Below are 55,367 nucleotides of genomic sequence, written 5' to 3'. Positions count from 1 at the left end.
CTGGCTCGTCGCCCACGACATCGGGGCCTGGGTGGCGTTTTCGCTGGCCCTGAACCACGAGCGGCAGCTGCACGGTGTCGCGCTGCTGGACGCCGGCATCCCGGGAATCACCCTCCCGGAGTCCATCCCGACCGATCCCGCACGGGCGTGGAAGACCTGGCACTTCGCGTTCCACACGGTGCCCGATCTTCCGGAGATCCTCCTGGCGGGCCGCGAGCGGGACTACGTGGCGTGGTTCCTGAAGGCCAAGGCGCTGTCCCCGGACACGTTCGCCGACGCCGAAATCGACCACTACGCCGCCGCGATCGCGGCCGGGGACGGCTTACGCGCGGCCCTGGCCTACTACCGCGATGCCGCGGAATCGGGACGCCGCAACCACGAAGCGCTAAGCCGGGGCGCATTGTCCTTGCCGGTGCTGGGAATTTCGAGTTCCCACGGCTCGATCCCGGACATGGCGGCGTCCCTGAGCCCCTGGGCGGCCGACACACGGGGAGTCGTGATCCCCGGCGCGGGACACTTCATCCCCGACGAGCAACCCGCCGCGGTGGCCGAGGCGGTGACCGCGTTCATCGGGGACCGAACCGGTAGCGCAGGACGCGGGTGCCCTGCCGGGACAGTGCGGTGCTGTGGCTCATGAGCCGCGTGACCGTGCGCAGGGGCTGCGGAAACGCGGCCACTTCCGGGGCGCGGGTCAGCAGCTGCTCCTCGGCCAGGGTCAGGCCGGCCTGCCAGGTTTCGGGCTCGCGCGGGTCGTCGAACCCCTGCGCGGCGGCGATCCCGATCGCCTTGATCGCCGGGTGGTACTTCATCGACCAGGCGGCGAACCGGGTGTAGCCGTTGAGGGCGAGTTCCCCGGTCTCGAAGTGCGCGGTCAGCTCCCGGGCCAGCCGCCGGAAGGTGTCGCCGGGCAGGAACGGCAGCAGTCCTTCGGCGACGATCATGGCGGGCCGGTCGCGGGGGAGCGGGTCGAGCCACCCCGGCGTGGTCAGGTCGGCGCCGAGCCGCAGCGACCGGTCCGGCAGGAACCGCGGCCGCAGGTCGACGACGTCGGGGAAGTCGACGTCGTACCAGTCGACGCCGTCCGGCGGGTCGCAGCGGAGGACGCGGGTGTCGAGCCCACAGCCGAGGTCGAGCACGACGGCGCCCGGGTGGGCGGCGACGAACGCCCGGACCGCGTCGTCGAGTTTCCTGGCACGCAGTGCGGTGCTGCCGACGAGACCAGGCTTGAGCTTGAGCTTGCCGAAGTCGTAGTCGATCTGGTCGGCGACGGCGGCGGAATGGGTGTCGCCGAGGATCGGGTGGGGCAGCTTGCTGTCCAGCGCCCTCGCGTAGAGGGTGAGCAGCAGGGTTTCCCGGAGCGGGTCCAGGTCCAGGCGGTACACGGAAGTCCTCACGGTGTCGGGGGATTGCGCGCGGCGATGTCGCGCAGCCAGGTCAGCGACCGCTGGGCGGCGCGGATGCGTTCGGCGTGCGGGCCGGCGAGTGCCACGCCTTCGTCGGCGATGTCGCCGAAGGCGCCGAGACTGTCGAGCTTGCGCTGGATCACCTTGTGCCAGGCGTCGTCTTCGATGCGGTAGTAGGTGGTCCGGTCACCGGGCACGCGAACCCTGCGCACGAGCCCGATGGCGGAGAGAAAGCGCATGTTCGACGTCAGCGAGGCGCGGCTGGCCTGGATCGTCTCGGCAATCTGGCCGGCGGAGCGTTCGGGCGGGTCGCAGATCATCAGCAGGCCGAGAATCCGCCCGGTGATCGGCGGCAGCGCCCATTCCTCCACGCAGAACGTGGCCACGCGCTCGATCCACTGCAGCACCTCGTCCTGGTTGTCCGGACCGGACACAGCGCTCCTCCTCGACTAGTTGCTTCAGTCTCGACTGAAATGACTAGCCGTGTCAACCCCAACATCGTGGCCAGGAAGAGTGCGGTCGTGCTGGGATACGGGCTGTGGCAGCTGCACATGGTGGGGGACTGATGGCCGAGTTCCGGTACAAGATCACGAAGTACGACCCGCGGTTCTACAGCGGGCCGGGCGGGGCGTACACGCGGGACGAGTGGACGTCGTTCTCCGACATCGGGAAGACGTTCGACGGGGTGGAGCTGACCCGGGAGGCGTACGAGCGGATCGAGGGGCTGTACCTGATGGCAGTGCGCACCGGCCTCGAGGCGGCGGGCATCGAGCAGCTGCGGGTGCGCGGACTCGAGGATCACGGAGACGCGCCTGATTCACTGACCGAGGGAAAGCCGGTCGCACTGCCCGAGGCGGTGGAGATCTGCCGGGCACTCCTGCGCGAGGCCGGTTTCTGGTGCCGGTTGGAGGACGGCGACCGGGCGTATGTCCACGTCGGGTACGACTACTACCTCTACCTGGGGACCCCGGTCGATGTCGGGCCCGCGCTCGCGCCGATCGTGGAGGCCGGGTTGTTCGTCGAGGCCGGGTTCACCTCGCCGTATATCGAATAGCGGTGCGCACCGCTGAACACCGGCGAGCCCGCACCACCGGGGCGCGGGCCCGCTTGCGGTCAGGGGGTGCTCGGGCCGGGCTTCGGGACGTCGCCGATGTAGGGACCGCCGCCCATTCCGCCGATCGGGGATGGGTCCGTCAGGGGGGCGCTTGCCGCGGATGCCGCCGGGGCGAGCACCGCGAGGGCGGCCGCGGTCAGCAAAGCGGCTGCTACAGCACGTTTCATGGTCTGCTCCTTCACGTTCCCCCGTATCGTGCTCGCCCCGACTTCCAAACCGCTTCCGTCCTCACGACGGCGGCGCAGAGGGTGGCCGGTTCCTGCCAGTGTGCGCCGGGCCACCACTCAAGGAGGTTGACTCGGGCACAGCAGAATCCGGCGGACCCAGGAGGGGCAGATGAACGAGACGATGGTGCAGTACCGGCCGAGCCGGGTCCCGTTTGCCTTGGCCGTGACCTTCTCGCTCCTGCTCGGCCTGCTGGCGCTGGCGGCCGCCGCGGGCGGGCTCGACCTGGACGACGCCGCCGCGACCACCTTCGGTGCCGTGCTCAGGACCGTGCTTGCCGTGGTCGGTCTGTGCTGTCTCGTCGGCGTGGTGCTGCTGGCGTTGTCGCGGTCGGCGGGGCGGATCTGGACCGCGGTGGCCGGTGCGCTCGCCCTGGCTCTGCCGGTGCTGGTCTCCGCCGCCTTCGCGGCTCCGGCCGACGCGGCCATGGGCGTCCGGCAGGCGGGTGGCCTCCTGGTGCTGGTGACGGTGACCCTGTTCGGCCTCCTGACGATGGTGCACAGCCTGCGCCGTGACACCCGTTACGTGATCACCACTTCGGCACGGGCGCGTTGACGAACTCGTGCCGGATGGCCCGCACCTCGTCGACGAGGGCTTCCACCCCGGCCACGGCCTTCTTCAGGACGTCGTCGGCTTCGTGGAGATAGTTCTCGAGGATGTCGTAGCAGCCACCGGCCTGCAGTTCCTTCTGGTGCTTCATTTCCTGGCCGATGTCGTTGATGGTCATGACGGCCGCGACGGCCTTTTCGAGCTGGACGCCGGCGATCACGTTGGTGATTCCGCTCAGCAGCATCCACCCGATGTCGGAAAGGTGCTGGGTCTGGTTGTCCCAGGCGTGCACGTTCCGCACACAAGCGCCCATGAGGTTGTCGATGTCGAGCCGGGCGCCGTGGATCACCGCGGCGTAACCCACCAGGCAGTGCGCCATCCGGCCGAGCCCCTGGCCGCGGTAGAGGTCGCCGGGATCGCGGTCGCCGTGCCAGAGGTGCAGTTTCGCGAACTGTTCCATCGCGGCCTTGCCGGCGTCGTCCTTCCAGAACTGCCAGACGTATCCGCCGTCTTTCGCGAAGTTCTCGACGAGCTGGACCCACAGGGGATGGGACTGCCCCAGCCGCGCGGCCTCGATCCGGTCGAGCGCGCTGCCGACCCAGCCGCCGGAAACGACCTTCAGCGATTCCCGGATCTCGTTCGCGTGCTCGGGAACCGTGCCGATGTCCTGCCCGGACAGAATGTCCGCGTGGTAGAAGAAGTCCTCGGGAGTCAGGTCCGGCCGGGGATCGCTGCGTGCGGACCCCTGCAGGATCGGGTATTCGTCGTAGAAGTCGGCTTCGCCCGGGGTCAGGCCCGAGCGCAGCTCGCCGTCGTTCATTTCGGTGATTTCGATCTTGCCGACGTCGACGTACCGGGGCGGCCAGGTGTCGCCGGTGTACTTCAGTTCCGCGAGACTGCGCAGCATTCCGCGCAGCCGCGGCGCATTGCCGTCGAGGAAGACCGCGTCCAGGTGGCTGATGCCCTCGTAGCTGTCGTCGTAGGTCCACGTCATGGCCGCGGCCCGTCCGCCGTGCCGAGCTGGGTGGCGATCCGGTTCAGCGACTCGGTGGCTCGCGCCTCGGTCGCCTGGTACGTCCCGGCGGCCTGCCGGAGCCGATCACGAAAGCCTTCCAGGAACAGGCAGAAGGCGTCCTCGTCGGCGAGGAACTCGTCGAAGACCTTCTCGAAGGCCGCGCTGAAGTTCTCCAGGCCGCGCTGGTAGCCGCCGGTCTTGCCGTAACCCGCTCGCAGGTGCAGGCCGCCGTGGACCTCGTTCCCGACGTCGTGGAGATCGACATTTCGTGCTCTGAAGTGCCGTACTGCGTCGTCCACCAGATTCGCGGCCTTTCCAGTTCCGCGGGATTCACGTCCGTCACAGGGCCCTCCCTCGTCGGCCGGACAGGGCCAGCGTAGAACTTCGTCGCCGGTTTCGTGGCAAGTTGTCGCGATTGCTCGGTGGACAGCCAGCCTCACCCCGTGCTAAGACTCTTAGTAACAAAACATCTCTGGGGGAGAGCTATGCGGGGGAAGATCGCGGCACTTGTCATCCTGCTCGTCACCGCCCTGGCCCAGCCGGTGGCCGCGGCGCCGCGGCTGGACTGGGTGCCCTGCGGGCCGGCCGCGGACTGCGCGAAGATCACTGTCCCGCTGGACTGGGACGTCCCGGACGGCCCGCGGATCACGCTCGCGTTCAACCGGCACAAAGCCGACCCGGCGCACCGCAAGGGTGCCCTGTTCATGGCGCCCGGGGTGGGGTTCGACTTCCTGCTGACCGACGTCCGGTCCGGGGTGTTCGCGATGTTCCCGGACCTGCTGCGCGACTTCGACCTCATCGGCGTGGACGTCCGCGGCGGCGGGATCCATCCCTTCAACGGCAGGCAACCGGCGCCGTTCCGCTCCGACGCGATCGAGTGCGGACTGCCGGTGCACGATCCCGGCATCAGCTCCTCGGCGGCCGAGGTCGACGCGCTCGTCCGGTACAACCGCGCGTACGAGGCGAGCTGCACCAGCCCGCTGGCCGACCATATGGACGCCGTCACCCAGGCCAAGGACCTCGACGCCGTCCGGGCCGCGCTGGGGGAGGAGAAGGTGAGTTTCTTCTTCTACGGCTACACCGGTCCCGGCCAGGCCTACGCGCGCCTGTTCCCGCACCGTGTCCGGGCCATGGCGATGGACAGCCCGCTCGACCACAGCGTTCCCGTCGTGGTCAGGGCCGCCGAGTACGCGTCCACAGTGGAGCGTGAGTTCAACCGGTTCGTCGCGTGGTGCAACGGATCGGCGAGCTGTGTCCTTCATGGACAGGATGTCGCCGCGGTCTACGACTCGCTGCTGCGCCATGCCGACCGATATCCGGTGCGGCTCGACCTGCCGCCCGAGCCGGGGCGTCCGGAGCCGCAGCAGGCCACGGTCCTGGTGCGGGGTGACGACCTGGCCTTCCTGACCGAGCAGCTGCTGGAAATCGGCGATCTCACGCTGCCCGGCGGGGGCATGGGCTGGGCCGACCTCGCCACCGCCATCCAGCAGGCGGGCAGTGGCGCGAGCCCGACGTTCGCGTTCGTCTACCGCTACTCGTGGGGCTACCGCGACCTGTGGAACCCGCTGCGGGCCGGGCAGTGCGACGACTACCCGGCGTCGGTGGTCGACCTCGCGGCCGCCCGGCCGATCGTGACCGCGCTGGCTCCGCACACCCGCGGCGCGTCTCAGGCGTGGGACGCCTTGAGCGGCTGTGTCGGACGGAGGCCGGGAACGAATCCGCCAGGGCCGACCGTGGTCCGGGGTGTGCCGCCGGTTCTCGTCGTGGGGGCGCGGGGCAACCCTTGGTCGCCGTATCCGGACGTCGCCAGGGTGTCGGCGGAAATCGGCGGCAGCGTGCTGCTGACGTACGCGGGCGACGCCCACATCGCGTTCCTGTCGTCGCCGTGCGTGGCCGCGCACATCCAGTCCTATTTGGACGAACTGACGCTGCCCGCGGCGGGCACCGTGTGCCCGGCCGTGCCGGTCAGGACACCCGGACCTTGAGGGTGTCCAGCCCCCGCGTCAGCACGCTTTCCTGCCAGCGCACCGAATCCGGTGCAGCGTCCAGCTCCAGGTTTCCGAAGCGGCCGAGCAGTGCGCGGAGCGCGATCTCGCCCTCCATCCGCGCCAGGGGTGCGCCCAGGCAGTGGTGGATGCCGTGCCCGAAGGCCAGGTGGCCGCCCGCGGGCCGGGTGATGTCGCACTCGTGGGGGTCCGGGAACCGGGCGGCGTCGCGGTTCGCGGCCAGCAGCGACACCAGGACGAACTCGCCTGCGGGAATCTCGACCTCGCCGACCCGGACGGGTTCCGCCGTGAAACGCAGCGTCGCCAGGTGGACCGGGCTTTCGAAGCGCAGGAACTCCTCGATCGCGCCGGGGATCAGGGCGGGGTCCTGCCGGAGCCGGGCCAGCAGCTCCGGCCGCCGGAGCAGGATCAGCACGCCGTTGCCGATCAGGTTGACCGTCGTTTCGTGCCCGGCCACCAGCAGCAGGAACGCCATCGACAGCAGCTCCACTTCGGACAGCCGGTCGCCCGCGTCCGTGACGTGCACGAGGCCGGACAGCAGATCCTCGCCGGGCGCGGCACGCTTGGCCTCGATCAGCTCCGCCAGGTAGGCCGCGAGCGCCGTCGAGTGGTCCTGCAGCTGCGCCGGGTCGGCACTGCGGACGATCGTGCCGGACCAGGTCCGGAACCGGGCGCGGTCGGCGTGCGGCACGCCCAGCAGCTCGCAGATCGCGATGATCGGCAGCGGGGACGCGAAGGCGTCCAGCAAATCGACGGTTCCGGCGCCCTCGACGTCGTCGAGCAGCTCGGCGGCGACCTGTTCGAGCCGCGGCCGCAGGCGCTCGACGGTGCGCCTGGTGAACGCCTGGGTGACCAGCTTGCGCAGCCGGGTGTGGTCCGGCGGATCGAGGTTGAGCAGATGCGCTTCCAGCGCCGAGGAGAACCCGCGCTCTGGGGTGTCCGCCGCCTGCCGGGCGCGGTACAGCTCCATCATGCGGTCGTTGTCCTTGCGCAGCCTGCTGTCGGCCAGCAGTGCCCGTGCGTCCGAATAGGACGTCGCCAGCCACACGCGCCGACCGGGTGGCAGCCACGCGCCCGCCTCCGGCGGCATGATCACCTGCTGCACCGGCGCATGGCGCAGGCTCTCATAGAACGCGCGCGGGTCCTCGACGAACTTCCGGTCCAGCTCGATGGGGACGTCCGGTTTCGGCAAGGCACACCTCCGGTGGCAGCAGCGTCTGGCCCGGACCGTACCCGCAGGTCCGCGACTTCCGGAGTCGTGAAGACGAGAATCAGAAATCGGCGGAACATCTTTACGGCCGGGACAGTCAGTGCCCGGCCGCGCAGGCCTCCGCCGGTTCGCGGTAGCGCGCCACCGGTCCCAGCGTCAGCATTCCGCTGCCCGCCCCGGCGTGTTCCGAACCCGCCTCACGCAGGGCGGTCGCGGCCCGGGCGGCGACGGCTCGGTCGCCGAGGACCACGGCCGCGTGCGCGGTCAGGCACCACATCGCCTCCTGCATGTGGTCGTACGGCGGCTCCGGCGCCGCCGCGAGCGCGGCACGGGCTTCCTCGTCCCGGCTCTGGGCGAGCAGGACGTGCGGGTGGGCCCAGTGCCGGTACGGGCCCCAGTCGAGGTGCCGGTCGGTGGGGGCCGGGCGGTCGTGCAGCAGCCGTAGTCCCAGCAGGGCCAGCGGAAACAGACCGCGGTGCAGGCCCGGCATCCCGGCGGGCCGCAGGGCGTCTTCCGCGGCGCGGTACTGCGCCGCGGCCTCGGCGGGCGACGGTCCGCCGGGTTCGGTGCTGCGGGTGGCCGTCACCATGGCACGGAACCAGGCGGTCAGGACGGCGACGAGCGGCGCCTCGGTGCCGGCCGCGAGCTTTTCCGCCTCGGTGGCCTGCGTGGCCGCCGCCTCGAAGTCGCCGCGGGCCGAGGCGGACTGCAGGCGGACGAGCCTGCCGAGGACGGCGAAGTTCGGCAGGTCGTGTTTCGTGGCGACGTCGAGGATTTCGGCGCCGATCCCGTCCCGCACGGCCGCGAGCCCGGGACGGGTGAACGACTGCAGGAACACCCCGTTGAGCGCGAACGCCAGCAGCGCGGGATCGGCCAGTTCCCGGGCCAGCGTCTCGGCTTCGCCTGCGGCCTGACGGGCGCGCTCGCGCTCGGGGCCGGTCTGGCCTGCGCTGCGGCTTTCGACGGCGATCGTGGCCAGGAGCCGGGCCCGCAGTCCGGCGGGGGCGTCCGGGCCGAGCCCGGTGAGCGTGCGTTCGGCGGCCGCGACGACGGCGCGGGACTGCTCGAGGTCGTCGGCGCGGCTCCAGATCGCGGGCACGTCGTAGGCGCCGATGACCCGGGCGGTCAGCTCGAGGTCGCCGGTGCGTTCGGCGGCCTGGATCGCGGCGAGGCGGTCGCGCCGGGAGTGGACGAGCGCGTCGCCGCCGGCCAGCGCGAGCGTGCGGGCCAGGTGCACCGTGGTGCGCGGGCCGAGCCGGAGACTCCCGCCGGTGTAGGCGACGGGTCCGGCGAGGATGTCGGCTTCCAGGCGTTGCAGCTCGGCACCGGGGTCGAGCCCGAGCTGGCCGACGAGCATCCGCCGAGCGCGCCGGAGGGTGTCCAGGGCGTCGGCCTGGCGGCCCGCGCGGTGCAGCGCGCGGGCGAGCAGCCCCCAGGCGGGCTCGCGCCAGGGGTGTTCGGCGACGTGCGCGCCGAGTTCGGCGACGAGATCGGCGCCCTCGCCGGCGTCGAGCAGGATGCGGGCACGCAGTTCGAGCCCCGCCAGCCGCAGCTCCTCGAGCCGGTGCTGTTCGCGCTGCACCCACGGCGAGGCGGGCAGGTCGGCGTAGACGGGCCCGCGCCAGTCCGCGAGTGCCGCGGCGAGGCCGGTCACCGCGGCGGGCGTGTGCCGGGCACGGGCGAGGGCGTCCTCGAACCGGTGGACGTCGATGTTCTCCCGGGGCAGGCGCAGGGCGTACCCGGTGCCTTCGGTGACGATCACCCGCGGGGGAGTCCGGGGCGGCCTGCCGGGTTCGAGCGCGCGGCGCAGCGCGGCGACGAACGTCCGCAGCGCGCCGACCGCGCGGGCGGGCGGCTCGGTCCACAGGTCGCCGACGAGTGTGCCGGTGGTGACCAGCCGCCCCTCGGCGGCGACGAGCCGGGCGAGCACCTCCCGGTGGCGCGGACCGCCGAGGTCGACGGGGCTGCCGTCGTCCCGCAGCGCCCGCACGGCACCGAGCACGTCGATTCGCATGACCCCATCATGGGTCCCCGCCCCGGCGCGCGCCCGTGCGCACTGATCGGTTGCTGATCGGCGTCGCGCAGGCTGGCCGCGTCAGGTTCCCGATCCGGAAAGACAGCCTTCGATGACCCTCACCATTCCCGGTTTCGACCACCTCCGCCTGCCCGGTGCCGGCGGTACCGAGCTGGCGGCCGCCGTCGGCGGCAGCGGCAGGCCGGTGGTCCTGCTGCACGGTTTCCCGCAGACCCACCTGATGTGGCGGCACGTCGCCGCGCGGCTGGCCGGCGAGCACACGGTGATCTGCCCGGACCTGCGTGGGTACGGCGCCAGCGACAAGCCGGCGGCCACCGGCGAGGAGGTGTACGCCAAGCGCACGATGGCCGCCGACGTGGTGGCCCTCGCGGCGGCACTCGGCCACGAGCGCTTCGCCCTCGTCGGGCACGACCGGGGCGCGCTGGTCGCCTTCCGCGCCGGTCTCGACCACCCCGAGACCGTCTCGCACCTGGGCATCCTCGACGTCGTGCCGACGCTGGACATGTGGGACGTGCTGCACGGCGTCCCGGCGGCCGTCGGCTACCACCTCTTCCTCATGGCGCAGCCGCCGGGACTGCCGGAAACGATGATCGCCAACAGCGCGGACGCGTTCTTCGGCTCGTTCCTCGACGCCTGGGCCAACGACCCGGCGGCCATCCCGGACGACGTCCGCGCCGAGTACCTGCGGGCGAGCGCGGCGGCGGTGCCGTCGATCGTCGCGGACTACCGCGCCTCGGCGGGCATCGACGTCACCCACGACCAGGCCGACCTCGACGCGGGGTCGCAGCTGGCCATGCCGGTGACGGTGGTCCAGCAGGACTGGGGCGCCCAGCTGGGGTATGACGCCGCCGCGGTGTGGCGGGCGTGGGCGCCGGACCTGGACCACCGGCTGACCCGGGCCGGGCACTTCATGGCCGAGGAAGCGCCCGAGGAGATCGTCACGGCGATCCGGGACCTGCTGGCCCGCTGAGGGGCCCCGACTTATCCGGCCGCCGGGGTGCCGGCGAGGTCGCCGGCGCCCGGCGGCGGGCCGAACCGGTTCGCGTGCGGCTGACCGCGGTCGGAAAGCATGATGAGCAGGGCGATCAGGCCGAGCGCCGAAATCGCCAGCCACAGCCAGCCACCCCGGCGGCCGAGGTCGTGGAGCCTGCGGACCCCGACCGCGACCATGGGCACCAGCATCAGCAGGTAGAGCACCATCAGCGGCGTGAAGTCCGTTTCCACCGCGGGCACGCTCACGGCGGCGACGGCGAGGAACAGCAGCCAGAACTCCTTGCGGGTGGCCCGTCCCCGGAAGCTCACGCACCACCTGAGGCCCTTGCCGATCGTCTTCATCGCCACCTCCGTGTCTCCGGTCAGTGTCGGACCCGGCGGGGTGGTGCGGAGCGTGCTGTCCGGAAGCTGCCAAGCGCGGCCGGATCAGTCCTCGGGCAGCGCCGGGCCCGGCTCGTACGGCAGCACCGAGCGGTGCCGGACCGGGGAGGACAGCACGATCGACGTCGTCGTCGACCCGACTTCGGCGAACTCCGCCAGCAGGCGCTCCAGGTGCACCGTGTCGCGGACGACGACCTTGAAGATCCAGCAGTCGTCCCCGACGACGTGGTGGGCCTCCAGGACCTCCGGGCGGTCCAGGATGCGCTTCATCGGGGTGCGGTCGGCGGTGCGGACCGCGGGCGCCAGCCGGACGAACGCGTTCAGCCGGTGCCCGAGCGCCGCCGGGTTGACCACGGCCGAGTAGCCGAGGATCGCGCCGCCCTCCTCCAGCCGCCGCAGCCGGTCCGAGACGCTCGGTGAGCTGAGGCCGACGCGGCGGCCCAGCTCGGCCAGCGTCATCCGCCCGGACTCCTGGAGCAGCGCCAGCAGCGACCGGTCGACCTCGTCGAATACGCCATCTCGGTGAGAACCCTCGTCCCACCTGTGTTCCTGAGGCATTATCCTCCTTGGGGTCGACTGATCTAAGGTCGATGGTATCAAATGCTTTAGGTCTATAGGCTCGTCACTCGGGAGGGGTCGAGAGTGAGTTCCGCGCGTATCGGCATCGGGCAGGGCACCGCGATCTACGTGGGCGCCATCCTCGGTGCGGGCATCCTGGCGTTGCCTTCGCTGGCCGCCAAGGAGGCCGGGCCTGCCTCCGTGCTCGCCTGGGCCCTGCTGCTGCTGTTCTGTGTCCCGGTCGCGACGACGTTCGCGGCACTCGGCGGCCGGTATCCCGACGGCGGCGGCGTCGCGACCTTCGTTTCGAAGGCGTTCGGGCCCCGCGCGTCCGCCGTCGTGGGGTACTGGTTCTACTTCGCCCTGCCCGCCGGCGCGCCCGCGACGGCGTACGTGGGCGGCCGCTACGTCGCGGACGCACTCGGCGGCGGCCAGACGGAGGCGTTGCTCATCGCGGTCGTGCTGCTCGGGCTCGCGTTCACCAGCAACGCGCTGGGCCTGAAGATCTCCGGCCGGGTGCAGCTCATGCTCGTCGGCGTGCTCGCGCTGCTGCTGCTGATCGCGTGCGTGGCCGCGCTGCCGTCCGCACGCACGGCGAACCTGACTCCGTTTGCGCCGCACGGTTTCTGGTCGGTGGGCAGCGCGGCGAGCCTGCTGTTCTTCTCCTTCGCCGGCTGGGAGGCCGTGACGCACCTGTCCGGCGAGTTCCGCAACCCGGCCCGTGACCTGCGCCGGGTCACCGCGCTGACGCTGGCCGTCGTCGCGATCCTCTACATCGGACTGTCGGTGACCTCGGTGCTGGTCCTCGGCCCGCAGCTGGAGGACAGCCCGGTCCCGCTGAGCCTGCTGCTCCAGGCAGGCGTCGGCGGCGCAGCCTCGGCAATCACCGCGACGGTGGCGGCCCTGCTCGCCCTCGGCACGATGACGGCCTACCTGGCGGGCGCAAGCCGCCTCGGCGCGGCCCTGGCCCGCGACGGCGCCCTGCCGAGCTGGATGGCCAAGGGCAACAAGGCAGGCGAAGTCCCGCGGCGCAGCCTCGCGGTCCTCGGCGTGCTGTCGGTGGCGGTCTCGGTGATCGCGTTGACGACCGGCGCGTCGCTGGGGTCGGTCATGCTGGGCGCGTCGGCGTGCTTCATCGCGGTCACGGTCGCGGGCCTGGTCGCGGGAGCCCGCCTGCTGCCGACCGGCCGCCCGGTGTGGTTCGGCGCGGTACTGGCGGCCGTGGTCATGGGCGTGGTGCTGGCGTTCTCCGAGTGGTTCCTGCTGGTGCCGCTCGTGCTGGGCGTGGCGGCGGTGCTGTACAGCCGTCGCCGTGGTGTGGTTCCGGTCGAGGCGGCGAGCCCGGATCTCGAACCTGCTTCCGGCGCGGCCCAGTGAGGCTGGTGCTCGCGTTGGCCACGGCGGTGGGACCTGCCTGCGGCCGCCGTGATGCGAGTTTGGCCGTCGAACGTGGGGCGGCGGGACCCGCCTGCCGCCGCCGGGGTGTGAGCCCGGGCCTCCCACACGCCTCCGGCACCGCCCGGTGAAGCCGGAGCTGTTTGCCCCGGTGGCCAACGGGGCAAACGGGGCCACGGCGGCGAAACCCGCCGCCGTGGCCGTTGCCGGGGCTGCCGTGATCGGGACCTCCGCGGTGCTGATCCGGCTGTCCGGCGAGTCGTCCGCCACCGTTGCCTTCTTCCGGTGCGCCGGCGCCCTTCCCGTGCTCGCCGTCCTTGCCTGGCGGGAACGCTCTGCCTGCGGGTCGCGGTCGAACCACGGCTGGTCGCTGCTGGCCGGGGTGCTCTTCGGGGTCACGCTGGTCCTGCAGAACCACGCCATCGCCGCGCTCGGGGCGGGCATTGCCACCGTGCTCGGGAACCTGCAGGTGCTGTTCGTCGCGCTGGCGGGCTGGGCGTTGTTCGCCGAACGCCCGTCCGGACGGTGGTTTCTCGCGCTCCCACCCGCTCTGCTCGGCGTGCTCCTGGTGTCCGGCGCGCTCGAGGACGCCTCGGTGACGGTCACCGGCACCGGAATCCTGCTCGGCGTGCTCACCTCGGCGGCGTACGCGGCGTTCATGCTCACCACGAAACGCGGTCAGCGCACCGGCTTCCCGCACGTCGTGGGCCCGCTCGCCGAGGTCACCGGGACGGCGCTGGTGGTCGCGGCGCTCTACGGCCTCGTGCGGGGCGACCTCCACCCGGCGCCGTCCTGGCCCGCCTGGGGATGGCTGCTCCTGCTCGCGCTGGGACCGCAGTGCGCCGGCTGGCTGCTGATCACCGCGTCGATGAAACGGCTCCCGGTCGCCCTCGCGGCACTGATCCTGCTGCTGCAGCCGCTGGTCGCGGTCGTGCTGGGCGCCGTCGTGCTCGGCGAACGCCTCTCGGCGGGACAGCTCGCCGGATGCGTCGTCCTGCTGGCCGCCGTGCTGTTCGCCGGGCCGGCAAGCCGCGGCCGGACCTTCCTCAGGCCTGGTCCACCGCTGCGAGCACCGCGGCCAGGTCCAGACCCAGCGCCGTGAGGACCTCCTCGTGACTGCCGCCGTGGGACGGCCACCGGTTGCCCGCGCCGACTCCGTGGACCTGGGCGTCCGGCAGGGCCAGTGCCAGCGACGACGCCACGCCGCCTGCCGGGCGGTGTTCCTCCACCACGACGAACCGGCGGAACCGTGACCGCAGCAGGGAAGCGGCCTCCGTTAGGTGGCCCGCGTCGACCCGGCACAGGTGCGCGTGCCCGAGGTCCGGACGCTGCTCGCGGGCCTGCAGGCACAGTTCCGTGCCGACTTCGCCGACCGACACCAGGCACACCCCGTCCGGGACGCCGTCGCCCGCCCACGTGACCGGGGGCACCGGCTCGCCCGGCCGCAGCAGGCCGCGGTACGCCGCGTTGCGGCCCGTCCGCACGTAGTACGGCCGGTCCGAGGCCGCCGCCTCGCGGACGATCGCGCGGGTCTCCTCCTCGCCGTACGGTGCCGCGATCACGATGCCCGGGAAGCTCTGCAGCACCGCGAAATCCTCGAGACAGTGGTGCGTGGTGCCGAACCACGCACCCGACACCCCCGCGTACGGCGCCACCACGACCACCCCGGCGCCCAGATAGCCCAGCCCCAGCTTGATGCTCTCCGCCGCCCGCAGTGCCGCGAACGGGGCGAACGTGCTGACGAACGGCCGGAAGCCCGCCGACGCCAGCCCGGTCGCCATGTCGATCATGGCGCCCTCGGCGATGCCGAGGTTGAAGAACCGGTCCGGGTGAGCCTCGGCGAACGGGTGGCCGCGGCCACCCAGATCCGCTTCCAGGCACAAGATGCGGGGGTCGGCCGCGGCGAGCGCGGTCAGTTCCGCGCGGTAGGCGTCCCGCCCGGACAGGACCGGGCGCACGGCTTCCGTCGTGCTCATCGCAGAGTCCGCTTCCACTTGGCCGCACGGGCGGCGTCGATCTTGACGTAGTGCGAGGCCGCCTTGCCCTCGATCACGGGAACTCCCTTGCCCTTCACCGTGTTCGCGACCACCGCCAGCGGCCGGTCACCGTCGCCGGTGCCGGCCAGGACGTCGCGCAGCGCGCCCAGGTCGTGCCCGTCGACCTCCGCCGTGGCGAACCCGAACGCGGCGAACCGCGCCCGCAGGTCCGGCAGCGGCGAGATGTCCGCGACCAGCCCGTCGTTCTGGCCGCCGTTGCGGTCGACGACCAGGACGAAGTTGCCCAGCTTCCGGGCCGCGGCGACCTGCAGCGTCTCCCAGACCAGCCCCTCCTGCAGCTCGCCGTCGCCGCTCACCGCGATGCCGAGGCCGGACCCGGCGAACCGCCGCGCCAGCGCCCAGCCCGCGGCGTACGGGACGCCGTGCCCGAGGCTGCCGGTCGGGAACCGCACGCCGGGCACCAGCGGGCCCGGGTGGCCGGTGAACGGCGCGCCCGCCTGCCCGTAGCGCACCGACGGGTCCTCCGGCAGGCGCCCGGACACGTGCAGCGCGGCATACAGCCCCGCCGCCGCGTGTCCCTTGCTCAGCACCAGTTCCGTGCCGTCGCCGCGGTCGGCCCGGTCCAGTCCGGCGATGAGGATGTCCAGCACCGACAGGCTGCCGCCGAGATGGCAGCCGACCGCGCTCGCGGCCATGTCGACCACCAGCCGCCGCGCGTGGACGGCCCGCGCGCGCAGCTCCTCGACGGTGGTTTCCGAGGCCACCGCGGTCATCGGGCACCGCCTTCCAGGACGAGCCAGGCCCGCACGGTGTCCGCGAGGACCTTCCTGGCGAGCCGGTAGTCGGCGGCCGGGAGCCGTTCGACGTCGGTGTGGTCCAGCGCGGAGTCGCCGGGGCCGTAGGCGACCATCGGCACCCCGCGCCAGGTCGTCGCCAGGGTGTTCATGTCCGAAGTCCCCTTCTTGACCAGGTACCGCGGCCGGACGCCGTGCGCGGCGAACCCCTTGGCGAACGCCTTCGCCAGCGTGGTGGCCCGCCCGCCCGAGTGGCCGGGCGTGCAGCGCTCGACGGAGATCTCGGTGTGCTCGTCCGCCCGGGCCAGCGCGGCGTCGCGGGCCGCGTCGAGATCCGCGCCCGGCGGCACGCGGAAGTTGAGGACGCCGGTCGCCCGCTGCCCGTCCGGCCGGGCCTCGCACCGGATGTCGATCACCGCGCTGAGCATCTCCGGGCAGCCGCCGAGCACCGCGGCCCGCACGTCGCCGAGCGCGGCCGTCAGCGCGTCCGGCGCCGACAGCGCGTCCCGGCCCGCGGAGTGCCCGGCGGGCCGCCACACGGAGATCCGGAACTTCAGCAGCCCGAAATACCCCAGCGTCAGCGCGCGCGACCCGCTGGGTTCGCCGATCACCACCGCGTCGGCCGGGTAGTGGTCGCGGACGTGGAAGGCGCCCTTCGACGAGGAGATCTCCTCCTCGACCGCGCCGACCACGCGCACCTGGGCACCCGCCGGGACCTCGACCTCCGCCAGCGTCTCGAGGAAGTTGACCAGGCTGCCCTTGGCGTCCACGGTGCCGCGGCCGTGCAGCTCGTCGTCCTTCCAGCACACCGGCCAGTGGAACGGGACGGTGTCCAGGTGACCGAGCAGCAGCAGCCGGCGCGGGCCCGAACCCCGCGTGGCCACGAAGTTGCCGACCTCGTCGACCTCGGCCGCCAGCCCCAGCTCACGGGCCCGGCGCACGAGGTGGCGGGCGAGTTCGCCCTCGTCCCCGGAGACCGACGGGATCTGCGCGGCCTCGGTGAGCAGCCGCAGGTCCGGCGACGGCGGCTCCTCACGCCAGAACCGGGTCCGCGCGGCGCTGTCGAGCGCGTGCGGCCCGGTGACCGCGATGTCCGCGGTCCCGGTCATGGCCAGCTCCGCGGCCCGGACCTTCTGCCGCATCCGGCCGCCCGCGTAGGCGGCCGCCTCGCCGCGAAGCGCGTCGGGCAGCGTGCTGTCCGGGATCGCCGGGTCGGTGAGCACCCCCGCGGTCCCGGTGACCAGGCGCAGGTGGTCGGCCTGCAGCGCGGTCGCGAGTTCCGCGGCGAGGACGTCGGCGTCGACGTTCAGCGGCCCGCCGTCGTCGTCCCCCGACACCGGCGGCGAGAGCACCACGACGTCGAACGCCGTCAGCAGCGCTTCCAGCGCCGTCGTGTCGACCCGCGACACCGTGCCCGCCCGGTGGTCGCGGACCAGCCGGACCCGGCCGTCGCGCACCGTCTTCAGCGGCCGGTTCGGCGTCCCGTGGACCAGGCTCGCTGCGGCGGCGGTCGTGCAGAACGCACTGCACCCGGCGGCCTGCAGCGCGGCGCGGACCGCGGGCAGCGTCACCGAGTCGTAGGCCGCGACGAGGTGGGTCATCTCCTCGGGCGGGCAGTACCGGACCTCGTCGCCGTTGGGCAGCTGCAGCCGCGGGATCTCCCGGCCGATCCGCGCGTAGTGCTCGGCGATGCCCGCGGCGCCCCCGGCCACCACCAGCACCCGCGCCCGCGCGGTGAGGGCCGCGATCTCGGTGAAGATCCCCGGATGTGCCAGCGTCGCGCTGCCGACCTTGACGACGTACAGCGCCCGGGTCACGGGGCCACCGCCGTGCGGGGCAGGCCGGTCGCCTGGTCGAAACCGAACACCTGGTTCATGGTCTGTACGGCCTGCCCGGCCGCTCCCTTCAGCAGATTGTCGAGCGTGGCCACGGAAACGCACTCGCTGCCGCGGACCTGGAACCCCACCTCGGCGACGTTCGAGCCGACGACCGACTTCAGCGACGGCAGGTCGGCCGCCGACTTCGGGGACGGCCGCGCGGCCACGAACGGGGTGCGCGCGTAGGCGCGGGCATAGGCACGCCGCACGTCCAGTGCCGTGCGGCCGTCCCGCAGGGTCGTGTAGGCGGTGACGAGGATGCCGCGGGCGACGTCGAGGCTGAACGTGGAGAACTGCAGCGACGGCGTCCGCCCGGTCAGGTCGCCGAGGGCCTGGGCGACCTCCGGGGCGTGGCGGTGGCCGTGCAGCCGGTGCGGCCGGAAGTTCCCGAAGCGGTCCGCGGGGTGCTCGCCGCCGTCCTTGCCGCCGCCGCTGGACCCGGTCTTCGCGTCGACGACGATCCGGTCCTCGACGAGGTCGTCCTGAAGCAGCGGATACAGCGCGTACAGCGAGGCGACCGCCATGCAGCCCGGCAGGTTCAGGAACCGGTGCTCGGGCGCGGCGGAGAACTCCGGCACGTGGTAGGCGAACGGCTCGTCCCAGCCCGCGGACTCCGGGTAGTGCCGGGCGGCCTGCCCGGCGTCGCGGAGCCGGAAGTCGCCCGCCAGGTTCACCACGTACTTCGCCCGCTCGGCCAGCAACGGCATCCGGGCGGGCAGGCTGCCGCCGGGCAGGCAGGCGAACACGATGTCCACCTCCGGCAGCTCGGCGAGCGGACGCAGCGTCGCCGCCGCCACGCCCGGGTGGTTCCGCACCGCGGGCAGCAGCCGCCCGACCGGCTGCCCGGCCGCGCGTTCCGACGACAGCAGCGTCAGCTCGGCATACGGGTGGTCGAGCAGCAGCCGCACCAGTTCCGCGCCGGTGTACCCGGTCGCGCCGGCCACCGCGATCCGGACCGGCTTCTGCTCAGCCAAGGCGGGCCGCCTTCTCCCAGGGCAGCGGGAACTTCCGGTCCCCGACGACCTTGCGGATGGCGTCCGGGCGGCGGGCGACCTTCGCGAACGCCTGCCCGTAGCGGGCGAGCCGTTCGTACTCCACCGGCGACCGCAGCTCGCGGCACAGCACCAGGGTGCTCTCCAGCATCGCGGTGACCGCGGGGAAGTCCTCGGGCGTGTAGTCGCGCGCCGCGGCCGGGTTCAGCGTGAACGGCCAGCCGCCGCCGAACCCCTGCCGGTGCCGGAAGGGCAGGTGACACGGGATCGGCGTGTTCTGCCATTCGCGCGCGGGCACGCCCTCGGCCACCAGCAGCTCGTGCACCGCCTCCTTGACCGCGTGCACCGGCAGGTCGTCCAGGCCGACGGCCTCGGGGTGCAGCCCGATCCGGTACATGTTGTAGGCGTGCGTGCTGCCCTCGGGCACCACCGGCGGGCTGAACAGGCCGGTCTCCCGCAGCTGGTCGCCGAGGACGGCGGCGTTGCGGGCGCGGATCCGGTCGTAGTACGGCAGCCGCTTGAGCTGGCTGGCACCGAACGACGCCGCGATCCACGACATGCCGTAGTCGATCCCGTTGCGGCGCAAGTACTCCACCGCGCGGTCGCGGGCCTCCTCGGTGGCGAAGAAGGCGATGCCGCCCTCGCCGCCGAGCGGGAAGTTCTTGTCCGCCATCAGGCTCTGGCCCGCGGCGTCGCCGAACGCCCCGCACGTGCGGTCGCCGACCTTGGCGGAGTGGGCGTGCGAGGCGTCCTCGACGAACGCGATCCCGTGCCGGTCGGCGAGCGCCCGCAGGGCCGCGACGTCGGCGGGCAGCCCGTGGACGTGCACCGGCATGATCGCCTTGGTGCGGTCGGTGATCGCCGCCTCCGCGGCCGCGGGCGACAGGCAGTAGGTGACCGGGTCGATGTCGGCGAAGACCGGGATCGCGCCCGCGGCGACCACCGCCTGCGCGGTGGCGATGAAGGTGAACGCGGGCACGACGACCTCGTCGCCGGGGCCCACTCCGGCCCCCACGAGGGCGACGTGGAGACTGGCGGTCCCGCTGGCGACCGGCAGCGCGTACGCCGCGCCGACATAGCTGCGGTAGGCCTCGGCGAAGTCGGCGACCACCTTCTCTGGCCGGGCGTTCGCCGAGAGGAGCATGGTGAACACGTCCTCCTTGGTGATGACCGGGAAGACGGTGCGGCGGCGATCCTTGGGAATGACCGGGGTGCCCTCGAACGCGGCCAGCTCGGCCAGCACGTCCTTCTCGTCGGGCAGCGGCAGGGGCAGGTCCGGGAAGTCGGTGATCACGCGGGGTCTCCGGCGGGTCGGCGCGCGGGGCGCGGGGACAGGGACATCCGCAGGCAGGCCGCGACCAGCGGGCTGAGGCGGTAGTTGAACTGCACGCCGGGCACCAGCTCCGGCTCGGACTCGACCTGCGTCCACATCGTCCGCAGATCGAACGTGCCGAAGATCTTCAGCCGCTCGGCACGGGCCTGCACCCGGCTGTCGTCGGTGAGGACGGCACCCGCCGGCCCGAACCGGAAGCCGGTGAGGTCCAGCACGACCGGCCGGTCCCGGGGCAGGGCCGCGAGGACGTCCGCGAGCGACGCGACGTCGTCCGGGCCGACCGCGACGAAGGAGAAGGCGGGCTCGCCCTCCTCACGGGTCCGCACGCCGAGCCAGGCGAGGAAGGCGCGGAGGTCCTCGGGCAGCGGGGGAGCGGTGATGACGTCGCCGCGCCCGGCGCCGATCCCGGCCAGCGCGGAATGCACGGCCGCGGTGGCGCTGTTGGCCAGCACGACCGAGGAGCGCCCGCTCAGTTTCGCGAGCTGCCGTTCCAGCCCTGGCAGTTCCCGGTCGTTCTTCTCGATGCTCATGACCACACCCGAGGTCAGCACCCGGGTGAGGACCAGGGCCGTGTCGAATCGATCCATTTCCACTTCTTTTCTCGTGCGGGCTTTCGGATGCGGCGATTTCAGGCAGCGGCGAGGAAGCCGCGGATTCGTTCGGCCACGTGGTCGGCCAGCAGCTCCGCGATGTTCACGCCGTGTTCACGCGAAGAACGCGCGAATTCCGGGTTGGCGTTGACCTCGAGGACCCGCAACTGCCGGTCGCGGACGTCCTCGACCAGATCGACGCCGTAGAATCCGGGGCCGACGAGATCCGTCACCTGTTTGCAGAGCAAAGTAATACTCTCGGTGATTTCCGTTCGCCGGACGGACGCGCCCAGATGGGTGTTCGTGCGCCAGTCGGTGGATCGCCTTTCGATGGCGACCACCGGCTGGTTGCCGATCACGATCACCCGCAGGTCGTGTTCCGGTTTCTCGACGTACTCCTGGACGAGCACGGGAAAGGCCTTGCCTGCCGCGTCGGCCGACTCCCGGCCGCCCGACCAGGCGGCCAGCGTTTCCGGGCCGGTGAGCCGCACGACTCCGCGTCCCCAGGACGCGCTGAGCGGTTTCACGACCACCGGCCAGCCGAGTTCCTCGCCGCACCGGGCGACGTCCTCGTCGGTGTAGGCGTGGAACGAGCGCGGGTGCGGAATGCCGTGCCGGGCGAACAGCAGGGCCTGCAGTCCCTTGTCGTGACAGACGTCGAGGGCCGCGGCGCTGTTCAGCGCCGGGATGCCCGCCGCCTCGGCCCGCCGCGCGACCTGCGCGGCGTCGCGGTGGGAGAGGTTGCGGACGAGCAGGGCGGCCGGGGCAGGCGCCGTGCCGTTGAGCACGGCGCCGATGTCCCTGGTCAGCCCGGTGGCGGCCGTCAGGCCCCGCCCGCGCAGGGCGTCGAGGAGCAGGCGCTCCTCGGGGCGGAGCATGGTGACCGCGACCAGGACGTCGACGGGCTCGGTCACTCGCCCCAGTCCTCTTCGACCTCGGGGGCCAGTTCGACGGTGACCACGCCGGCCTCCGCGCCGGTCACCTCGTGTTCCTGCCCGCAGGAACCGCATTCGACGATCTCGCCCTTCTCCGGGGCGTCACCCGCGTCGAGTGCCGAATCGCAGACCAGGCAGTTGGCCACAATGGCGGTGCTCATTTCTCCCCATTCTCTGTCGGTGAACTCCGCGTCGGGGTCGCAGAAAGGCGTGCAAGAGCGCGGTGCGCTGGCCGGGAATACGGCACGGAGAAGTGAACAGCCCCCCATGGCTGATAGCTCGATATTCCGCACATACCCGGCCGCGCAAAGGACGGCCGAATACTGTATCCCCAGTTATCCCCAGTTGCTATCAGTAAATCGGCATGATTCGAACTCGTTGTCATGCCCGGACCAACATTGGCACAGCGGCCGGTGAGCGGTAAAGCAGTCCCACTGTGTCGCGCATCACGTTGACGTTTGCGGGATGGAACGTTCCGGCGCGTGCCGTCAAATGTCCACATTAGCCGGTTATGGCGGGGATTCCCTGAAGAACGTCGCCCTTCTTGCGGCGGAAAGCTCAGGGGAAGATCGAATTGCCGCCGGTCTTCGATCAGGGCATGCTGCGGGCACATCACACGAACGTTGCAATAGGGTCCCGGTGCGGGCGTTCATCTTGCGGAACGGGTGTCCAGCATCTGGACGGCCTCCTGCGTCGGAACGGGATGTCGGACTGGCGGGAAGCGGGGGAGGGCATCGACATGGAGAGCGAACGGTTCGCGAAGCTGCCGCTGATTTCGTTGTGCTTCGGCTGGTTCATGGTGATGGTGGACGCCACCATCGTGAACGTGGCGCTCCCCCGGCTGGGTGCGGAGTTCGGGAGTTCGGTGGCGGGGCTGCAGTGGGTGGTCGACGCCTACACGGTCGCCTTCGCCGCGCTGCTGCTGTCGGCGGGCTGGTGCGGCGACCGGTTCGGCGGGCGCGTGGTGTTCCAGAGCGGGCCGGCGCTGTTCGTCGCCGCGTCGCTCGCCTGCGCGCTGGCCCCCGGCATGCCGGTGCTGATCGTCGCGCGGGCGGTGCAGGGCGTGGCCGCCGCCGCCGCTCTGGTGCCTTCCTCGCTTTCGCTGGTGCACGCGAGCTACCGCGACCGGCAGGTCCGCGCGCGGGCCATCGGCATCTGGGCGATGGTCGGCGGCCTGGCTTCCGGGTGCGGGCCGCTGCTCGGCGGCATCCTCGCCGGCACGCTGGGCTGGCGCTGGCTGTTCGGCGTCAACGTGCCGGTGGGCATCGCCGGCCTGCTGATGGTGTGGCGGTTCGTCACGGTCGGCCGGGAGCCCGCCGAGGCGGCCCGCGGCCGCCGGTTCGACGCCGCCGGGCAGGTCGCCGCGGTGGTGGCGCTGGTCGCGGTGACCGCCGCGCTGGTGCGGGGCGGCCAGTCCGGGTTCGCGTCGGCGGGCACGCTGGTGCTGCCGGCCGTGTTCGCCGTGGGTGCCGTGGCGTTCGTGGTCGCCGAGCGGCGGGTGGCCCAGCCGATGCTGCCGCTGGAGCTGTTCCGCAGCCGGGCGGTGTCGGCGTCGGCCTGCTGATGAACCTCGGCTTCTACGGCCAGCTGTTCGTCCTCACGCTCTACCTGCAGCAGGTCCGGCACTACTCGCCGCTGGTGACGGGGCTGGCCCTGCTGCCGCAGACGGCGATCGTGGCGGCAGGCTCGTGGCTCGGCGGCCGGATCACCGCCCGGTCCGGGCCGCGCCCGCCGATGCCGGCAGGCATGGCGGTCGGTGCCGCGGGATTCTTCGCCCTGCTCACCGTGCACGAGGGCATGGCCTACGGCCGGCTGGTGCTGCCGATCGCGGCCGCCGGGTTCGGGATCTCGTTCACCATGCCCGCCGCGACGGCCGCGGTCGTCGAAGGCGTGCCGTCCGGGCACACCGGGGTCGCCTCCGGCACGCTCAACACGAGCAGGCAGGTCGGCGCCGCGATCGGCATCGCGCTGCTGGGTGCCTTCAGCGCAGGCACGGGCGCGCAGTTCGTCGCCGGCTTCCGTATCGCCATGGCGATCGCCGGCGGTGCCTACGTCCTCGGCGTGCTGGTCGCGGCCTTCGTGCCCGGTGAAGCCGCCGCCGAGCGGGAACGCGAGCGGGCCGGTCAGCTGCGGGAGTGACCGCCCGAAGAGAAGTGTTCTCTTGAGGGGCAACGCAGATCGGCACAAGACCGTTTGCCGGGGGCCTTGACTTTGCCTTGCTCACTCACGACCGCGGACCGGGCCGCCGGGACTTCAGGCGGCCCAGCGGCCGATCGTGAACCGGCTGCCGTCACGATGGATCTCGGCCGCGCCGGAGCCGGCGAAGTGGGCGGGGAACACGAGTTCCTTCTCGTCCGCGGCCCGCGCCAGCATGCTGCGGCGGGTGGCCGCGGCCTGGCGCGGGTCTTCGCAGAAGCAGCTGTTGTGCTGCGGTTCGAGGATCTGCACCGGGCTGTGCAGCAGGTCGCCGGCGAAGACGGCCCGCTCGGTGCCGGACCGCAGGCGGAGGACGGCCGAGCCGGGGGTGTGGCCGGGCGCAGGTTCGAGGGTGAGGTGGCGGTCGATGCGGTGGCTGCCCTCCCACAGCACCGCCCGGCCGAGCACGGGGGCGATGCTGTCGGCGTAGACGAGCAGGCTGCCCTCGCGGCGCAGCTGCTCGTGCCCGGTGCGCGGAGCGGGACGGCGGTGGGCGTTGCGGGGATCGAAGTAGACCTGGTCGGCGCGCGGGATCAGGTAGGTGGCGTTCGGGAAGGCCGGCACCCACTCGCCGTTGCGGCACACGGTGTTCCAGCCGACGTGGTCGTAGTGGATGTGGGTGTTCACGACGACGTCCACATCCTCGGGCCGGACACCGGCGGCGGCGAGCCGGTCGAGGAAGTTCGTCGACAGGTGGTCGAACAGCGGGACCTGCGGCCGGTCGCGGTCGTTGCCGACGCCCGTGTCGACGAGGATCACCCGGCCCTCGCTGCGCAGCACCCACGTCTGGACCGCGCCGCGGATGCCGCCGGTTTCCGGGTTCCAGTGCTCCGGGGCCAGCCAGTCCGCGTGGGACTGCCACAGTTCCGGCGGGCTGGCCGGGATGATCGTCCGGGCGGGCGCGTACTCGCCCTGCCACTCGAGGACCTTCACGACTTCGACGTCACCGATGTGCATGACTCCACGCTAGGACGCCGGTTTGAGCGTTTCCATGCTCGAATTGCTCGGAATGATGCTCGATCTGCTCACGGCTACGATGGCCGCGTGGACCTGCTGAGTGACGCGATCGCCGCCGTGCGGATCGGACGGCCCGTGTCGAACCGCCTGAGTGCGGGATCGGAGTGGTGCTACCGCTTCGCGCCGTACGAGGGCGCGGGCTTCCACGTCCTGTTGCGCGGCAGCGGCTGGCTGATCCCGGACGGCGGCGAGCCGGTGCCGCTGGGCCCGGGCGACGCGGTCCTGGTCCCGCACGGCAGCGCCCACACGTTGTCCGCGACGCCGGACGCCTCCGGCGCGGTGCCGTTCGAAGCGGCGGTCGCCGAGCCGGACGGCCGGACGGAGTTCCTGTGCGGCAAGTACCGGCTGGCCCACGGGCGGCGGCACCCGGTGCTGGCGGGCCTGCCCGAACTCGTCCACCTGCCGGCCGGCGTGGGCCGCCACCCCGCCCTCCGCGCGGCGATCGACCTGCTCGGCGCGGAGGTGGCGGAGCGGCGGCCGGGCCGGGCGACGGCGCTCGCCGGCCTGCTCGACCTGCTGCTGGTCTACCTGATCAGGGCGTGGCTGGCCGGAAACCCGGGCACGGGCTGGCCCCAGGCCCTGCGCGACCCGGAGATCACGGCGGCGCTGGAAGCCCTGCACGCGAACCCCGCGGCGCCCTGGCGCATCGAGGACCTGGCGGCCCACGCCGGCCTGTCCCGCGCAACGCTCTCCCGCCGGTTCACCGCCCTGACGGGGTATTCACCGATGGCGTACCTGACCTGGTGGCGCCTGACCACGGCAGCCCGCCTGCTCCAGGACACCGACCTGCCACTGCCGTCGATCGCGGCGAAGGTCGGTTACGGGTCGCCGTTTGCGTTCTCGCACGCGTTCAAGCGCCAGTTCGGTGTCGCGCCGGGGGCTTACCGCGGCACCGGATCGGCACCGGAGGTCAGCGGGACTGCCGGACCCCGCGGCGCCAGACCTCGGTGATCGAGCGGGTGGCCGTGATGTCGCTCGTCGGGTCGCCGTCGACCAGGAGCAGGTCGGCGCGCAGGCCCGGGACGATGCGGCCGCGGTCGGACAGGCCGAAGTGGCGGGCCGGCACGCTGGTCGCCGCCGCCAGGGCCGCCTCGTTGGTCAGGCCCGCTTCGGTCAGCACTCGCGGTGCAGGCTTTCGCCGTGGGCAGGCGCGAACGGCGTCGCGTCCGTGCCGGCCAGCAACGGCACGCCCGCCTCCCGCACCGCATCCTGCGCGCTTCGGGATGGGCGTGGCCGCCGGTGGCCACTTCGAAGTACACCAGCGTGCTCACCATGAACACCCCCTGCGCCGCGAGCCGGGAGGTGGCAGGCCCCGCGTCGACCCACACGTGGGCCAGGCCGTCGACGCCCGCGTCGAGGGCGATCTCGACCTCCGCCGCCGTGATCGCGTGGGCGATCACCGCCAGCCCCTCCGCGTGGGCCGCGCCGGTGAGTGGTTCGTCGAGGCGGCCATGGGCGGCGACCTCGAGGCACTGCTCCAGGTGCTCGCCCCGGACGTGACACTGTGGACCGACGGCGGCGGCAAGGGCGCGGCGGCCAGCCCGCACCCGGTGCACGGCCGGGACGCGGTCGCGCACCTGCTGGTGGGTGTCACGGCGAACGCGGCAGGGGCGTTCGACATCCGCTACCGCCACGTCAACGGCGACCCGTCCGCCGTCCTGTTCTCCGGCGCGGCGCCGTTCGCCGTGCTGGTCCTCGACCTCACCCCGGCAGGCGACCGGGTGCTCGGCCCGGACAAGCTCGCCAGGATCACCCGGTAGCCACCGCGTTTTCCGGGCCGGGCGCGGGTACCTGCGGCGGATGGCAGGGAGACGGGACGAACTCCAGCGGATCGCGGCGGAGACCTTCGGCTGGCCGGAGCTGACCGGTGAGCAGCTGGCGGCGATGGAGCACGTGATGGACGGCCACGACGTCCTCGCCGTGCTGCCCACCGGGGCCGGCAAGTCGGCGATCTACCAGGTGCCCGCGCTGCTGCTGGACGGTCCCGCGCTCGTCGTGTCGCCGCTGATCGCCCTGCAGAACGACCAGATCGACAGCATCGCAGACAGCCGGGCCCCGGCGGCGGTTGCCCTGAACTCCGCGCAACGGGCCGCCGAGCGCGAGCACGCGTGGGCGGCGCTGCGCCGGGGTGAGGCCGGGTACCTGTTCCTGTCGCCGGAGCAGCTGGCCTCCGAGGAGGTGCTCGACGCGGTCGCGGAACTCGGCGTCTCGCTGTTCGTCGTGGACGAGGCGCACTGCGTCTCGGCGTGGGGACACGACTTCCGGCCGGACTACCTGCGCCTGGCCCCGGTGATCGAGCGGCTCGGGCATCCGCCGGTGATCGCCCTGACGGCGACCGCGGCGCTGCCCGTGCGTGCCGACATCGCGGCCCGGCTGGGACTGCGCGACCACCGCGAGGTCCTGGCCGGCTTCGACCGGCCGAACCTGCGCCTCGGCGTCGACACGCTGCCGGACGACGAGGACCGGCACCAGGCCGTCCTCACGCGGACGCGGGCGCTCACCGCGGATCCGGCCACCCGGCCGGGCCTGGTGTACGTCACCAGCCGCAGGGATGCCGAAACCTACGCCGGGGAACTCGCCGCGGAGGGCGTCCGCGTGGCGGCCTACCACGCCGGGATGAAGGCGGCCGACCGCGAGCGGGTGCACGAGGAGTTCCAGGGCGGCGACCTCGACGTGGTCGTGGCGACCTCGGCGTTCGGCATGGGGATCGACAAGGCCGACCTGCGGTTCGTCCTGCACGCGGCCGCGCCGGACTCGCTCGACACCTACTACCAGCAGATCGGCCGCGCCGGCCGGGACGGCGAACCGGCGGAAATCACGCTCTACCACCGGCCACGCGACCTGGGCCTGCAGAAGTTCCTCACCGCGGCGAAGGCGCCCGAGCAGGCGCTGGCGGAGGTGGCCACCACCCTCGCCGGGCACGGCGAGCCGCTCGAGCCCGCCGAGCTCGGCAGGCGGGTGGACGTCTCGGCGGCCCAGCGCACCCGGGCGGTCAACCTGCTGGAGGAGACGGGCGCGGTCGGCGTCACCGCGGACGGCCGTCTCGAGTACCGTGACGCCGAAGTCGACCCCGGACAGGCTGTCGACCAAGGCGTCGAGGCGGCCGAAGCCCACCAGCGGCTGATCCGGTCGCGGATCGAGATGATGCGCGGCTACGCCGAGACGACCGGCTGCCGCCGCCGGTTCCTCCTCGGCTATTTCGGCGAGCACCTCGGGCAGCCCTGCGGCAACTGCGACACCTGCCTCGCGGGCACGGCCGAAGCCCAGCCGGAGCAGGACGGGGAGTTCCCCGCCGGCAGCGTCGTCGGGCACCCGGAGTGGGGCCGCGGCATCGTGATGTCCGCGGACGCCGACACGGTGACCGTGGTGTTCGACGACCACGGCTACAAGACGCTGTCGGTACCCGCGGTCCGGGAACACGGGCTGCTCACCGTTGTCGGCCAGGAGAAGTGACCGAGCTTCCAAGGTTGCCCGACTGTGGCAAATCCGATGGCGGCGCACCAAAATGGCGGGACACCGGCATGTTGTGATCATGAGACTGAGAACGAAAGCCGTTGCCGTCCTTGCCTTTGCTGCATCCGTCGTGCCGGCCGGTGCCACTCCGGCAGCGGCCTGCCGGCGTACGTCGCCGTCATCAAGCCCGTCACCGCGGAACGGCTCGGGTCGAGCTGGCGCGCGGGCTGCCCGGTCGGCCCCGGCCGGCTGCGGCTGGTGAACCTGAGCTTCGTCGGCTTCGACGGTGCCGTGCACCGGGGTGAGCTGGTCGTCAACGCCGACCGCGCGACCGAGGTGGCGCATGTCTTCGCCGATCTGTACTTCGGCCGGTTCCCCATCGAGCGGATGGAAACCGTGGAGAAGTAGGGCTCCGACGACGACGCGTCGATGGCGGCGAACAACACGTCGGCGTTCAACTGCCGGGCGATCACCGGCGGCACGGCGTGGTCCAACCACTCCTACGGCCGTGCGATCGACGTCAACACCGTCCAGAACCCCTACATCTCCGGCAGCGGCGCGGTGTACCCGCCCAACGGCGCGCCGTACGTCGACCGCACGCGCACCGCACCGGGCATGATCCACGCCGGCGACGTCGCCGAGCACGCGTTCACCTCCCGCGGCTGGGAGTGGGGCGGCTCGTGGGACACCCCGATCGACTACCAGCACTTCGAGAAGCCGTGACACTGGTGGATCCACCGGCAGCGCGTCATCGGTCCCGGGGGTTTCAGCCGACCGGGATGTCGAGGATGCCGAGGAACGCCTTCGCCGCGGGGGTGAGGTTGGCGCGGCTCCAGATGACGTGCTCGACGCGGGCCGGGGCGTCCGTGACCTCGATCGTCGTCACTCCGCTGAGCTGCGGCACATAGGCGGCCGGAAGCATCGCCACGGCGAGACCCGGCTCGACCAGCCGCGCGATGTAGTCCGCGGTGGTTACCTCGAACGCGACGTCGCGGGTCAGACCGGCGGCCGAGAACGCCAGGTCCGACTGGACGCGGCCCGCCGTCCCGGCAGGCAGGTCCACGAACGGCTCGGCGGCGAGCCGTCGCAGGGTGACCGTCTGTTCGGCGGCCAGGGGATGGTGGTACGCGACGACCGCGACCAGCCGGTCGCGGGCGAGTTCGTGTGCTGCGACGCCTTCGGGGCGCGTCGTGGTCGGCAGCCCGAGGAACGCCACTTCGATCGCGCCCTGCTTCACCTGCGTCACGAGATCTTCGCTGGCGCCCACGCGCAGGCTGATGCGGACCGCCGGGTAGCGCTCCCGGAAGTCGCGCAGGGCACCGGGAATGTCGACCGCCGCGACGGTCGGGATCAGGCCCACCGCCAGCCGTCCCCGTACCTCGCCCACGGCCGCGGCGACTTCGGCGGCGGCGCGCTCGGCCGCGTCCAGGCACTGCCGCGCGGCGGGCAGGAACGCCGTGCCCGCCGGGGTGAGCTGCACCCGGCGGCTGGTGCGCTCGAACAGCCGTGCGCCCAGCTCCCGCTCCAGGCGCGCGATCTGGTGGCTCAGGGCGGACTGCACGACCCGGCAGCGTTCGGCGGCGCGCGTGAAGCTGCTCGTCTCGGCCACCGCGACGACGTAACGCATCTGCTGGAGCTCCATGCATCCATCTCTAGCAGAGATCGATGAGATGACAAACATGTGTTGGACTCATTGATCGTCTTCGCGTGAGATGACGAGCATGGCAACTCCACAACGGAACGAAGGCCGCGGCACCGTCGCGGACCTGTGGTTCGACCCGCGCTGCCCGTGGGCCTGGATCACCTCCGGCTGGCTGCTGGAGGTCGAACGCGTGCGGCCCGTCGAAGCGCGGTTTCACGTCATGAGCCTCTCGGTCCTCAACGAGGGCCGCGAAGTCCCGGAGAAGTACCGGCGAGGCATGATCGAGGGCTGGGGCCCGGTGCGCGTCTGCATCGCGGCAGAACAGCAGTACGGCCCCCACGTGCTGCGGCCGCTCTACCTGGCCATGGGCACCCGGATCCACCACCGGCAGGCGGGGCTGGGCCGGGAGATGATGCTCGACGCGCTGGCCGAGGCCGGCCTGCCCGCCGGGCTCGTCGAAGCGGCCGAAGATCCCGGCTACGACGACGCGTTGCGCGCCAGCCACCGCGCCGGGCTGGCACCGGTCGGGACCGAGGTCGGCACGCCCGTCATCCACGTGCCGGGACCCGGCGGCGAGCTGGTCGCGTTCTTCGGCCCGGTGGTTTCCCCGGCACCGCAAGGGGAAGCAGCCGGACGGCTCTGGGACGGCGTCCTCGCCGTGGCGGGCACCGACGGCTTCTTCGAGCTCAAGCGGGCCCGCACCCGGGAACCCGTGTTCGGTCCGGCATGAGCCGTCCGGTCCTCACCGCGGGCGTGACGGCACTGGCACCGGCGATCTGGGGCAGCACCTATTTGGTGACCACCGAGCTGCTGCCGCCGGACCGCCCGCTGCTGGCCACCACCGTCCGCGCGCTGCCCGCGGGCCTGCTCTTGCTGGCCGGCACCCGCGTCCTGCCCGCCGGGCCGTGGCTGTGGCGCACCCTGGTGCTCGGCACGCTCAACATCGGCGCGTTCAACTTCCTGTTGTTCGTCGCCGCCTACCGGCTGCCGGGCGGGGTCGCGGCGATGATCATGGCCGTCCAGCCGATGGCCGTGCTGGTCCTCGCGGCGGTGCTCATCGGCGACCGGATCCGGCCGCCGCACGGGCTGGCCTGCGTCCTCGGCGCGGGCGGGGTCGTGCTGCTCGTCTTCAAGGGCACGGCCGTGGCGGACGCGGGCGGCGTCCTGGCCGCGGTGGCCGCCGCGGGCTGCATGGCCACCGGCATCACGCTGACCAAGCTCTGGGGCCGCCCGCCCGGGACCGGGCTGCTGTCCTTCACCGGCTGGCAGCTGACCGCAGGCGGCCTCGTGACGCTGCCGTTCACGCTGGTCTTCGAAGGGCTGCCGGACACGCTCACCGCGTCCAACGTCGTCGGCTTCGGTTACCTCGTTTCCCTGGGCGCCATCGTCAGCTACGCGATCTGGTTCCGCGGGATCGCGCGCCTCCCGGCGGCCGCGGTGTCCTTCCTCGCACTGGGCAGCCCGGTCGTCGCGACGATCCTCGGCTTCCTGTTCCGCCACGAAACGCTCTCGCCCACGCAGTTCCTCGGCATCGCCGCGATCGCCGTCGCGGTGGCGCTCGCGCAAACTCCCGACCACGGAAAGAGAAAATGGCTATCCACACCGAACACCCGCACTCGGCTCTGAGGTCGTGGCTGGGCGTCGCCGTCATCACGGCGAGCCTGTTCACCTTCGTCACCACCGAGCTGATGCCCGTCGGCCTGCTCACCCCGGTCGGCGACAGCCTGGGCATCTCGGTGGGCACCGCCGGGCTGATGGTCACCCTGTACGGGGTTTCGGCCGGGCTGGGCGTCCCGTTCATCGTCGCCTGGACCCGGCGCGTGAACCGGCGCGTGCTGCTGTCCGGCCTGCTGGCCGTGCTGGCGCTGGGCAACCTGGTCACGGCCCTCTCGCCGAACTACCCGCTCGTCCTGGCCGCCCGGCTGGTCATGGGCTTCGCCAACGGCGTCTTCTGGGCGATCGGGGTGAGCATGGCGATGCGCCTGGTGCCGGCACGGCACGCGAACCGGGCGTCCGCGATCGCGTTGTCCGGCATCTCGATCGCCACGGTCGTGGGCATCCCGCTGGGGACGTGGCTCGGGAACCTGACGGGCTGGCGCACGACGTTCCTCATCTGGAGCGGCCTCGCCGCACTGGTGTTCGCCGCGGTCGCCGTCACCGTCCCGTCGCTGCCGTCGCAGAACGCGGTGTCCGTGCGGGAGGTCTTCAAGCTGCCGCTGCGGAACGTCCGGCTGCGGGTGGTGATGATCACCGTGGTGCTGTACGTGCTCGGCCATTTCGGGGCTTACACGTTCGTGCGGCCCTGGCTGGAGCAGAACTCCTCGGCCACCCCCGGCCTCGTCGCGGCGCTGCTGATCGTCTACGGCATCGGTGGCGCGGCCGGGAACTTCATCGCGGGCCACACGGTGACCAGGAACCTGCGGGGCACGTTCCTCGCCGCCTGCGCGGGCTTGGTGGTGTCGTTGCTGCTGCTGCTCACCCTGGGCCACACGCTGACCGGAGCAGTGATCTGCCTGGCGCTGTGGGGAGTGTCGTTCGGCGCGGCGAACCTGTGCCAGGTCAACATCACGCTCGCCGCGGCCCCCGACACGTTCGAGGCGGCGATGTCGATCAACACGCTGGGGTACAACACATCCATCGCCCTCGGCGCGCTGTTCGGCGGCCTGGTCGCCGACCACGTGGGAGTCGGCGCGGCGATCTGGTTCGGGGTGGTCCTGACGGCGGCGTCGGTGGTCATGACCCTCACCAGCCGCGCGGAGAAGCCGGTCGGCGTGTGAACCAGGCCTGACCGGCAACCGGCTTCGGCCCGCGACACTAGCCGCCCGGCTGGGTCGCGGGCCGCAGTTCCACGCAGCACTCGCCCGCGCGGGGTTCCAGGACCGCTTCCACCGTCGAGGCCTGCAGCCCGGCGAGCACGCCGCCGAGGAACGCCCGGTTGAGGCCGCAAACCAGCTCCGGGGCCCGTGCCGCCAACGGGTGGAACGGGCAGTTGCGCAGGCGCAGGCACGTCGGGGTCTCGCGGTCCGGCTCGAAGCCGTGTTGCTCGACCACGGCCGACGCCAGCGTCAGCGCCCGCTCGGCACCGAGGCGGCCCGGGCGTGCCTGCGCCCGCGAGGCCGCGCCGAGGGCTTCGCCGCGCCGGTGGGCGGCGCGCAGCGCGGCCTCGCTGGACCCCTCCTCCAGCACCGCGTCGAGCAGGATCTCGGCCAGCACGTCGGGACGGCGCGGGGGAATGCTGACCCGCACCTCGAGATCGGACGGCTCGTACACCTTCGGGGCCCGCCCGACCTTGCGGACGCCGCCGACGAACTCGTACCGCGTGTGCAGCAGCCCCGCCGCCACCAGCTTGTCCAGGTGGAACGCCGCCAGCTTGCGCGAGATCCCCACAGCCTCGGCGGCTTCGTCACGGGTGACCGGACGCCGGGCCTGGCGGATGTGCGTGTACATGCCGCGCCGCAAGGGGTCGTCCAGCGCCGCGAGCGCGCTGATCGGCTCCGCGTCCATCTTCGCAGGTTAACACCCATCTCAGCCCGATCTCAGTCCGCGTTCCGTAGCGTCGGCGGGTGTTCGTGGGACGGAAGGCGGAGCTGGCCCGGGTCCGGCAGGTGTGCCGGACCGGCGGGGCCCTTGTGGTGCGCGGCGAAGCGGGAATCGGCAAGACGGCACTGATCACGGCCGCGACGGAAGGCCTTCCCGTCGTGCGGATCAGCGGGGTCGAAGCCGAGCTGTCGCCTGCCTACGCGGGTCTGCACGCGCTGGTGGCCCAGCTGCCCGGGCCGGTCCCGGCGGCGGTGGCGATCGCCGTGGGGCTGCGGGACGGGACGACCACCGACCTGGCCACCGGCACGGCGGTGCTGCGGATGGTGGACGGGCGCACCGTGGTGGTGGACGACGCGCACCACCTGGACCCGGCGTCGCTGACGGTGCTGCTGTTCGCCGCGCGCCGCCTGGTCTCGGGCGCGATGATCTTCGCCGTCCGCGACGCCGGGCCGTCCGGGCTGCCCGAGCTGCACCTCACCGGCCTGCCCGACGAGGACGCCCGGAAGCTGCGCGGGCCCTCGGCGAGCGACGCCCTGCTGGCGGCGTGCGCGGGCAATCCGCTGGCGTTGCTGGAGGCCGACGTCGAGCACCTGCTGCCGGTGAACGGCACCGTGCCGCTCGCGGACCGGCTGCAGGCGGCCTTCTCGGCGCGCGTGGCCGGGCTGCCGGTGGCGACGCAGGAGGCGCTGCTGGACGTTGCGGCGGGCGAGAGCCGGTTCGTCCCGGCGCTGGTCCCGGCCGAGCGGGCCGGGCTGGTCGTCGTCGACGGCGGGGTGCGGTTCCGGCATCCGCTCGTCCGCTCCGCCGTCTACTGGGGCAGCCCGCTCGACCGGCGGCGGGCCGCCCACGCCCGGCTGGACGGGCCATGGCACCGCGCCCTCGCGGCCGACGGTCCCGACGAGTCGCTCGCGAAACGGCTGGAGCACGAAGCCGAACGCCTCACCGACCGCGGGGGCGTCGCGGCCGTCGCGGCGATCCTGCGCCGGGCCGCCGCCCTTTCGGAGGACGCCCAGGCCCGGACCCGCCGGCTCGCCGGCGCGGCCTACGCGGCGTGGAAGTCCGGCCGTCCCGGCGTGGCCAGGGACCTGCTCGGCGAGACGAAGGGCCGTCCCGCGGACGAACCGACGCGGCGGCTGCTGGCCCGTCTCTCGGGCATGGTGGAGCTCTACAGCGGCGACCAGGTCACCGCCTTCCACCGGCTCGTCCGCGCCGCCCGCCGGATGCCGCCGGACGAAGCGGCGAGCACCCTGTTCGCCGCGGGCGACGCCGCCATCCACGCCGGCCTGCCGATGGACTGGCTGACCGACGGCGTCGACGCGCTGGACTGCGATCCGGGCTTCGCCCGCCTGGCCCGGCTCTTCGTACGGGCGGCCGGGGGACGGCTGGACGTGCCGCCGGGTCAGGTGTTCGACACCCTGCCGCGGACGGCCGCGGCGTCGCCCGCACACCGGTGGGTGCTGCCGATGGCGCTCACCTGGCTCGGCGGCGATCCGGCCGAAGCCCGCGAGTTCTGTATGCAGGCGTGCGAAGCGATGCGGGAGCAGGGCATGCTGACGATCTACGCCGCCGTGCTGCCGTGGCTGGCCGAACTGGAGTTCCGGCTCGGGCACCTCGCCGAGGCGCAGGCGCGTGCGGAGGAGGGGCTGCAGCTCGCCGGGGATTTCGGCCAGCACGCACGGATCCCGGACTTCGAGGCGATCCTGGCGCTGGTCGCCGCGGTCCGTGGCGACGACGACGCCTGCCGGGGCCACGCTCGGTCCGCCGTCGCGGCGGCGGCCGCCACCGGCAACCGGTACGCCGCGGCCACGGCGACGTGGGCGCTGGGCATCCTGGCCCTGGGCAGGCGGGATCATGCCCGGGCTGCCGATCTGCTGGCCACGCTGAGCGTGCCGGGTGCCTTGACCGCGCACGACCTCGTGGCGCGGGCTGCGGCCTACGACATCCGGGAAGCCGCGGGTGGGGTGTCGGTGCTGTCGGATGGTGTCGTGGGTGGGGGTGGCGCGTTGGTGTCGTCGGCTGTTGTCGCGGGCGGGTCTGGCGCGCCGGTGCCATCGGCCGGAGCCGCAGACGGGCCCGGTCCGCTGCTGCCGTTCCACCACGCCCGCGCGGTGCTGGCCGAAGGCGAACGGCTGCGGCGCGAACGCCACGTCGCCGACGCCCGGGCCCGGCTGCGGACCGCGCTGGAGTGGTTCGAGCGGCTCGGTGCCCGGCGGTGGGCCGAGCGTGCGGGCGTCGAGCTGGCGGCCGCCGGCGGGACCCCGGCCGCGGCGGGCGCGCTCACCGCGCAGCAGGCGCAGATCGCCCGGCTGGCCGGGGAGGGTTTGAGCAACAAGGAGATCGCCGCGCGGTTGTTCCTGAGCCCGCGGACGGTCGGCTACCACCTGCACAACGTCTTCGCTCGGCTGGGTGTCTCGGCCCGGCACCAGCTGCGGGACCTGGACTTCGCCGCCGACCGGTCACCATGACAGATGGCAGGGCCGCCCGTCCGCGCGAAGCTGGACATCGTCCGAGCACCGACCCAGGGGAGAGACGATGTCCACAGAGGACGAGAACGCCGGCGCGGCCCAGCCGCCGTCCGGGAAGACCTACAGCAGGCGGCGGCTGATCACGTCGGTGTCGGCCGCCGCGGGGGTGGCGGCGGTTGCCGGGGTTGCCGGCGGCGTGGCGCTCGTGCAGGGCGGTCAGCCGACGCCGCAGATCCAGCCGTCCGCGGCTCGGCGGTTCGACGGCAAGGTCGTGCTGGTGACCGGCGCGACGTCCGGGATCGGCCGGGCGGCCGCCCTGCAGTTCGCCCGCGAGGGCGGCAAGGTGGGCTTCTGCGGCCGCCGGGCCGACCGCGGCGCCCAGGTCGAGCGGGAGATCCGCGCGGCGGGCGGCGAAGCGCTGTACGTCCAGGCGGACGTCCGCGAGCCGGCGCAGGTCCAGGCGTTCGTCGACCGCGTCGCCGGCCACTACGGCGGGCTGGACGTCTGCTTCAACAACGCGGGCATCACCATCCAGAAGAAGCTGCACGAGTACTCCGCGCAGGAGTGGGACGACGTCGTGCACACCGACCTGCGCGGCAGTTTCCTCGCGCTCAAGGCGGAAATCCCGCACCTGCTCGCCCGCGGCGGCGGGGTCGTGCTGATCACGTCCTCGTCGGTGGCCGTCCAGGCGGGTCCGGGCCAGGCCGCCTACGCTGCGGCGAAGGCCGGGCTGCTCGGGCTGGCCAAGTCCGCGGCGCTGGACTACGCGGGCGACGGCATCCGGATCAACACGCTGCTGCCCGGGACGACGAACACCGAGCTGGTACGGCGTGTCGCGGGCACGGAGAACCTGCCGGACGTCGCGTGGGACGCGATGGCCAAGGTGTGGGCGAAGTCGAACATGACGGGCCAGCGCCGGATGGCGACCGCCGAGGAGATCGCGGCGTTCGCGGTGACCCTGGCATCGGCCGACTTCCCGTTCCTGACCGGATCGCAGCTGGCCATCGACGGCGGCATCGGTGCCTACGGCTGAGTTGTCTCAACATATCAACGGACGTTAGATTGTCTGGGTGAGCGACGACCGGTGTGAGCTGTTGTGCCTGGATCTGGACCACGCGGAGGCCCTGCGGGTCACGTTGCCCGGCGACGACGCGCTGAGGGCACGCGCGGACGTCCTGCGCGCCCTCGGCGACCCGACGCGGCTGCGGATCGCGCACGCCTTGGCCGTGGGGGACGAGCTGTGCGTGTGCGACCTGGCGTGGATCGTGGGGTCCTCGCAGGGACTGGTGTCCCACCACCTGCGGCAGCTGCGCACGGCCGGGCTGGTGACCTCGCGCCGGGACGGGAAGCTGGTGATGTACCGGCTGGCCGAGCCCGGCCGCCGGGTGCTGGCGACCGTGGCCGCTCCGGTGGGGGAGGGGCAGCCGGGATGAGTGACGCGTGTTGCGGGCTCCCCGGGGAAGTTGGGGGCGTTCCCGTGTTGGCCGGGGACGGCCGCCGGGTGCTGGCGACCGTGGCCGCTCCGGTGGGGGAGGGCGGCCGGGATGAGTGAGGCGTGTTGCGGACTCGCCGGGGAAGCTGGGGCGTTCCCGGAGATCCGGTTGGCCGGGGAGCCGGGATGAGTGACGCGTGTTGCGGGCCCACCGGGGAGCACCACGAGGAAGCCGGCTCGTTCTGGCGGATCCCGGAGATCCGGCTGGCCGCCGTCGCGGGCATCCTGCTGCTCGGTGGCTTCGCCGCCGGGTGGCTGGACTGGCGTCCCGGGCAGACCGGGCTGTACCTGGCGGCCGCAGCCCTCGGCGGCTGGACCTTCGTGCCCGGCACGCTGCGTGCCCTGCGTGAGCGGCGGATCGGCGTCGGCACCCTGATGACCGTCGCGCTCGCCGGGGCCCTCGTGCTGGGCCAGTTCGCCGAGGCGGCGATGCTCGCGTTCCTGTTCTCGATCAGCGAGGCCCTCGAGGACTACTCCCTCTCGCGCACCCGCCGGGGACTGCGGGCCCTGCTCTCGCTCGTGCCGGAGGAGGTGCGCGTCGTGCGCGGGGGCCGGGAGTCGGCGATCGCGCCGTCCGAACTCAGGGTTGGCGATCGCATGCTGGTCCTTGCCGGGGAACGGATCGCCAGCGACGGGACCGTCGTGAGTGGACTGTCCGCAGTGGACATCTCCGCGATCACCGGCGAGCCGGTGCCGGTCGAGACCGGGCCGGGTGACGTCGTGTACGCGGGCGCGATCAACGGTACCGGCGTGCTCACCGTCGAAGCCACCGCCACCGTGGCGGACAACTCGCTGGCCAAGGTCGTCCGCGTCGTCGAGGACGCGCAGCGGCGCAAGGGTGCCCGGCAGCGGCTGGCCGACCGCATCGCCCGCCCGCTGGTGCCCGCGGTGATGGTGCTGGCGGTGCTGGTCGCCGGGCTCGGGGCGCTGCTCGGCGACCCGGTCACCTGGCTCGGACGCGCCCTGGTCGTGCTGGTCGCCGCGGCTCCGTGCGCGATGGCGATTTCGGTGCCGGTGACGGTGATCGCCGCGGTCGGGGCGGCGAGCCGGTCCGGTGTGCTGGTCAAGGGCGGCGCCGCGCTGGAGACGCTCGGTGCCGTCCGCACCGTCGCGCTGGACAAGACCGGGACGCTCACCCGCAGCCGTCCGGTGGTGACCGAGATCGTGCCCGCCGGCGGCGCCACCGAGGCCGAAGTGCTGGCGGTGGCGGCGGCGCTCGAAGCGCGAAGTGAGCATCCGCTGGCCGCGGCGGTCCTCGCGGCGGCCGGTCCGCCGGGCGTGGCCGACTCGGTCGTGACGGTGCCCGGTGCGGGGCTCGAAGGCGTCGTCGCCGGAACTCCGGCCCGGCTCGGCAAACCGGACTGGATCGGGGCCGGTGCCCTGGATACCGAGGTAACCCGGCTGACCGGCAGCGGGACGACGGTCGCGGCCGTCGAGCGCGGCGGTGTCCTGCTGGGACTGATCGGCATCCGCGACGAGCTGCGTCCCGAGGCCGCCGGGGTGGTGGCCGAGCTGCGGGACGCGGGGATCGCGGTGGCCATGCTCACCGGCGACAACGCCCGCACGGCCGCGGCACTGGCGGCGCAGGCCGGGATCACCCGGGTGCACGCCGAGCTGAAGCCGGCGGACAAGGCCGAACTCGTGCGCAGCCTGCAGGGCGGCCGCGGCGCGGTGGCGATGCTCGGCGACGGTGTCAACGACGCCCCGGCCCTCGCGACGGCCGACGTCGGGATCGCGATGGGCGCGATGGGCAGCGACGTCGCGATCGAGACGGCGGACGTCGCCCTGATGGGCACCGACCTGCGCCACCTTCCGCAGGCACTGCGGCACGCCCGCCGCGCGCGCGGGATCATGCTGCAGAACATCGGCCTGTCGGCGGCGATCGTGCTGACGCTGGTGCCCCTGGCGGCGTCCGGCGTGCTGAGCCTGGCGGCGGTGGTGTTCGTCCACGAGCTGGCCGAGGTGTTCGTCATCGCCAACGGCATCCGCGCCGGCCGCCTGCGCCGGGCCGTAACCGTCCGGAAAGGACAGTGCGCGTGCGCGGGCTGCTGATTCATCGATCCGGGAGCTGAATCCCAGCGATTCTTTGCGCTGGTGGCCGGGGGTGTGGCGGGCGAATACTCGGGCCATGCCCAAGGAAACGGACACCGCGAGAACGGACCTCGTCCGGCTGATGCGCCACTTCGGAGTTCGCGCGCTGGTACTCGCCGGGATCGCGGCGGTGGCGGGGTTCACCACGGTGGCGCTGGCGCTTGCGGTGGCCGGGTTCGCCTTGGTTTACGCGCCGGTCCGGGAGTAGTGGCGCGGCTCAAGCCAGCAGGTGCGCCAGAAGTGCCCGCGCCGCAGGGTTGGCCGGGGTCGGGCTGCGGCCGGCCAGGTGGATCGCGCGGCCGAAGGACGGCTGCTCGAGCCGCGCGTACGGCAGGCCGGACTTCGTGGCGACCGGCTCCGGGACGATGCTGACCCCGAGCCCCGCCGTCACCAGCTCGACCAGCAGCGGCATGTGGGTTGCCTCGCACACGCGGTTCTGGCGGATCCCCGCCTCGGCGAACCGGCGGGCGACCATCGTCTGGATGCCGCTGCCGCTGAAGTCCAGGAACGGCTCGTCGTCCAGCTCGGCGAGGCGGACCCGGCGGCGGCGGGCCAGGCGGTGACCCGGGTGGCACAGCAGCACCAGATGCTGGCTCCACTGCGCGAAACTGACCAGCTCGCCCGGCAACGGCTCGGCGGCGGCCAGGAACGACAGGTCCAGCTCGCCGTTGCCGACGCCGGCCACCAGGTCGGGCACCGTGCTCTCGCGCACGTGGATCCGGACGCCGGGGTGGCGCTCCCGGAACTGTCCGAGCTTGGCGGGCAGGTTCACCACGGTCAGCGTCTGGATGGTCCCGATCGACACCCGCCCGCGCGTCAGCCCCGCGACGGCCGCCACCTCGCCGCGTGCCGCCTCGACGTCGGCGACGATCCGGTGTGCCAGCGGCAGCAGCGCCTGCCCGGCTTCGGTGAGCGCCACCCGGCGCGTCGTCCGGTCGAACAGCGGCGTGCCCAGCTCGCGTTCGAGCTTGCGGACCGACGCGCTCAGCGCCGACTGCACCACGTGCACCTCCTGCGCCGCCGCGGTGAAACTCCCGCTGCGCACCACGGCCAGGAAGTGCTCGACCTGCCTCAGCTCCACCCCGGCGACTCTATTACCCCGGGATCGCCACGGCCGGGAACGTCGCCAGGCCGCGCTCCAGCAGCGCGGCCGCCCGGCGCACGTCGCCGGTCACGGCCGAGAGCGCGTCCTCGATCGGGACGCCGGGACGCAGGTGCGTCCGCAGCGCACGGAACTGGATGCGCCACAGCCCCAGCAGTGCGGCCGCGGTCGCCTGGGGTTCGGGGTCGGTGGGACGGCAGCCGGCCCGCGCGGCCAGGACTTCGGCCGCGACGTCGGTGCAGCGCTCGGTGACGTCGCTCTGGTACGCACGCAGGGACGGGCTGTCGCGGATGAGGTCGCCGAAGCGGTGATAGCGGGCCAGCGCCCGCGCCGGGTCGCGCGCGGCGGCCAGGCTCGCGCCGAGGGCGCGCAGCTCCTCGTCGAGGACGTTCAGCATCGCCGTGACCGGGGCGACCCCCGGGTCGGCCAGGTGGGTGCGCAGCGCGTCGGCCGTGTCCGCCAGCTGGTCCATGACCAGGGCTTCCTTGGTGGGGAAGTAGTTGTAGACGGTCTTCTCGGACACTCCGCACGCTTCGGCGACGTCCGCGACCCGGACCGCGTCGAAGCCGTGCTGCAGGAACATCTGCGCGGCGGTGTCGGACAGCCGGCGCCGCATGGCCCGCTTCTTGCGCTCGCGAAGTCCTTCCCCGCTCGTCATGGCGTCAGGCTACGGCAGTGACAGAAAAAGTTCTGCTACTGTAAATTTACAGTCACTGAATCCAAGGAGTGCGCCATGGCCGAGTTCAAGATCGTGTGCGAGTACCCCCATCCGCCCCGGAAGGTCTGGCGGGCGGTGACCGACCCGGCGCTCATCCCGTACTGGACCTCGACCGGCAAGGGGGCCAGGGCGGAGGGGTTCGAGCCGGTGCCGGGCACGCGGTTCCGGTACGTCGCCAAGCCGGTGCCGGGCTGGCGCGGGATCGTCGACTGCGAGGTGACCGAAGTGCGCGAGCCGGAGCTGCTGGCCTACACGTGGGCCGGCGCGGAAGGGGAGGTGCCCAGCCACGTCCGCTACCGGCTGGAGCCGGTGGCCCGTGGCACGCGTTTCACCTACCACCACACGGGATTCACCGGCATCGGCGGGTTCGTGATGGCGAGGGTGCTCGGCTCGGTCCGGCGCAGGATGCTCACCGTGGGCCTGCCCGCGCTGCTCGCCGAACTGGACGACGCGGGAGTGCTGCACCCCGGCGCCGCCTTGCGACTGAAGACCACTCGGTGACCGGTGCTAGTCCGGCCCGGCGAGCCGGTCCGGGAGCCGGGCGGCCAGGTGCCGGACCAGCTCGCCGACCCGCCGGGGCACGTGGCCGTCGCCGTCCCAGAGCGCGTAGATGTCGGCCGGTGGCGTCGGCACCGCGGGCAGGACGCGGACCAAAGCGCCACTCCGCAGGTACGGCCGGACCTGCCACTCCGAACGCATGATCACCCCGTGTCCCTGCAACGCCCAGGCGGTGACGACGTCGCCGTCGTTGCTCGCCAGACGGCCGCGCACGTGGACCTGGCGGGGGTTGCGCGCGTCGCCGAAACGCCACAGGGCGAAGTCGCCTTCGTTCTCGCGGAGCACGATGCAGTCGTGGCCGTCGAGGTCTTCCAGCCGCTCCGGCAGGCCATGACGCTCCACATAGGACGGTGCGGCGCACGGCACGCGGCGGTTCTTCGCCAGCCGGCGCATCCGCAGCGAGGAGTCCGGCGGCTGTCCCACGTGGACGGCCACGTCGAACTCGCGCCGGTGCGGGCGCAGGGGAAGCGCGGACGTGCGCAGCCGGACGGCCAGCCGGGGATGCCGGGCGGTGAACTCGCCGAGCAGCGGCGCGACGTGTGCGCGGCCGAGGCCGAGGGTGGCCTGGACCACCAGGGAGCCGCGCAGGTCGCCGGAGCGGTGGGTGACCTGGTCCTCCAGCTCGCGGAGGTCGTCGAGGATCGTCTCCAGGCGCGCGGCGAACAGCTCGCCTTCGGCGGTCAGCGTGATCCGGCGCGGGCCGCGGTGGACCAGGCGGACGTCCAGCCGGCGTTCCAGCGCGCCGAGGCGCTTGCTGACGACCGGGAGCGAGCAATCCAGCTCCCGGGCCGCGGCCGTGAGCGTCTCGCTGGCGGCCACGACCCGGAAGAAGCGCAGGTCGTCGATCGAGGTGGTCATCGCTGCCTTTCCCGGAGCGAAAGGCCGGGTTGCCCCGGCCGTCCTTGTCGGACCCCGTCCCCGCCGGACAGGGTGGAAGTGCTTGCGCAGGACGAAGCCGACAGGAGCCTCCCATGTCCCAGTGTCACCGCGTCGCGGTCATTCCCGGCGACGGCATCGGTCGCGAGGTCGTCCCGGAAGGACTCCGGTGCCTGCAGGCCGCCGCCGGCGTCCACGGGTTCATGCTGGAGACGGTCGAGTTCGGCTTCGCCTGCGCGGAGTACTGGCAGCGGCACGGCGAACTGCTTCCGCCGGACTGGAAGGACGTCCTGGGCGGCTACGACGCGTTGTTCTTCGGCGCGGTCGGGTGGCCCGAAGTGGTGCCCGACCACATTTCGCTGTGGGGCAGCCTCCTGGAGATCCGCCGGGGGTTCGACCAGTACGTCAACCTGCGGCCGGTCCGGCTGCTGCGGGGCGTGCGCAGCCCGCTGCGCGACCACGGGCCGGGCGACATCGACTTCGTCGTGGTGCGGGAGAACACCGAGGGCGAGTATTCGCGCATCGGCGGCCGGATCTTCGAGGGCACCGACCGCGAAACGGTGCTGCAGGAGACGGTGCTGACCCGGATCGGCGTGGACCGCGTGCTGCGGTACGCCTTCGACCTCGCCGCCGCCCGGCCGCGACGGCACCTGACGTGGGCGACCAAGAGCAACGGCATCGCGGTGTCGATGCCGTACTGGGACGAGCGCGCGGCGGCGATGGCCCAGCGGTATCCGGACGTCACCGCGGACAAGGACCACATCGACATCCTGGCGGCGAAGTTCGTCCTGCGGCCGGGGCAGTACGACGTCGTGGTGGCCGGCAACCTCTTCGGCGACATCCTGTCCGACCTCGGACCGGCCTGCGCGGGCACGATCGGGATCGCCCCGAGCGCCAACATCAACCCGGACCGGACGTGGCCGAGCCTGTTCGAGCCCGTCCACGGGTCCGCACCGGACATCGCCGGCCGCGGCATCGCCAACCCGGTCGGCCAGATCTGGAGCGGCGCCATGCTGCTCGACCACCTGGGCGAGCAGGCCGCCGCCGCGGGGATGGTCGCGGCGATCGAGAAGGTGCTTGCCGGACGGCCGGAAGTGCTGACCCCCGACCTGGGCGGACCGGGCACGACGGAGAGCTTGGGGAAGGCGATCGCCGAGGAGATCGCCGCGGGGTAGCCGGTCCACGGTCGTGGCAGACCGCCCAAGCCCGCGATGCGCTGGTTCGGCTTCGGTGAGTGACCTTTGCCGGGGCACCCTCGCCGGCTGGGCCGGGTGCGGCACCGGCGTCCGGTCAGGAATGCGGTGCCAGCAGGTCCCCGAGCCCGCCACGGGCGTCCTCGACGACGAGGGCTTCGGCCGCCGCCGAGTCGCCGGCGCGCAGGGCGCGCACCAGCGCCCGGTGGCTGCCGTAGCGGTCCAGGCCGAAGCGGTCGTTCTCGCCGATCCGCTCGATCAGCCGGGCGCGGCGCTCCGGTGCGGAGAACACCCGCGTCTGCCCGAGCAGGCGGACCAGGACCGGGTTGCGGGCGCACGCCTCGACGGCCTCGTTGAAGCGCTGCATGGTGTCCAGCAGCCGGTCCAGGTGGCGGGACACCTGCTCGCCGGCCTGGTGCCGCTGCCGGATGACGATCAGCAGGTCGTCGGCCTCGTCGAGGACCTCGTCGAGGTGGTCGAGCTGGTCCGGGGTCGCGTGCCGCGCGGCGAAGCGGGCCACCATCCCGCGCAGGGCGACTTCCACCTCCGCGAGGTCCTGGATCGCCGCGTCGCCGAAGGCCGCCACCTGGACCGTCCGGGGGCCGGTGCGGTCGAGGAGGCCGTCCTGTTCCAGTCGGCGGATGGCCTCGCGGACCGGGGTCGGGCTCACCGCGAGCCGCTCGGCGAGCCCGCGCTCGGTGACCTTCTGCCCGGGCCGCAGCTCACCGGTCGCGACCGCGTCGCGGATCGCCCGGTACGCGCGGTCGGCCAGCGTGCCGGTCTTCACGTCTGCCATGGCGACACCCTATCGGCCATGGCAAAACCTTGATGCAACTATTGACCATCTTGCTATAGCAAAAGTAGCGTGGCGCACGGCCGACAGGGAAGGTGCCGGATGACGACGTCGAGCACGCAGCGCACGCGGACGGGGCGGATCACGTTCTTCGTGGCCCTGGCGGTCTTCGCGCAGGAGTCGATGTGGAACCTCTACGACTCGCAGGTCCCGCCGTTGCTGCGCGAGCACATCGGCAGCGCCGCGCTGATCGGCCTGCTGATGGGGATGGACAACGTGCTCGGCATCTTCCTGCAGCCGTGGATGGGCAACCGGTCCGACCGCACGCGCACCGCGTGGGGCAGGCGCATCCCGTACCTCGTCGTGGGCATGCCCGTGGCCGCGTTGCTGTTCCTCGCCATCCCGCACGCCGCGGCCTCGGTGCCGCTGCTGATCCTGACGATGTTCGGCTACGCGCTCGTCGCGAACTCCTTCAAGCCGATCGCCGAGTCCCTGCTGCCGGACTTCGTCCCGCCCGAGCGACGCAGCCGCGCCAACGCCGTCGTCAAGATCGCGTCGAGCCTCACGGTGATGGTCGCGGCCCTGATCAGCATCTTTCTCGTCGACACGCATCCGAAGCTGTCGTTCGCGATCCCGCCGGTCCTGATGGCGGTGTCCCTGGTCGTGCTCGTCGCCAACGTCCGCGACAGCCGGTCACCCGCCTACCGCGCCGCGCTGGCCGAGGACGGCGAGGCCGCGCCCGCCGGGCGGGTGCGCGACACCGTGCTCGACATCGTCCGCGACAGCGACCGCAGCCGGCTGCTGCTCATCGTGGCGATCCTGCTGTTCGGCGGGGCGTGGGCCGCTTCGCGGGCCCTCATGACGCCGTACGGCATGGAGGTGCTGGGCCTGTCCCGCGGTGCGGCGGGCGGGCTGACGCTGCCCAGCGGCTTCGCCTTCATCGTGGCCGCCTACCCCGTGGCCCGGCTCGCCGAGCGCTTCGGACGGCTGCGCGTGATGACGGCCGGGATGAGCGTGTTCGCCGCGGGCCTGGTGCTGGGCGCCGTCGCAGGCACGCCCGCCGGCGTCGTCACCGGCCTCTGCGTGGCGGCCGCTGGCGCGTCCTCGTTCCTGGTCAACGCGGTCGTCGTGCTGTGGAACCTCGCGCCGTCCGGCCGGGTGCTCGGCACCTACACCGGGCTGTACACGGTCGGCTGGGTGAGCGGCGGCTTCCTCGGGCCCGCCGTGGCCGGCGGCATGGTGGACCTGACCGGCTGGTCCCTGCTGCTGGTCCACGTCGCGATCCTCGCGCTGCTCGCCGTGGCGGCGGTCGCGCGGGTCGGCGTCCTGCAGCGGCGCGCCACCGCCGGGCGGGCGCTGTGACCGGGCGCGTGCTGATCACCACCGACTACCTGCGCCCCGGCGACGACGTCGACCGGTTCCTTCGCCGCGCAGGCCTGGAAACCCGGCACCTGCCGATGATCGGTCCGCGGGATCCCGCTGAACTCGCCACGGCGCTCGCCGAGGCCGACGCGGCGCTGGTGGCCAACGAACCGCTCACCGCGGACGTGCTTTCCCGCGCGCCCCGGCTGCGGGTGATCGTGCGGACCGGCGTCGGCCACGACTCCATCGACCTCGCCGCCGCGACCCGGCTCGGGATCAGCGTCAGCACCCTGCCCGGCGTCAACGCCAACGCCGTGGCCGAATACACCCTCGGCCTGCTGCTCGCGGGTGCCCGGCGGCTCGTGCAGTCCGCGCAGGGCGTCGCGCGCGGGGAGTGGCCGCGCGAGGACGGGCACGAGCTGCGCGGCTCGACACTCGGGCTCATCGGGTACGGCGCCGCGGCGCGCGCGGTGGTCCCGCTGGCGCGCGCGTTCGGCATGACCGTCGTCTGCACGACGAACGTGCCGGCCCGGGATCCGCACGTCCGGTTCACCGGGCTGCCGGAGCTGCTGTCCACTTCGGACTACGTCTCCGTCCACACGGCACTGACCGAGCGGACACGGGGACTGCTGGACGCGCAGGCGTTCGCCCGGATGAAGCCGGCCGCCCTGCTGGTCAACACCGCGCGCGGCGCCATCGTCGACGAGGACGCGCTCGTCGCCGCCGTGCGCGCCGGGCGGATTGCCGGCGCGATGCTCGACGTCGTGGCCGAGGAGCCACTGCCGGACGGCAGCCCGTTGCGCGGCGTCGACGGCATCGTCGTCTGCTCGCACCTGGCCGGGCAGACCGCCGAAGCCCGCCGGGCCGCGGGGCTGCGCGGCGCCGAAGAACTGGTCGCCGCGCTCGAAGGACGGGCGCGGTTCGCGATCGACGCGGAGAAACGAGGAACATGGACACCGAACCGGTGAAGTCCGTCCGGGTACTGGCGCCGAGCGGCATGCTCGGGGCGGGCTGGGACCACGCGACGATCGAACGCGGCATCGCCCTGGGCGCCGACGTCATCAGCATCGACGCCGGGTCCACCGACTCCGGCCCCGCCTACCTCGGGTCCGCGACGGCCAAGACGACGGCCAGGGCGGTGGCCCGCGACCTGCGCAGCCTGCTGACGGCCGCGGCAGGCGCGGGCATCCCGCTGATCGTCGGCTCCTGCGGCACGAGCGGGACCGACCGCGGGGTCGACTGGGTCGCCGGGATCGCCGCCGAGGTCATGGCCGAGGAGGGCCTGGACCTGAAGGTGGCCCGGATCTACAGTGAACAGGACGCCGCCGTGCTCAAGGAGTACCTCGACGCCGGCCGGATCCACCCGCTGCCGCCACTGGGACAGCTGCGGGCCGAGACCCTGGAGAGCTGCACGCACATCGTCGGCGCGATGGGCCACGAACCGATCGTCGAGGCACTGCGGGCCGGTGCCCAGGTCGTGCTCGCCGGGCGCGCCACCGACACCGCGGTCGCGGCCGCCTACCCGCTCATGCTCGGCATGCCCGCCGGACCGACGTGGCACGCCGCCAAGATCGTCGAGTGCGGCGGCCAGTGCACCAGTGATCCGCGGGCAGGCGGCGTCCTCGCCACCATCGACGCGGGCGGGTTCACCGTGGAGCCCCTGGATCCCGCGGTGGCGTGCACGCCGATCTCGGTGGCCGCGCACATGCTCTACGAGACCGCGGACCCCTTCGAGATGCGGGAGCCCGCCGGCACCCTCGACGTCCGCGACGCCCGCTACACCGCAGTCGACGACCGGATCGTCCGCGTCGAGGGCTCGCGGTTCCACACCGCCGGGCAGTACACGGTCAAGCTGGAAGGCGCGCGGATGACCGGCTACGAAACCGTGTCGTTCTCCGCGATCCGGGATCCGCGCATCCTCGGCGGCATCGACGCGTGGGCGGAACTGATGCGCGGGATGATCACGCAGCGGGTGCGCCAGACGCTGGAACTTGCCGACGACGAGTACGCCTTCGACCTGCGGCTCTACGGCCACAACGCCGTACTGGGCGAGCTGGAACCGGAAGCCGGGCCACCGCGCGAAGTGGGGGTGATGCTGCTCGTGAACGCCCCGGACCAGGCCACCGCCACCGCCGTGGCCAAGGTCGCGAACCCGCTGATGCTGCACCTGCCCGCACCCGGGATGCCCTACCTGCCCAGCTTCGCCTTCCCGTTCTCGCCCGCGGAGACCGAGCGCGGCCCGGCGTACGAGTTCGTGCTCAACCACGTCGTCGACTGCGCCGCACCGGCCGAGCTGTTCCGGATCGAGCTGGGGGAGAAGACCCATGCCTGAAGTGACACTGGCCGACCTCGCCCATGAGGTCCGGGCGAAGAACGCGGGCCCGTTCTGGGTGACGCTGGAGGTGTTCCTGCGTGACGCCGGCGGCTACCGGACCGCTGTGTCCACTGTGGACGAGGGCGTGATCGCGCGGCTCTACCACGTCGAGGCGGGCACCGTCCGGCTGTTCCGGATCCCCGCGCTCAACGTCGTGAAGATCTCCTTCCCGCGCCCGGAAGGCCAGGGCTCGCTGCGCGACCGTGACGTCCACAGAGGACAGCATCACGTCCCGCTCGCCGGGCTGCGGGTGGGGCACCCGTGATCCGGGTCGCGGACCTGCCCGCCGCGCACCCCGGCCGACGGCTGCTCACCAAGCGCACGCCGTTCTTCGCCGCGCCGGGCGAGCCGCGCTGCGGCTACTGCGCCTACGTGCCCACGAGCTGGACCCCGGACGACGAACTGCCGGTCCTGGTGGCCGTGCACGGCACCGGGCGCAGTGTCGGGGAACTGCGCGAGGGACTCATCCCGTTCGCCGAACGCCACCGGCTCATCGTCGTGCTCCCGCTGTTCCCGGTCGGCGTCGGCGAGCCGGACGACGTCCACGGGTACAAGGTCCTCGACGCCCACGGCGTCCGGTACGACCTGGTGCTGCTGGACATCCTGGCGGAAGTGCGGCACCGGTGGAACGCGCGGATCGGGACCGTGCTGCTGTGCGGGCATTCCGGCGGCGGCCAGTTCGCCCATCGCTTCCTCTACCTCCATCCCGGCCGGGTCGCCGGCGTCGCGGCCGGCGCGCCGGGCGGGGTGACCCTGCTCGACGACACGCTGGCCTGGCCGCGCGGCGTCGCCGACACGCGGGAGCGGTTCGGGATCACCGTCGACCCCGCCGCGGTCGCCCGGGTGCCGGTGCTGCTCGTCATCGGCGGCGACGACGACGGCCGGGCCGACCTGGCCGCCATGGGCGACCACGGGCACAGCCGCCCGGAACAGCTGGACCGGCTGGCCGCCGACCTGACCCGGCACGGCACCGCGGTCCGGACCGTCGTCGTCCCCGGGGTCGGGCACAGCGCCGCGGGCACGCGCCCGCCGGTCCTCGACTTCTTCACCGGCCTTCTCCCGGCCCTTCGATGAAAGGTGACTCCTTGCCGAAGTTCGTCCCCGCGGCTGTGCTCGTGGCTGCCCTGCTGGGTACCGCGGCCCCGGCCCACGCGAGCCCGAGGTTCCCGGAGATGCCGTGCCCGGCCGGGCTGGCCGCAACCTGTTACTCCGGTCAGGACGCCAACGGCGCCTACTACACGATCGCCGTCCCGGAGCGCTGGAACGGCGCGCTCGTCGTGCACGCCCACGGCGGTCCCGCGATGTCCTACAGCCCGGCCACGACCACCGAAGATCTGACGGAATGGGCGATGCTGGTCCGGGAGGGCTACGCGTGGGCCGCTTCGTCGTACCGGCGCGGCGGATACGGCGTCCGGATGGCCGCCGCCGACACGGAAAACGTGCGCCGCCTGTTCGCCGGCCGGTTCGGCCGTCCCGCTCGCACGTACGTCCACGGCCAGTCGTTCGGGGGCAACGTCGCCGCGAAGGTCGCCGAGACGTACGGCGGCTACGACGGCGTGCTGCTGACCAGCGGCCTGCTGGCCGGTGGGTCGCGCGGGTACGACCACCGGGTGGATCTGCGGGTGGTGTACCAGTACTACTGCCGCAACCTCCCGCGCCCGGACGAGCCGCAGTACCCGCTGTGGCAAGGACTTCCCGCGGACTCGCCGCTCACGCCGTCCGACGTCCTGGCCCGCCTGCGGGAGTGCACCGGCACCGCGGCCGCCCGGACACCCGCCCAGCAGCGCAACCTGGACGCCATCACCGCTGTCACGGGCATTCCGGAACGGACGCTGCCGACGCACCTGCAGTACGCGACGTTCCTGTTCCGGGAGATCGTGCAGCGGCTCGGCGGGCGCAATCCGTTCGGCACCACCGGCGTCCGGTACTCCGGCTCGCCCGACGACCGGGCACTGAACGCGGGCGTCGCCCGGTTCTCACCCGACCCCACCGCCCGGCGGGACCTGTCCTACGACAGCGATCTCACCGGCCGCGTCCCGGTGCCGGTGCTGACGCTGCACGCGATCTACGACCCGTCGGTCTTCGTCGAGCACGAGTCCGCCTACCGGGCGACGTTCGAGGGAACCGGGCTGGTCCAGACGTTCACGCGCGAGTCCGGGCACGACGGGCTGAGCGCCGCGGAGTACGCGAATTCCCTGGCGGCGCTGGACGAGTGGGTGCGCACCGGACGCAAGCCGTCCCCGGCCTCGATCGCGAGTTCCTGCGCCAGGTTCGACGGCGTTTACGGAGGCGGGTGTTTCTACGACCCGGAGTACCGGCCCGCGCCGTTCGCCACCCGGGTCCGGCCACGTCCGGGTGGCCTGCGGTGGCCGGTCATGACCGCGGCGCAGGAACGGGCGTGGAGCCGGATCGACGGGGTGGGCATCGCGCCCTGACTGCTGCTGAACGGCTCACCCGGGCGATCACCACCGGCTCAGCGGGTTGCCCTGTCCCAGATCACCACCGGCGGTGCGTCCGGGTAGTCGGTGTCGTGCGCGATGACCCGGTTCACCTTCGGGTTGTGGCGCAGGATCGGGAACTCGTCCATGTCGAACACGTTGTTGGGACGGCGGGAACCCAGCTCGTCGCCCATGCCGGGCCAGCCGCTCGACTTGCCCGGGGTGTTCGGCAGGGCGATGTGGACGTCGCCTTCCGCGTTGTGGGCCAGTGCCTTCGACGCGTCCTTCCAGACCTTCTCGCCGTTGGGGTGGTTGTCGGCGAACTTCGGCATCTCGATGTCGTTGTCCTTGAGGATGCCCTCGAGGGTGTTGCCGCCGTTCTTCTTCGCCAGGTCGATGGCCGGGACCTCGATCGAGCCGTGGTACTTCGAGTCCGTGATCGTGGTGCCGGTCACCGGGTCCTGGACCGAGTCCTTGATGTGGCCGCCGGACCAGAACCAGGACTTGTCCTTGCCCGGCGCCATCATCTCGTCCCACTTCTTCGAGAACTCGGCGTACTGCTCGTCGGTCATGTTGTGCGGGCGGATCTTGCCGTCGGGGTCGCGGAACTCGGCGAGGCCGTCCGGTTTCTTCGCCCCCGGCGGGAGTTTCCCCGCGTCGCCGCCGCCCGCCGGGCTGTCCGGGGCGCCGGCGCCGCCCGTCTTGCCGCACGGGCTGCTCACCAGGCCCAGCGGGTCGCTCTCCAGGTGCGGCTGCGCGACGTACCCCACCGGGTCGGGCGCCGCGGCCAGGCCGAGCGGGTCCTGGCTCAGGTACCGTCCCGTCCGCGGGTCGTAGTAGCGGTAGACGTTGTAGTGCAGCCCGCTTTCGGTGTCGCGGTACTGGCCCGGGAACGCCAGGGGCATCGGCGCGGTGCCCGCCGTCGACGGCAGCAGCTCGCCCCAGAAGCTCGTACGGGCCTGCCAATCGATCGTCCCGTGCTCGCCGACGAGTTCCGTCGGCGTGCCCGCCGGGGACGTGACCACCGTGTGGAACCGCACCCCCGGACCCTGCTGCTCGACCTGGACCACCGGCCGACCGTCGTCGGGATGCCGTTCCCAGGTCAGCACCCGCGTGCGCCCGTCGTCGGTCACCTCGATCTCCTCGACCAGCTCCGCGCCGCTCCAGACGAACCACGTCTCGGCGGTCTGCCGCAGCGTGCCGCCGGGGCCGGGCTCCCAGCGGCGCTTGGCGAACCGCCGTCCGAGCGGGTCGTAGCGGTAGGTCCAGACGGACCCGTCCGGCGCGAACACGGTGCTCAGCCGGTCCAGCTCGTCCCAGGCGAACCGCCATTCCTCCGCGCCGGCCGGGGTGATCCGCACCCGGCTGGTCAGCCGGCCCTGCCGGTCGTGGCCGTAGTGCGTCCCGCCCGCCTCCACCAGCGTGTTGCCGCGGTACACCCGCGGTCCGGACGGCGACGACGTCAGCGTCCCCGCCGCGTCGTAGGCGAAGTGCTCGACGCCGTCGGGGCCACGGACCTCCGTGACCCGCCCCGCCGGGTCGAACCCGAACCGGACCGGCTGCGCGTCGTCGATCGCGGTGAGCCTGCCGTCGGGGGAGTAGGTGTAGGCCCGGCGGCCCAGGCCGGTGATCACCTGCTCGGCCAGCCGGTCCCCGGCGTCGAAGACCTGCCGCAGGACCACCTCGCCGTCGACCGTACGGGCAGTCTCGCGGCCGGCTTCGTCGTACTCGAACGCGATGTCGTGCCCGGCGATGCCCAGTGACACGGGACGGTCGCCGTCGTACCGCCACTCACTGTCCATACCGGACAGTGTGGTGCGGCGGACCGCGGCGGCGTCGTACGTCCAGCGCACGCCGAGCCCGTTGAGCGTCTCCTCGCGCACGCGGCCGCGTTCGTCCCGCACGATCTGCAGCACCGAGCCGTCGTTGACGGCGTACTCGAGCTGGCCCAGCGCGTCGTAGGCGTATCCGGTGACGCCGCCGGCCGTGCGGCGCTCGACGACGTTGCCGAGCGAGTCGTACCGGTATTCGGTGACTTCGCCGAGGCCGTTGGTCATCCGGCGCAGCTGGCCGGCCGCGTCGTAGGCGTAGGTCAGCCGCCGTCCGTCGAAGTCGGTCTCCTCGACCAGCCGCCCGGCCGGGTCGTAGGTGTAGCGCCAGGTCAGGCCGCGCGGGTTGGTCACCTCGACCAGGCGCAGCTCGGCGTCGTAGCGGTAGGCCGTGCGCGCGCCGGCGGCGTCGATCTCCTCGACCGGCAGGCCGAACGGGCCGTACGTGCGCCGGGTCGTCCGCCCGGCGGCGTCGCGGTACTCGACGACGCGGCCTTCGCCGTCGTGCCGCCAGCTCTCCCGCTCGCCGCGCGGGCCGGTCCGCCACGACAGCAGCCCTTCGGCCGTCCAGCCGAGCCGGGACGGGCCGCCGGACGCGGTGTGCACCAGCCGCGGCCTGCCGAACGGGTCGCGGTCGCCCGGCCGCGCCGCCGCGGTGAGCACCGGCTCGCCGCCGAGAAGGTCGGCCGGGCCGTCGACGCGCAGCCGGGTGGAGACGCCGGGCAGGGCGGCGACGGGGTCGGCCGCCGGGACCACGGCGCGCGCGTCCCCGGCCCGCAGCTCCAGCTCGCCGGACCCGGCGGGCGTCAGCCGCACGACGGAACCGTCCGGCCGCGTGACCGTGGTCAGCACGCCGTTTTCGTAGCCGTAGAAGGTGATCCGCCCGAGTTCGTCGGTCTGCGACTGCAGGTCGTCCTCGCGCGTCCACGAGTACCGGCGGGTGTGGCCGAGCGGGTCGGTCCGCTCGACGAGCCGTCCGGCCTCGTTCATCCGGTAGGTCCAGGTGTGGCCCAGCGCGTCGGTGTGCCGGGTGGTCCGGGTGGCGGTGTCGTAGGCGAACGTGCTGTCGAGGTAACGCTCGGCGCCGACCGTGCGCACGCAGCGGCCTTCGGCGTCGTAGACGTACCGGTACCAGGTGCCGGTGCGGTCCTGCCAGCCGACGATCCGGTCGGCGGTGTCGTAGTCGAGGTTCACCGGGCGCCCGGCGAACCCGGCGATCTGGGTCAGCTGGCCGAGCCGGTTGTAGCCGAACCGGGCGACCGGCGCGCCGCCGGGCACGCCGAGCGCGGCGATCCGGCCGTCGCCGGTTTCGACGCTGATCTCGGTGCCGTCGTCGCGGCGCAGGAGCCGCGGGGCGCCGTTCTCGGCGTGTTCGATCGTGGTGCGGGAGCCGTCCTGCTCGATGAGCGTCAGCGGCAGCACGCGGCCGTCGCCGTCGAATCCGAGGTCGCGGTCGCCCATCGACAGCCGGTAGCCCTCGGCGGTGCGGCGCAGCGGGTGGCGCGGCCCGGCCAGCGGCAGCACGGGCTCCTCGCCGGTGGGCAGCGGGTAGCGCAGGATCATGCCGTCTTCGGAGAAGAACCGGACGCCGTCGCGGCCGACCTCCAGCCGCTGGTCCAAAGTGGACGTCCAGGAGCGGCCGAACCACCGGCCCGCACGGTAGGACGACAGGTGCGTGCGCGACAGCACCAGCTCGCCCGCGTCGCCCGGCAGGGTCAGGTCGACCTGGCGCAGGATGACCTCGCCGGTGGCGACGTCCACCGGGTCGGAGACGCAGACCTTGTTTTCGTCCGGCACCGAGCGCTTGTCGTCCGGCGCCGTGTGGGAACTGTCGCCCTGGGAAGTGCCGCTCTTGGAGGTGCCGCCGCCCGGGTCGGCCTTCGGCGGAGGCGGGGTGTCGGCCGGTGGGTCGTTCTTCGGTGGCGGATCGGCCTTCGGCGGGTCGGTTTTGGTTCCTGCGGGGTCGGTTTTGGCGCCGGAGGTGGTGGTGGCGTCCCCACCCCCCTTCCCGCCGTGGGTGTCGATGCCTTTGGGGTTGCCGTTGATGTCGGTGTGCTTCGGCGCCGGGGCGGCCTTGCCCGGTTTGATGTTGCGCAGGGCTTTGGCGGCGTCGGAGAACAGGTCCCCGGCGCGTTTGAGCAGCGGAATCAACGCCTGCAACGCTTTGACGAGGCGTTTGACCAGATCAGCGATCTTGGAAGCGGTTTTGACGACGGCGTTGATGACCTGGGGGACGACCCAGGTCATCCCGATGCCGAGGGTGAACACCACCTGCAGGGCCCAGCTGATCAGATGCCCGACCAGCTCGGCGATGATGTCGCGCACCAGCGCCCGCACCGCCGCCACCACCTCACCAGCGGTCTTCACCCCACTCGAGGCACCCTCACACCCCTTCTGCGCCGTCTCCAGCAAGGTGACGGTGTCTTTGGCGCGTTGGCGGTAGGCGTCAGCGGCGTTGCCGGTCCAGGTCGCGGTGTCCGCGGTAACCATCCCGGTCAGATCGACACCGATGGCGCCCAGTTCGGTGGCGACGTTGGCCCAGGTCTGTGCCTGGGCGGCGATCTCGTCGGCGTTGCCGGTCAACCCGTTCAACGCTTCTTTGAGGGGGCCGACGTGTTCCATCAGCCACCCCACCCCGGCAGCCAGGATCGCGCCGAAGGGGTCCATCGCCATCGACAACGCATCCAGCGCCGTCCCGACCGCCCCCAACGCCACCGACGCCCAGTCCCCGCTCTCGATCGCCGACTTCAGATCCGCCGCCGACTCCAGCAACGACACACCCGAATACGCCTTCGTCGAGTCCTGGGTCTCCGCGACCAACGGGTT

Annotated in this window: 56 protein-coding genes (1 of these 56 running past the window's edge); 30 read left to right on the top strand and 26 right to left on the bottom strand. The window is 72.7% G+C overall.

What is annotated here, in order from left to right; genetic code table 11:
• Positions 1–637: the 3' portion of an alpha/beta fold hydrolase gene (locus tag ABJI51_RS37790; RefSeq protein ID WP_348955952.1), read on the top strand. 308 nt of this gene lie to the left of the window's left edge; the window shows 637 of its 945 coding nt (coding positions 309–945); the start codon falls outside the window, past its left edge; its stop codon occupies positions 635–637.
• Here ABJI51_RS37790 and ABJI51_RS37785 read toward each other — a convergent pair.
• Together ABJI51_RS37785 and ABJI51_RS37780 are read right to left on the bottom strand one after the other, a co-directional pair.
• Entirely contained in the window at positions 567–1,382 is an 816-nt protein-coding gene (locus tag ABJI51_RS37785) for a class I SAM-dependent methyltransferase (protein ID WP_348955951.1), read from the bottom strand. The genes ABJI51_RS37790 and ABJI51_RS37785 overlap by 71 nt on opposite strands.
• An 8-nt stretch (positions 1,383–1,390) precedes the next feature.
• Positions 1,391–1,837, bottom strand: coding sequence for a GbsR/MarR family transcriptional regulator (locus ABJI51_RS37780; RefSeq protein ID WP_348955950.1), 447 nt, complete (start codon positions 1,835–1,837; stop codon positions 1,391–1,393).
• A gap of 131 nt (positions 1,838–1,968) precedes the next feature.
• On the opposite strand from ABJI51_RS37780, the gene ABJI51_RS37775 reads away from it, so the two are divergent.
• Positions 1,969–2,457, top strand: a complete 489-nt coding sequence (locus ABJI51_RS37775; RefSeq protein ID WP_348955949.1) for a hypothetical protein — start codon at positions 1,969–1,971, stop codon at positions 2,455–2,457.
• A 59-nt stretch (positions 2,458–2,516) separates the two neighbouring features.
• Here ABJI51_RS37775 and ABJI51_RS37770 read toward each other — a convergent pair whose 3' ends face one another.
• Entirely contained in the window at positions 2,517–2,684 is a 168-nt protein-coding gene (locus ABJI51_RS37770) for a hypothetical protein (RefSeq protein WP_348955948.1), read from the bottom strand.
• Between the two features lie 169 nt (positions 2,685–2,853).
• Between ABJI51_RS37770 and ABJI51_RS37765 the strand changes: the two genes are divergently transcribed.
• On the top strand, positions 2,854–3,297 hold the full coding sequence (locus ABJI51_RS37765) for a hypothetical protein (RefSeq protein ID WP_348955947.1): 444 nt from the start codon (positions 2,854–2,856) through the stop codon (positions 3,295–3,297).
• On the opposite strand, the gene ABJI51_RS37760 is transcribed toward ABJI51_RS37765, so the two are convergent.
• Positions 3,272–4,285, bottom strand: a complete 1,014-nt coding sequence (locus tag ABJI51_RS37760) for a hypothetical protein (RefSeq protein ID WP_348955946.1) — start codon at positions 4,283–4,285, stop codon at positions 3,272–3,274. The genes ABJI51_RS37765 and ABJI51_RS37760 overlap by 26 nt on opposite strands.
• The gene (locus ABJI51_RS37755; protein WP_348955945.1) at positions 4,282–4,605 is read right to left on the bottom strand and encodes a hypothetical protein; all 324 of its coding nucleotides are present in this window, start codon (positions 4,603–4,605) and stop codon (positions 4,282–4,284) included. Before ABJI51_RS37755 ends, ABJI51_RS37760 begins: the two co-directional genes overlap by 4 nt.
• A 186-nt stretch (positions 4,606–4,791) precedes the next feature.
• On the opposite strand from ABJI51_RS37755, the gene ABJI51_RS37750 reads away from it, so the two are divergent.
• Positions 4,792–6,291 carry an alpha/beta hydrolase gene (locus ABJI51_RS37750; protein ID WP_348955944.1) on the top strand — a complete coding sequence of 500 codons (1,500 nt, stop codon included), beginning with the start codon at positions 4,792–4,794 and terminating at the stop codon, positions 6,289–6,291.
• Here the strand turns inward: ABJI51_RS37750 and ABJI51_RS37745 are convergent.
• Positions 6,272–7,504, bottom strand: a complete 1,233-nt coding sequence (locus tag ABJI51_RS37745; protein WP_348955943.1) for a cytochrome P450 family protein — start codon at positions 7,502–7,504, stop codon at positions 6,272–6,274. The genes ABJI51_RS37750 and ABJI51_RS37745 overlap by 20 nt on opposite strands.
• Positions 7,505–7,619: 115 nt before the next feature.
• Positions 7,620–9,536: an AfsR/SARP family transcriptional regulator gene (locus ABJI51_RS37740; protein ID WP_348955942.1), complete on the bottom strand. Its 1,917-nt coding sequence runs from the start codon at positions 9,534–9,536 to the stop codon at positions 7,620–7,622.
• A gap of 112 nt (positions 9,537–9,648) precedes the next feature.
• On the opposite strand from ABJI51_RS37740, the gene ABJI51_RS37735 reads away from it, so the two are divergent.
• Positions 9,649–10,527 (top strand): alpha/beta fold hydrolase, encoded by an 879-nt coding sequence (locus ABJI51_RS37735; RefSeq protein WP_348955941.1) that lies wholly within the window; start codon positions 9,649–9,651, stop codon positions 10,525–10,527.
• 11 nt (positions 10,528–10,538) lie between these two features.
• On the opposite strand, the gene ABJI51_RS37730 is transcribed toward ABJI51_RS37735, so the two are convergent.
• Both ABJI51_RS37730 and ABJI51_RS37725 read right to left on the bottom strand, forming a co-directional pair.
• Positions 10,539–10,892, bottom strand: coding sequence for a DUF805 domain-containing protein (locus ABJI51_RS37730; RefSeq protein WP_348955940.1), 354 nt, complete (start codon positions 10,890–10,892; stop codon positions 10,539–10,541).
• Positions 10,893–10,976: 84 nt separating this feature from the next.
• Positions 10,977–11,489 carry an Lrp/AsnC family transcriptional regulator gene (locus ABJI51_RS37725; protein WP_348955939.1) on the bottom strand — a complete coding sequence of 171 codons (513 nt, stop codon included), beginning with the start codon at positions 11,487–11,489 and terminating at the stop codon, positions 10,977–10,979.
• An 84-nt stretch (positions 11,490–11,573) separates the two neighbouring features.
• Between ABJI51_RS37725 and ABJI51_RS37720 the strand changes: the two genes are divergently transcribed.
• Together ABJI51_RS37720 and ABJI51_RS37715 are read left to right on the top strand one after the other, a co-directional pair.
• Positions 11,574–12,866 (top strand): APC family permease, encoded by a 1,293-nt coding sequence (locus tag ABJI51_RS37720; protein WP_348955938.1) that lies wholly within the window; start codon positions 11,574–11,576, stop codon positions 12,864–12,866.
• A gap of 169 nt (positions 12,867–13,035) precedes the next feature.
• Positions 13,036–13,986 carry a DMT family transporter gene (locus ABJI51_RS37715; protein ID WP_348955937.1) on the top strand — a complete coding sequence of 317 codons (951 nt, stop codon included), beginning with the start codon at positions 13,036–13,038 and terminating at the stop codon, positions 13,984–13,986.
• Here the strand turns inward: ABJI51_RS37715 and ABJI51_RS37710 are convergent.
• From ABJI51_RS37710 to ABJI51_RS37675, 8 genes are read right to left on the bottom strand one after another with little or no spacing between them, the layout of a single operon-like run.
• Positions 13,931–14,860, bottom strand: a complete 930-nt coding sequence (locus ABJI51_RS37710) for a transketolase family protein (protein ID WP_348955936.1) — start codon at positions 14,858–14,860, stop codon at positions 13,931–13,933. The two genes, ABJI51_RS37715 and ABJI51_RS37710, sit on opposite strands and share 56 nt — an antisense overlap.
• The gene (locus ABJI51_RS37705; protein WP_348955935.1) at positions 14,857–15,654 is read right to left on the bottom strand and encodes a 1-deoxy-D-xylulose-5-phosphate synthase N-terminal domain-containing protein; all 798 of its coding nucleotides are present in this window, start codon (positions 15,652–15,654) and stop codon (positions 14,857–14,859) included. Before ABJI51_RS37705 ends, ABJI51_RS37710 begins: the two co-directional genes overlap by 4 nt.
• Positions 15,651–17,492, bottom strand: coding sequence for a M20/M25/M40 family metallo-hydrolase (locus ABJI51_RS37700; protein WP_348955934.1), 1,842 nt, complete (start codon positions 17,490–17,492; stop codon positions 15,651–15,653). Before ABJI51_RS37700 ends, ABJI51_RS37705 begins: the two co-directional genes overlap by 4 nt.
• The gene (argC, locus tag ABJI51_RS37695) at positions 17,489–18,526 is read right to left on the bottom strand and encodes an N-acetyl-gamma-glutamyl-phosphate reductase (RefSeq protein ID WP_348955933.1); all 1,038 of its coding nucleotides are present in this window, start codon (positions 18,524–18,526) and stop codon (positions 17,489–17,491) included. The genes ABJI51_RS37700 and argC overlap by 4 nt, the downstream gene beginning before the upstream one ends.
• The gene (locus ABJI51_RS37690; RefSeq protein ID WP_348955932.1) at positions 18,519–19,838 is read right to left on the bottom strand and encodes a DegT/DnrJ/EryC1/StrS aminotransferase family protein; all 1,320 of its coding nucleotides are present in this window, start codon (positions 19,836–19,838) and stop codon (positions 18,519–18,521) included. The genes argC and ABJI51_RS37690 overlap by 8 nt, the downstream gene beginning before the upstream one ends.
• On the bottom strand, positions 19,835–20,464 hold the full coding sequence (locus ABJI51_RS37685) for a DegT/DnrJ/EryC1/StrS family aminotransferase (protein ID WP_348955931.1): 630 nt from the start codon (positions 20,462–20,464) through the stop codon (positions 19,835–19,837). Before ABJI51_RS37685 ends, ABJI51_RS37690 begins: the two co-directional genes overlap by 4 nt.
• A gap of 41 nt (positions 20,465–20,505) precedes the next feature.
• The gene (locus tag ABJI51_RS37680; RefSeq protein ID WP_348955930.1) at positions 20,506–21,381 is read right to left on the bottom strand and encodes a RimK family alpha-L-glutamate ligase; all 876 of its coding nucleotides are present in this window, start codon (positions 21,379–21,381) and stop codon (positions 20,506–20,508) included.
• A complete protein-coding gene (locus ABJI51_RS37675; RefSeq protein WP_348955929.1) occupies positions 21,378–21,563 on the bottom strand; it encodes a lysine biosynthesis protein LysW in 186 nt (61 codons plus the stop codon). Before ABJI51_RS37675 ends, ABJI51_RS37680 begins: the two co-directional genes overlap by 4 nt.
• A gap of 542 nt (positions 21,564–22,105) precedes the next feature.
• Here ABJI51_RS37675 and ABJI51_RS37670 point away from each other — a divergent pair.
• Both ABJI51_RS37670 and ABJI51_RS37665 read left to right on the top strand, forming a co-directional pair.
• Positions 22,106–22,966, top strand: a complete 861-nt coding sequence (locus ABJI51_RS37670) for an MFS transporter (protein ID WP_348955928.1) — start codon at positions 22,106–22,108, stop codon at positions 22,964–22,966.
• Positions 22,966–23,541, top strand: coding sequence for an MFS transporter (locus ABJI51_RS37665; RefSeq protein WP_348955927.1), 576 nt, complete (start codon positions 22,966–22,968; stop codon positions 23,539–23,541). The genes ABJI51_RS37670 and ABJI51_RS37665 overlap by 1 nt, the downstream gene beginning before the upstream one ends.
• A 114-nt stretch (positions 23,542–23,655) precedes the next feature.
• On the opposite strand, the gene ABJI51_RS37660 is transcribed toward ABJI51_RS37665, so the two are convergent.
• Complete coding sequence (locus ABJI51_RS37660) at positions 23,656–24,555, bottom strand: MBL fold metallo-hydrolase (protein WP_348955926.1); 900 nt, start codon at positions 24,553–24,555, stop codon at positions 23,656–23,658.
• Positions 24,556–24,642: 87 nt separating this feature from the next.
• On the opposite strand from ABJI51_RS37660, the gene ABJI51_RS37655 reads away from it, so the two are divergent.
• A complete protein-coding gene (locus tag ABJI51_RS37655; protein ID WP_348955925.1) occupies positions 24,643–25,566 on the top strand; it encodes an AraC family transcriptional regulator in 924 nt (307 codons plus the stop codon).
• Here the strand turns inward: ABJI51_RS37655 and ABJI51_RS37650 are convergent.
• Entirely contained in the window at positions 25,526–25,735 is a 210-nt protein-coding gene (locus tag ABJI51_RS37650; protein WP_348955924.1) for an amidohydrolase family protein, read from the bottom strand. The two genes, ABJI51_RS37655 and ABJI51_RS37650, sit on opposite strands and share 41 nt — an antisense overlap.
• A gap of 208 nt (positions 25,736–25,943) precedes the next feature.
• Between ABJI51_RS37650 and ABJI51_RS37645 the strand changes: the two genes are divergently transcribed.
• The 4 genes from ABJI51_RS37645 to ABJI51_RS37630 are packed head-to-tail and all read left to right on the top strand — an operon-like array spanning position 25,944 to position 28,791.
• The gene (locus ABJI51_RS37645) at positions 25,944–26,375 is read left to right on the top strand and encodes a nuclear transport factor 2 family protein (protein ID WP_348955923.1); all 432 of its coding nucleotides are present in this window, start codon (positions 25,944–25,946) and stop codon (positions 26,373–26,375) included.
• Positions 26,376–26,415: 40 nt separating this feature from the next.
• The gene (locus tag ABJI51_RS37640) at positions 26,416–28,068 is read left to right on the top strand and encodes a RecQ family ATP-dependent DNA helicase (protein WP_348955922.1); all 1,653 of its coding nucleotides are present in this window, start codon (positions 26,416–26,418) and stop codon (positions 28,066–28,068) included.
• Positions 28,069–28,092: 24 nt separating this feature from the next.
• Positions 28,093–28,476, top strand: coding sequence for a hypothetical protein (locus ABJI51_RS37635; protein ID WP_348955921.1), 384 nt, complete (start codon positions 28,093–28,095; stop codon positions 28,474–28,476).
• 21 nt (positions 28,477–28,497) lie between these two features.
• Positions 28,498–28,791 (top strand): M15 family metallopeptidase, encoded by a 294-nt coding sequence (locus tag ABJI51_RS37630; protein ID WP_348955920.1) that lies wholly within the window; start codon positions 28,498–28,500, stop codon positions 28,789–28,791.
• A 43-nt stretch (positions 28,792–28,834) separates the two neighbouring features.
• Here the strand turns inward: ABJI51_RS37630 and ABJI51_RS37625 are convergent, their stop codons facing one another.
• Positions 28,835–29,710, bottom strand: a complete 876-nt coding sequence (locus ABJI51_RS37625) for a LysR family transcriptional regulator (protein WP_348955919.1) — start codon at positions 29,708–29,710, stop codon at positions 28,835–28,837.
• 79 nt (positions 29,711–29,789) lie between these two features.
• On the opposite strand from ABJI51_RS37625, the gene ABJI51_RS37620 reads away from it, so the two are divergent.
• From ABJI51_RS37620 to ABJI51_RS37610, 3 genes are read left to right on the top strand one after another with little or no spacing between them, the layout of a single operon-like run.
• Entirely contained in the window at positions 29,790–30,440 is a 651-nt protein-coding gene (locus ABJI51_RS37620) for a mycothiol-dependent nitroreductase Rv2466c family protein (RefSeq protein WP_348955918.1), read from the top strand.
• The gene (locus ABJI51_RS37615; RefSeq protein WP_348955917.1) at positions 30,437–31,336 is read left to right on the top strand and encodes an EamA family transporter; all 900 of its coding nucleotides are present in this window, start codon (positions 30,437–30,439) and stop codon (positions 31,334–31,336) included. The genes ABJI51_RS37620 and ABJI51_RS37615 overlap by 4 nt, the downstream gene beginning before the upstream one ends.
• On the top strand, positions 31,300–32,487 hold the full coding sequence (locus ABJI51_RS37610) for an MFS transporter (protein ID WP_348955916.1): 1,188 nt from the start codon (positions 31,300–31,302) through the stop codon (positions 32,485–32,487). Before ABJI51_RS37615 ends, ABJI51_RS37610 begins: the two co-directional genes overlap by 37 nt.
• A 37-nt stretch (positions 32,488–32,524) precedes the next feature.
• Here ABJI51_RS37610 and ABJI51_RS37605 read toward each other — a convergent pair whose 3' ends face one another.
• Positions 32,525–33,214 (bottom strand): helix-turn-helix transcriptional regulator, encoded by a 690-nt coding sequence (locus tag ABJI51_RS37605; protein WP_348955915.1) that lies wholly within the window; start codon positions 33,212–33,214, stop codon positions 32,525–32,527.
• A 59-nt stretch (positions 33,215–33,273) separates the two neighbouring features.
• Between ABJI51_RS37605 and ABJI51_RS37600 the strand changes: the two genes are divergently transcribed.
• The 5 genes from ABJI51_RS37600 to ABJI51_RS37580 all read left to right on the top strand — a co-directional run bounded on the left by ABJI51_RS37600 (position 33,274) and on the right by ABJI51_RS37580 (position 39,506).
• Positions 33,274–35,715: a LuxR C-terminal-related transcriptional regulator gene (locus ABJI51_RS37600; protein ID WP_348955914.1), complete on the top strand. Its 2,442-nt coding sequence runs from the start codon at positions 33,274–33,276 to the stop codon at positions 35,713–35,715.
• 67 nt (positions 35,716–35,782) lie between these two features.
• Positions 35,783–36,748 carry an SDR family NAD(P)-dependent oxidoreductase gene (locus ABJI51_RS37595; protein ID WP_348955913.1) on the top strand — a complete coding sequence of 322 codons (966 nt, stop codon included), beginning with the start codon at positions 35,783–35,785 and terminating at the stop codon, positions 36,746–36,748.
• Between the two features lie 37 nt (positions 36,749–36,785).
• Positions 36,786–37,148, top strand: coding sequence for an ArsR/SmtB family transcription factor (locus ABJI51_RS37590; RefSeq protein WP_348955912.1), 363 nt, complete (start codon positions 36,786–36,788; stop codon positions 37,146–37,148).
• Positions 37,149–37,333: 185 nt separating this feature from the next.
• Positions 37,334–39,259 carry a heavy metal translocating P-type ATPase gene (locus tag ABJI51_RS37585; protein ID WP_348955911.1) on the top strand — a complete coding sequence of 642 codons (1,926 nt, stop codon included), beginning with the start codon at positions 37,334–37,336 and terminating at the stop codon, positions 39,257–39,259.
• A gap of 76 nt (positions 39,260–39,335) precedes the next feature.
• Positions 39,336–39,506 (top strand): hypothetical protein, encoded by a 171-nt coding sequence (locus tag ABJI51_RS37580; protein ID WP_348955910.1) that lies wholly within the window; start codon positions 39,336–39,338, stop codon positions 39,504–39,506.
• 9 nt (positions 39,507–39,515) lie between these two features.
• Here ABJI51_RS37580 and ABJI51_RS37575 read toward each other — a convergent pair whose 3' ends face one another.
• A complete protein-coding gene (locus ABJI51_RS37575) occupies positions 39,516–40,379 on the bottom strand; it encodes a LysR family transcriptional regulator (RefSeq protein ID WP_348955909.1) in 864 nt (287 codons plus the stop codon).
• A 13-nt stretch (positions 40,380–40,392) separates the two neighbouring features.
• A complete protein-coding gene (locus ABJI51_RS37570; RefSeq protein WP_348955908.1) occupies positions 40,393–41,058 on the bottom strand; it encodes a TetR family transcriptional regulator in 666 nt (221 codons plus the stop codon).
• A 75-nt stretch (positions 41,059–41,133) separates the two neighbouring features.
• On the opposite strand from ABJI51_RS37570, the gene ABJI51_RS37565 reads away from it, so the two are divergent.
• Positions 41,134–41,619 carry an SRPBCC family protein gene (locus tag ABJI51_RS37565; protein WP_348955907.1) on the top strand — a complete coding sequence of 162 codons (486 nt, stop codon included), beginning with the start codon at positions 41,134–41,136 and terminating at the stop codon, positions 41,617–41,619.
• Between the two features lie 6 nt (positions 41,620–41,625).
• Here ABJI51_RS37565 and ABJI51_RS37560 read toward each other — a convergent pair whose 3' ends face one another.
• Positions 41,626–42,534: a LysR family transcriptional regulator gene (locus ABJI51_RS37560; protein WP_348955906.1), complete on the bottom strand. Its 909-nt coding sequence runs from the start codon at positions 42,532–42,534 to the stop codon at positions 41,626–41,628.
• A gap of 113 nt (positions 42,535–42,647) precedes the next feature.
• On the opposite strand from ABJI51_RS37560, the gene ABJI51_RS37555 reads away from it, so the two are divergent.
• The gene (locus ABJI51_RS37555) at positions 42,648–43,727 is read left to right on the top strand and encodes a tartrate dehydrogenase (RefSeq protein ID WP_348955905.1); all 1,080 of its coding nucleotides are present in this window, start codon (positions 42,648–42,650) and stop codon (positions 43,725–43,727) included.
• A gap of 115 nt (positions 43,728–43,842) precedes the next feature.
• Here the strand turns inward: ABJI51_RS37555 and ABJI51_RS37550 are convergent, their stop codons facing one another.
• Positions 43,843–44,541, bottom strand: coding sequence for a GntR family transcriptional regulator (locus tag ABJI51_RS37550; RefSeq protein WP_348955904.1), 699 nt, complete (start codon positions 44,539–44,541; stop codon positions 43,843–43,845).
• Between the two features lie 99 nt (positions 44,542–44,640).
• Here ABJI51_RS37550 and ABJI51_RS37545 point away from each other — a divergent pair, with 99 nt between their 5' ends.
• From ABJI51_RS37545 to ABJI51_RS37520, 6 genes are read left to right on the top strand one after another with little or no spacing between them, the layout of a single operon-like run.
• Positions 44,641–45,900: an MFS transporter gene (locus ABJI51_RS37545; RefSeq protein ID WP_348955903.1), complete on the top strand. Its 1,260-nt coding sequence runs from the start codon at positions 44,641–44,643 to the stop codon at positions 45,898–45,900.
• Positions 45,897–46,868, top strand: a complete 972-nt coding sequence (locus ABJI51_RS37540; RefSeq protein WP_348955902.1) for an NAD(P)-dependent oxidoreductase — start codon at positions 45,897–45,899, stop codon at positions 46,866–46,868. The genes ABJI51_RS37545 and ABJI51_RS37540 overlap by 4 nt, the downstream gene beginning before the upstream one ends.
• Complete coding sequence (locus ABJI51_RS37535; protein WP_348955901.1) at positions 46,850–48,232, top strand: acyclic terpene utilization AtuA family protein; 1,383 nt, start codon at positions 46,850–46,852, stop codon at positions 48,230–48,232. Before ABJI51_RS37540 ends, ABJI51_RS37535 begins: the two co-directional genes overlap by 19 nt.
• Positions 48,225–48,539: a DUF4387 family protein gene (locus ABJI51_RS37530; protein ID WP_348955900.1), complete on the top strand. Its 315-nt coding sequence runs from the start codon at positions 48,225–48,227 to the stop codon at positions 48,537–48,539. The genes ABJI51_RS37535 and ABJI51_RS37530 overlap by 8 nt, the downstream gene beginning before the upstream one ends.
• Positions 48,536–49,348, top strand: coding sequence for an alpha/beta fold hydrolase (locus ABJI51_RS37525; RefSeq protein WP_348955899.1), 813 nt, complete (start codon positions 48,536–48,538; stop codon positions 49,346–49,348). Before ABJI51_RS37530 ends, ABJI51_RS37525 begins: the two co-directional genes overlap by 4 nt.
• Positions 49,349–49,359: 11 nt before the next feature.
• Positions 49,360–50,709 (top strand): DUF6351 family protein, encoded by a 1,350-nt coding sequence (locus ABJI51_RS37520; RefSeq protein WP_348955898.1) that lies wholly within the window; start codon positions 49,360–49,362, stop codon positions 50,707–50,709.
• Positions 50,710–50,747: 38 nt separating this feature from the next.
• On the opposite strand, the gene ABJI51_RS37515 is transcribed toward ABJI51_RS37520, so the two are convergent.
• On the bottom strand, positions 50,748–55,367 hold a 4,620-nt coding region (locus tag ABJI51_RS37515; RefSeq protein WP_348955897.1), incomplete at its 5' end, for a DUF6531 domain-containing protein.

The sequence above is a fragment of the Amycolatopsis melonis genome, from assembly GCF_040064235.1.
GTDB classification, from domain to species: Bacteria; Actinomycetota; Actinomycetes; order Mycobacteriales; family Pseudonocardiaceae; genus Amycolatopsis; species Amycolatopsis melonis.
This window is presented reverse-complemented; position numbering and strand designations above follow the sequence as displayed.

Coding starts and splice junctions, on each gene's coding strand:
- ABJI51_RS37775 (WP_348955949.1), top strand. CDS start 1,969: ATGGCCGAGTTCCGGTACAAGATCACGAAGTACGACCCGCGGTTCTAC.
- ABJI51_RS37770 (WP_348955948.1), bottom strand. CDS start 2,684: ATGAAACGTGCTGTAGCAGCCGCTTTGCTGACCGCGGCCGCCCTCGCG.
- ABJI51_RS37765 (WP_348955947.1), top strand. CDS start 2,854: ATGAACGAGACGATGGTGCAGTACCGGCCGAGCCGGGTCCCGTTTGCC.
- ABJI51_RS37760 (WP_348955946.1), bottom strand. CDS start 4,285: ATGACGTGGACCTACGACGACAGCTACGAGGGCATCAGCCACCTGGAC.
- ABJI51_RS37750 (WP_348955944.1), top strand. CDS start 4,792: ATGCGGGGGAAGATCGCGGCACTTGTCATCCTGCTCGTCACCGCCCTG.
- ABJI51_RS37740 (WP_348955942.1), bottom strand. CDS start 9,536: ATGCGAATCGACGTGCTCGGTGCCGTGCGGGCGCTGCGGGACGACGGC.
- ABJI51_RS37735 (WP_348955941.1), top strand. CDS start 9,649: ATGACCCTCACCATTCCCGGTTTCGACCACCTCCGCCTGCCCGGTGCC.
- ABJI51_RS37730 (WP_348955940.1), bottom strand. CDS start 10,892: ATGAAGACGATCGGCAAGGGCCTCAGGTGGTGCGTGAGCTTCCGGGGA.
- ABJI51_RS37725 (WP_348955939.1), bottom strand. CDS start 11,489: ATGCCTCAGGAACACAGGTGGGACGAGGGTTCTCACCGAGATGGCGTA.
- ABJI51_RS37710 (WP_348955936.1), bottom strand. CDS start 14,860: ATGAGCACGACGGAAGCCGTGCGCCCGGTCCTGTCCGGGCGGGACGCC.
- ABJI51_RS37705 (WP_348955935.1), bottom strand. CDS start 15,654: ATGACCGCGGTGGCCTCGGAAACCACCGTCGAGGAGCTGCGCGCGCGG.
- ABJI51_RS37685 (WP_348955931.1), bottom strand. CDS start 20,464: ATGGATCGATTCGACACGGCCCTGGTCCTCACCCGGGTGCTGACCTCG.
- ABJI51_RS37675 (WP_348955929.1), bottom strand. CDS start 21,563: ATGAGCACCGCCATTGTGGCCAACTGCCTGGTCTGCGATTCGGCACTC.
- ABJI51_RS37670 (WP_348955928.1), top strand. CDS start 22,106: ATGTCGGACTGGCGGGAAGCGGGGGAGGGCATCGACATGGAGAGCGAA.
- ABJI51_RS37665 (WP_348955927.1), top strand. CDS start 22,966: ATGAACCTCGGCTTCTACGGCCAGCTGTTCGTCCTCACGCTCTACCTG.
- ABJI51_RS37660 (WP_348955926.1), bottom strand. CDS start 24,555: ATGCACATCGGTGACGTCGAAGTCGTGAAGGTCCTCGAGTGGCAGGGC.
- ABJI51_RS37640 (WP_348955922.1), top strand. CDS start 26,416: ATGGCAGGGAGACGGGACGAACTCCAGCGGATCGCGGCGGAGACCTTC.
- ABJI51_RS37630 (WP_348955920.1), top strand. CDS start 28,498: ATGGCGGCGAACAACACGTCGGCGTTCAACTGCCGGGCGATCACCGGC.
- ABJI51_RS37625 (WP_348955919.1), bottom strand. CDS start 29,710: ATGGAGCTCCAGCAGATGCGTTACGTCGTCGCGGTGGCCGAGACGAGC.
- ABJI51_RS37620 (WP_348955918.1), top strand. CDS start 29,790: ATGGCAACTCCACAACGGAACGAAGGCCGCGGCACCGTCGCGGACCTG.
- ABJI51_RS37615 (WP_348955917.1), top strand. CDS start 30,437: ATGAGCCGTCCGGTCCTCACCGCGGGCGTGACGGCACTGGCACCGGCG.
- ABJI51_RS37610 (WP_348955916.1), top strand. CDS start 31,300: ATGGCTATCCACACCGAACACCCGCACTCGGCTCTGAGGTCGTGGCTG.
- ABJI51_RS37605 (WP_348955915.1), bottom strand. CDS start 33,214: ATGGACGCGGAGCCGATCAGCGCGCTCGCGGCGCTGGACGACCCCTTG.
- ABJI51_RS37595 (WP_348955913.1), top strand. CDS start 35,783: ATGTCCACAGAGGACGAGAACGCCGGCGCGGCCCAGCCGCCGTCCGGG.
- ABJI51_RS37585 (WP_348955911.1), top strand. CDS start 37,334: ATGAGTGACGCGTGTTGCGGGCCCACCGGGGAGCACCACGAGGAAGCC.
- ABJI51_RS37580 (WP_348955910.1), top strand. CDS start 39,336: ATGCCCAAGGAAACGGACACCGCGAGAACGGACCTCGTCCGGCTGATG.
- ABJI51_RS37570 (WP_348955908.1), bottom strand. CDS start 41,058: ATGACGAGCGGGGAAGGACTTCGCGAGCGCAAGAAGCGGGCCATGCGG.
- ABJI51_RS37565 (WP_348955907.1), top strand. CDS start 41,134: ATGGCCGAGTTCAAGATCGTGTGCGAGTACCCCCATCCGCCCCGGAAG.
- ABJI51_RS37560 (WP_348955906.1), bottom strand. CDS start 42,534: ATGACCACCTCGATCGACGACCTGCGCTTCTTCCGGGTCGTGGCCGCC.
- ABJI51_RS37555 (WP_348955905.1), top strand. CDS start 42,648: ATGTCCCAGTGTCACCGCGTCGCGGTCATTCCCGGCGACGGCATCGGT.
- ABJI51_RS37550 (WP_348955904.1), bottom strand. CDS start 44,541: ATGGCAGACGTGAAGACCGGCACGCTGGCCGACCGCGCGTACCGGGCG.
- ABJI51_RS37545 (WP_348955903.1), top strand. CDS start 44,641: ATGACGACGTCGAGCACGCAGCGCACGCGGACGGGGCGGATCACGTTC.
- ABJI51_RS37535 (WP_348955901.1), top strand. CDS start 46,850: ATGGACACCGAACCGGTGAAGTCCGTCCGGGTACTGGCGCCGAGCGGC.
- ABJI51_RS37530 (WP_348955900.1), top strand. CDS start 48,225: ATGCCTGAAGTGACACTGGCCGACCTCGCCCATGAGGTCCGGGCGAAG.